Origin of the sequence: Bacillus sp. 5B6 (assembly GCF_000259405.1) — a bacterium.
In the GTDB taxonomy this organism is placed as follows: Bacteria; Bacillota; Bacilli; order Bacillales; family Bacillaceae; genus Bacillus; species Bacillus velezensis.
Genome location: NZ_AJST01000001.1, coordinates 638,053 through 695,605 on the forward strand (window position 1 = coordinate 638,053; position 57,553 = coordinate 695,605).

At 48.0% G+C, this 57,553-nt stretch carries 55 protein-coding genes, 1 rRNA gene and 1 pseudogene (2 of these 57 running past the window's edge); 43 read left to right on the plus strand and 14 right to left on the minus strand.

Annotated features, from left to right (window positions below; all coding sequences use genetic code 11):
* The 16 genes from MY7_RS03045 to cyoE all read left to right on the plus strand — a co-directional run.
* Positions 1-345, plus strand: the 3' portion of a protein-coding gene (locus tag MY7_RS03045) for a DUF6884 domain-containing protein (protein WP_007610095.1). The gene continues 201 nt to the left of window position 1, outside the view; 345 of the gene's 546 nt are visible here — the last part of the coding sequence; its start codon lies beyond the left edge, outside the window; it ends in the stop codon at positions 343-345.
* 209 nt (positions 346-554) lie between these two features.
* A complete protein-coding gene (acoA, locus tag MY7_RS03050) occupies positions 555-1,556 on the plus strand; it encodes an acetoin:2,6-dichlorophenolindophenol oxidoreductase subunit alpha (RefSeq protein ID WP_003155540.1) in 1,002 nt (333 codons plus the stop codon).
* Between the two features lies 1 nt (position 1,557).
* Positions 1,558-2,586: an acetoin:2,6-dichlorophenolindophenol oxidoreductase subunit beta gene (gene acoB / locus MY7_RS03055; protein ID WP_007408525.1), complete on the plus strand. Its 1,029-nt coding sequence runs from the start codon at positions 1,558-1,560 to the stop codon at positions 2,584-2,586.
* A gap of 14 nt (positions 2,587-2,600) precedes the next feature.
* Positions 2,601-3,794, plus strand: coding sequence for a dihydrolipoamide acetyltransferase family protein (locus MY7_RS03060; RefSeq protein WP_007610105.1), 1,194 nt, complete (start codon positions 2,601-2,603; stop codon positions 3,792-3,794).
* A gap of 14 nt (positions 3,795-3,808) precedes the next feature.
* Positions 3,809-5,188: a dihydrolipoyl dehydrogenase gene (gene lpdA / locus MY7_RS03065; protein WP_029325996.1), complete on the plus strand. Its 1,380-nt coding sequence runs from the start codon at positions 3,809-3,811 to the stop codon at positions 5,186-5,188.
* A 106-nt stretch (positions 5,189-5,294) separates the two neighbouring features.
* Positions 5,295-7,103 carry a sigma-54-dependent Fis family transcriptional regulator gene (locus MY7_RS03070; protein WP_029325995.1) on the plus strand — a complete coding sequence of 603 codons (1,809 nt, stop codon included), beginning with the start codon at positions 5,295-5,297 and terminating at the stop codon, positions 7,101-7,103.
* A 65-nt stretch (positions 7,104-7,168) separates the two neighbouring features.
* On the plus strand, positions 7,169-7,351 hold the full coding sequence (locus tag MY7_RS03075) for an H-type small acid-soluble spore protein (RefSeq protein ID WP_003155535.1): 183 nt from the start codon (positions 7,169-7,171) through the stop codon (positions 7,349-7,351).
* A 170-nt stretch (positions 7,352-7,521) separates the two neighbouring features.
* Positions 7,522-8,871 (plus strand): maltose-6'-phosphate glucosidase, encoded by a 1,350-nt coding sequence (gene glvA, locus MY7_RS03080; RefSeq protein WP_007610111.1) that lies wholly within the window; start codon positions 7,522-7,524, stop codon positions 8,869-8,871.
* 68 nt (positions 8,872-8,939) lie between these two features.
* Positions 8,940-9,701 carry a MurR/RpiR family transcriptional regulator gene (locus MY7_RS03085; protein ID WP_007408530.1) on the plus strand — a complete coding sequence of 254 codons (762 nt, stop codon included), beginning with the start codon at positions 8,940-8,942 and terminating at the stop codon, positions 9,699-9,701.
* A 16-nt stretch (positions 9,702-9,717) separates the two neighbouring features.
* Entirely contained in the window at positions 9,718-11,304 is a 1,587-nt protein-coding gene (locus tag MY7_RS03090; RefSeq protein ID WP_029325994.1) for an alpha-glucoside-specific PTS transporter subunit IIBC, read from the plus strand.
* Between the two features lie 175 nt (positions 11,305-11,479).
* On the plus strand, positions 11,480-13,807 hold the full coding sequence (locus MY7_RS03095) for a peptidase G2 autoproteolytic cleavage domain-containing protein (RefSeq protein ID WP_029325993.1): 2,328 nt from the start codon (positions 11,480-11,482) through the stop codon (positions 13,805-13,807).
* A 295-nt stretch (positions 13,808-14,102) separates the two neighbouring features.
* Positions 14,103-15,836, plus strand: a complete 1,734-nt coding sequence (locus tag MY7_RS03100) for an ABC transporter ATP-binding protein (protein ID WP_007610118.1) — start codon at positions 14,103-14,105, stop codon at positions 15,834-15,836.
* The gene (locus MY7_RS03105) at positions 15,817-17,634 is read left to right on the plus strand and encodes an ABC transporter ATP-binding protein (protein WP_007610119.1); all 1,818 of its coding nucleotides are present in this window, start codon (positions 15,817-15,819) and stop codon (positions 17,632-17,634) included. Before MY7_RS03100 ends, MY7_RS03105 begins: the two co-directional genes overlap by 20 nt.
* A 166-nt stretch (positions 17,635-17,800) precedes the next feature.
* Positions 17,801-18,205, plus strand: coding sequence for a DoxX family protein (locus MY7_RS03110; RefSeq protein ID WP_007408534.1), 405 nt, complete (start codon positions 17,801-17,803; stop codon positions 18,203-18,205).
* 16 nt (positions 18,206-18,221) lie between these two features.
* Entirely contained in the window at positions 18,222-19,079 is an 858-nt protein-coding gene (locus tag MY7_RS03115; protein ID WP_007610127.1) for a VOC family protein, read from the plus strand.
* 361 nt (positions 19,080-19,440) lie between these two features.
* Entirely contained in the window at positions 19,441-20,388 is a 948-nt protein-coding gene (gene cyoE, locus MY7_RS03120) for a heme o synthase (protein WP_007610131.1), read from the plus strand.
* Positions 20,389-20,425: 37 nt separating this feature from the next.
* Here the strand turns inward: cyoE and MY7_RS03125 are convergent, their stop codons facing one another.
* Positions 20,426-20,977 carry a PadR family transcriptional regulator gene (locus MY7_RS03125; protein WP_012117104.1) on the minus strand — a complete coding sequence of 184 codons (552 nt, stop codon included), beginning with the start codon at positions 20,975-20,977 and terminating at the stop codon, positions 20,426-20,428.
* Positions 20,978-21,209: 232 nt separating this feature from the next.
* On the opposite strand from MY7_RS03125, the gene MY7_RS03130 reads away from it, so the two are divergent.
* The 5 genes from MY7_RS03130 to bstA all read left to right on the plus strand — a co-directional run bounded on the left by MY7_RS03130 (position 21,210) and on the right by bstA (position 26,422).
* Entirely contained in the window at positions 21,210-21,812 is a 603-nt protein-coding gene (locus MY7_RS03130) for an NAD(P)H-dependent oxidoreductase (RefSeq protein WP_007408540.1), read from the plus strand.
* Positions 21,803-22,891 (plus strand): acyltransferase family protein, encoded by a 1,089-nt coding sequence (locus MY7_RS03135; RefSeq protein ID WP_007610135.1) that lies wholly within the window; start codon positions 21,803-21,805, stop codon positions 22,889-22,891. Before MY7_RS03130 ends, MY7_RS03135 begins: the two co-directional genes overlap by 10 nt.
* Positions 22,892-23,147: 256 nt before the next feature.
* Entirely contained in the window at positions 23,148-25,559 is a 2,412-nt protein-coding gene (locus MY7_RS03140; RefSeq protein ID WP_029325992.1) for a PEP/pyruvate-binding domain-containing protein, read from the plus strand.
* A 22-nt stretch (positions 25,560-25,581) separates the two neighbouring features.
* The gene (locus MY7_RS03145; RefSeq protein WP_007408543.1) at positions 25,582-25,854 is read left to right on the plus strand and encodes a ribonuclease inhibitor Barstar; all 273 of its coding nucleotides are present in this window, start codon (positions 25,582-25,584) and stop codon (positions 25,852-25,854) included.
* 25 nt (positions 25,855-25,879) lie between these two features.
* Entirely contained in the window at positions 25,880-26,422 is a 543-nt protein-coding gene (gene bstA / locus MY7_RS03150; protein WP_007610139.1) for a bacillithiol transferase BstA, read from the plus strand.
* Here the strand turns inward: bstA and MY7_RS03155 are convergent.
* Both MY7_RS03155 and MY7_RS03160 read right to left on the minus strand, forming a co-directional pair.
* Positions 26,382-27,974 carry an MFS transporter gene (locus MY7_RS03155; protein WP_007610140.1) on the minus strand — a complete coding sequence of 531 codons (1,593 nt, stop codon included), beginning with the start codon at positions 27,972-27,974 and terminating at the stop codon, positions 26,382-26,384. The genes bstA and MY7_RS03155 overlap by 41 nt on opposite strands.
* A 109-nt stretch (positions 27,975-28,083) precedes the next feature.
* Complete coding sequence (locus MY7_RS03160) at positions 28,084-28,566, minus strand: MarR family transcriptional regulator (RefSeq protein ID WP_007610142.1); 483 nt, start codon at positions 28,564-28,566, stop codon at positions 28,084-28,086.
* Between the two features lie 168 nt (positions 28,567-28,734).
* Here MY7_RS03160 and mprF point away from each other — a divergent pair, with 168 nt between their 5' ends.
* The 3 genes from mprF (at position 28,735) to MY7_RS03175 (ending at position 32,944) form a co-directional block, all read left to right on the plus strand.
* A complete protein-coding gene (gene mprF / locus MY7_RS03165) occupies positions 28,735-31,305 on the plus strand; it encodes a bifunctional lysylphosphatidylglycerol flippase/synthetase MprF (RefSeq protein ID WP_029325991.1) in 2,571 nt (856 codons plus the stop codon).
* 93 nt (positions 31,306-31,398) lie between these two features.
* Positions 31,399-32,283, plus strand: coding sequence for a PhzF family phenazine biosynthesis isomerase (locus MY7_RS03170; protein WP_007610145.1), 885 nt, complete (start codon positions 31,399-31,401; stop codon positions 32,281-32,283).
* A 76-nt stretch (positions 32,284-32,359) separates the two neighbouring features.
* Positions 32,360-32,944, plus strand: a complete 585-nt coding sequence (locus MY7_RS03175; protein WP_007408549.1) for a nitroreductase family protein — start codon at positions 32,360-32,362, stop codon at positions 32,942-32,944.
* A gap of 39 nt (positions 32,945-32,983) precedes the next feature.
* Here the strand turns inward: MY7_RS03175 and MY7_RS03180 are convergent, their stop codons facing one another.
* The 3 genes from MY7_RS03180 to MY7_RS03185 form a co-directional block, all read right to left on the minus strand.
* Complete coding sequence (locus MY7_RS03180; protein WP_029325990.1) at positions 32,984-33,175, minus strand: YfhD family protein; 192 nt, start codon at positions 33,173-33,175, stop codon at positions 32,984-32,986.
* Positions 33,176-33,246: 71 nt separating this feature from the next.
* On the minus strand, positions 33,247-33,357 hold the full coding sequence (locus tag MY7_RS19010; protein ID WP_003155504.1) for a YfhE family protein: 111 nt from the start codon (positions 33,355-33,357) through the stop codon (positions 33,247-33,249).
* A gap of 57 nt (positions 33,358-33,414) precedes the next feature.
* Positions 33,415-34,314, minus strand: coding sequence for a TIGR01777 family oxidoreductase (locus MY7_RS03185; protein WP_007610148.1), 900 nt, complete (start codon positions 34,312-34,314; stop codon positions 33,415-33,417).
* A gap of 91 nt (positions 34,315-34,405) precedes the next feature.
* Here MY7_RS03185 and recX point away from each other — a divergent pair, with 91 nt between their 5' ends.
* From recX to MY7_RS03200, 3 genes are all read left to right on the plus strand, one after another.
* Positions 34,406-35,197: a recombination regulator RecX gene (gene recX / locus MY7_RS03190; RefSeq protein ID WP_029325989.1), complete on the plus strand. Its 792-nt coding sequence runs from the start codon at positions 34,406-34,408 to the stop codon at positions 35,195-35,197.
* A 6-nt stretch (positions 35,198-35,203) separates the two neighbouring features.
* A complete protein-coding gene (locus tag MY7_RS03195; RefSeq protein WP_007610157.1) occupies positions 35,204-35,518 on the plus strand; it encodes a YfhH family protein in 315 nt (104 codons plus the stop codon).
* Positions 35,519-35,662: 144 nt separating this feature from the next.
* Positions 35,663-36,856, plus strand: coding sequence for an MFS transporter (locus MY7_RS03200; RefSeq protein ID WP_025284446.1), 1,194 nt, complete (start codon positions 35,663-35,665; stop codon positions 36,854-36,856).
* Between the two features lie 39 nt (positions 36,857-36,895).
* On the opposite strand, the gene MY7_RS03205 is transcribed toward MY7_RS03200, so the two are convergent.
* The 3 genes from MY7_RS03205 to MY7_RS03215 all read right to left on the minus strand — a co-directional run bounded on the left by MY7_RS03205 (position 36,896) and on the right by MY7_RS03215 (position 38,457).
* Positions 36,896-37,285, minus strand: coding sequence for a DUF2606 family protein (locus MY7_RS03205; RefSeq protein WP_007610158.1), 390 nt, complete (start codon positions 37,283-37,285; stop codon positions 36,896-36,898).
* Complete coding sequence (locus MY7_RS03210; protein WP_007610159.1) at positions 37,248-38,159, minus strand: trypsin-like serine peptidase; 912 nt, start codon at positions 38,157-38,159, stop codon at positions 37,248-37,250. Before MY7_RS03210 ends, MY7_RS03205 begins: the two co-directional genes overlap by 38 nt.
* A 145-nt stretch (positions 38,160-38,304) precedes the next feature.
* On the minus strand, positions 38,305-38,457 hold the full coding sequence (locus tag MY7_RS03215) for a small, acid-soluble spore protein K (RefSeq protein ID WP_003155495.1): 153 nt from the start codon (positions 38,455-38,457) through the stop codon (positions 38,305-38,307).
* A gap of 123 nt (positions 38,458-38,580) precedes the next feature.
* On the opposite strand from MY7_RS03215, the gene MY7_RS03220 reads away from it, so the two are divergent.
* From MY7_RS03220 to MY7_RS03245, 6 genes are all read left to right on the plus strand, one after another.
* Positions 38,581-38,850, plus strand: coding sequence for a YfhJ family protein (locus tag MY7_RS03220; protein ID WP_003155492.1), 270 nt, complete (start codon positions 38,581-38,583; stop codon positions 38,848-38,850).
* Positions 38,851-38,981: 131 nt separating this feature from the next.
* On the plus strand, positions 38,982-39,509 hold the full coding sequence (locus MY7_RS03225) for an SH3 domain-containing protein (protein ID WP_007610160.1): 528 nt from the start codon (positions 38,982-38,984) through the stop codon (positions 39,507-39,509).
* Between the two features lie 85 nt (positions 39,510-39,594).
* Positions 39,595-39,930, plus strand: a complete 336-nt coding sequence (locus MY7_RS03230; protein ID WP_029325988.1) for an SdpI family protein — start codon at positions 39,595-39,597, stop codon at positions 39,928-39,930.
* Positions 39,923-40,783, plus strand: a complete 861-nt coding sequence (locus MY7_RS03235; RefSeq protein ID WP_007610162.1) for an alpha/beta fold hydrolase — start codon at positions 39,923-39,925, stop codon at positions 40,781-40,783. The genes MY7_RS03230 and MY7_RS03235 overlap by 8 nt, the downstream gene beginning before the upstream one ends.
* A gap of 210 nt (positions 40,784-40,993) precedes the next feature.
* Entirely contained in the window at positions 40,994-41,974 is a 981-nt protein-coding gene (locus MY7_RS03240) for a glycosyltransferase family 2 protein (protein ID WP_003155484.1), read from the plus strand.
* 36 nt (positions 41,975-42,010) lie between these two features.
* On the plus strand, positions 42,011-44,596 hold the full coding sequence (locus tag MY7_RS03245; protein ID WP_007610174.1) for a YfhO family protein: 2,586 nt from the start codon (positions 42,011-42,013) through the stop codon (positions 44,594-44,596).
* On the opposite strand, the gene MY7_RS03250 is transcribed toward MY7_RS03245, so the two are convergent.
* Positions 44,593-45,576 carry a metal-dependent hydrolase gene (locus MY7_RS03250; RefSeq protein ID WP_003155481.1) on the minus strand — a complete coding sequence of 328 codons (984 nt, stop codon included), beginning with the start codon at positions 45,574-45,576 and terminating at the stop codon, positions 44,593-44,595. The genes MY7_RS03245 and MY7_RS03250 overlap by 4 nt on opposite strands.
* Before the next feature lie 225 nt (positions 45,577-45,801).
* Between MY7_RS03250 and mutY the strand changes: the two genes are divergently transcribed.
* Positions 45,802-46,899 (plus strand): A/G-specific adenine glycosylase, encoded by a 1,098-nt coding sequence (gene mutY, locus MY7_RS03255; RefSeq protein WP_007610181.1) that lies wholly within the window; start codon positions 45,802-45,804, stop codon positions 46,897-46,899.
* A 5-nt stretch (positions 46,900-46,904) separates the two neighbouring features.
* Here mutY and MY7_RS03260 read toward each other — a convergent pair whose 3' ends face one another.
* Positions 46,905-47,129, minus strand: coding sequence for a hypothetical protein (locus tag MY7_RS03260; RefSeq protein WP_007408563.1), 225 nt, complete (start codon positions 47,127-47,129; stop codon positions 46,905-46,907).
* Positions 47,130-47,210: 81 nt separating this feature from the next.
* Between MY7_RS03260 and fabL the strand changes: the two genes are divergently transcribed.
* From fabL to MY7_RS03285, 5 genes and pseudogenes are all read left to right on the plus strand, one after another.
* The gene (gene fabL / locus MY7_RS03265; RefSeq protein ID WP_007610183.1) at positions 47,211-47,963 is read left to right on the plus strand and encodes an enoyl-[acyl-carrier-protein] reductase FabL; all 753 of its coding nucleotides are present in this window, start codon (positions 47,211-47,213) and stop codon (positions 47,961-47,963) included.
* An 84-nt stretch (positions 47,964-48,047) separates the two neighbouring features.
* Positions 48,048-48,200: pseudogene (locus MY7_RS03270) on the plus strand (gamma-type small acid-soluble spore protein); the annotation flags it as partial.
* Between the two features lie 160 nt (positions 48,201-48,360).
* The gene (locus tag MY7_RS03275; RefSeq protein ID WP_003155476.1) at positions 48,361-48,627 is read left to right on the plus strand and encodes a YgaB family protein; all 267 of its coding nucleotides are present in this window, start codon (positions 48,361-48,363) and stop codon (positions 48,625-48,627) included.
* Between the two features lie 135 nt (positions 48,628-48,762).
* Positions 48,763-49,293 (plus strand): nucleoside tri-diphosphate phosphatase, encoded by a 531-nt coding sequence (gene ntdP / locus MY7_RS03280; protein ID WP_003155475.1) that lies wholly within the window; start codon positions 48,763-48,765, stop codon positions 49,291-49,293.
* An 81-nt stretch (positions 49,294-49,374) separates the two neighbouring features.
* Complete coding sequence (locus tag MY7_RS03285; RefSeq protein WP_007610188.1) at positions 49,375-51,117, plus strand: ABC transporter ATP-binding protein; 1,743 nt, start codon at positions 49,375-49,377, stop codon at positions 51,115-51,117.
* A gap of 80 nt (positions 51,118-51,197) precedes the next feature.
* Here MY7_RS03285 and MY7_RS03290 read toward each other — a convergent pair whose 3' ends face one another.
* Both MY7_RS03290 and MY7_RS03295 read right to left on the minus strand, forming a co-directional pair.
* Positions 51,198-52,262, minus strand: coding sequence for an aromatic acid exporter family protein (locus tag MY7_RS03290; protein WP_007610190.1), 1,065 nt, complete (start codon positions 52,260-52,262; stop codon positions 51,198-51,200).
* A gap of 210 nt (positions 52,263-52,472) precedes the next feature.
* Positions 52,473-53,762: a glutamate-1-semialdehyde 2,1-aminomutase gene (locus MY7_RS03295; RefSeq protein WP_007408567.1), complete on the minus strand. Its 1,290-nt coding sequence runs from the start codon at positions 53,760-53,762 to the stop codon at positions 52,473-52,475.
* A gap of 157 nt (positions 53,763-53,919) precedes the next feature.
* On the opposite strand from MY7_RS03295, the gene bcp reads away from it, so the two are divergent.
* Together bcp and perR are read left to right on the plus strand one after the other, a co-directional pair.
* Entirely contained in the window at positions 53,920-54,393 is a 474-nt protein-coding gene (bcp, locus tag MY7_RS03300; RefSeq protein ID WP_007610192.1) for a thioredoxin-dependent thiol peroxidase, read from the plus strand.
* Between the two features lie 124 nt (positions 54,394-54,517).
* Positions 54,518-54,955, plus strand: a complete 438-nt coding sequence (perR, locus tag MY7_RS03305) for a peroxide-responsive transcriptional repressor PerR (protein ID WP_003155465.1) — start codon at positions 54,518-54,520, stop codon at positions 54,953-54,955.
* Between the two features lie 34 nt (positions 54,956-54,989).
* On the opposite strand, the gene MY7_RS03310 is transcribed toward perR, so the two are convergent.
* On the minus strand, positions 54,990-55,343 hold the full coding sequence (locus MY7_RS03310) for a YgzB family protein (protein WP_007610193.1): 354 nt from the start codon (positions 55,341-55,343) through the stop codon (positions 54,990-54,992).
* Between the two features lie 202 nt (positions 55,344-55,545).
* Between MY7_RS03310 and MY7_RS03315 the strand changes: the two genes are divergently transcribed.
* On the plus strand, positions 55,546-56,430 hold the full coding sequence (locus MY7_RS03315; RefSeq protein ID WP_007610197.1) for a nucleotidyltransferase-like protein: 885 nt from the start codon (positions 55,546-55,548) through the stop codon (positions 56,428-56,430).
* Between the two features lie 229 nt (positions 56,431-56,659).
* Positions 56,660-57,553: ribosomal RNA gene (locus MY7_RS03320) — 16S ribosomal RNA — on the plus strand (it continues 656 nt past the right edge of the window).

The window sequence follows — 57,553 nt, forward strand, 5'->3', positions numbered from 1 at the left end:
AATTACGATGTCACTTTTGGAACCGGTCATCCGGAGATCATGGCAGCGGACGAGCTGCGCCGTCAATTTCATGAAAAAGGCTTTTACGACATCGAAGAGCTTGTCATGCTTGGCGGGAAAAAATACCGAAGCGTCCTAAACGCCGTCATCGGAGAGCATCAGCATATCACTTGGCCTTTGTCATCGTATAAAGGCATTGGCTACATGCTTCAAGCGCTGAATCGGGCTGTTGAAGAAAAGCATGAACTGCAGCGCGCGGATATGAAAAAAGAGTGTAACCACTCAAACGCCGCGATAGACTGTATGCAGAAGAATGAAGCAGTTAAAAGATTTCCGAGGAAATAAATACGTCGATCATTGTCAAAGACAGGGTGATGCCCGGTCTTTTTTGTATGCCATAAAACGAGACAAAGGGAACAGATCGAGACAAAATGAGACACCTGTCTCAAACTGTCTCCATTGTAAAAATAAAAACATTCATTTTACGGGCTTCAAAGGCTGGCATGCTTCTTGCATTTATAAGTGTGAACCCTAAATAGAAGGAGGCGCACAAAATGGAATTGTTAAAACGAGAAGGCTTGTCATTAACTGAGGAGAAAGCGCTGTGGATGTACCAAAAGATGCTGGAAATCAGGGGCTTTGAAGACAAAGTGCATGAACTGTTCGCGCAAGGAGTGCTTCCCGGATTCGTCCATTTGTATGCCGGTGAAGAAGCGGTAGCTGCAGGCGTGTGCGCTCATTTAGATGATGGCGACAGCATTACAAGCACGCACAGGGGACATGGCCATTGTATCGCCAAAGGCTGTGATCTGGACGGCATGATGGCGGAAATATTCGGAAAAGCGACCGGACTGTGTAAAGGAAAAGGCGGTTCTATGCACATTGCGGATCTTGATAAAGGCATGTTAGGCGCAAATGGAATCGTCGGGGGCGGCTTTACGCTCGCATGCGGATCAGCGCTCACGGCTAAATATAAACAAACTAAAAATGTAAGCGTTTGCTTCTTTGGAGACGGAGCCAATAACCAAGGGACCTTCCATGAAGGGCTGAACTTAGCGGCAGTATGGAACCTTCCTGTCGTGTTCATCGCCGAAAACAACGGCTACGGCGAAGCCACGACATTTGAGTACGCGTCAGCCTGTGATTCAATCGCCGATCGGGCGGCTGCCTATAACATGCCGGGGGTCACGGTGGACGGAAAAGATATTTTAGCGGTTTATCAGGCAGCCGGGGAAGCGATAGAAAGAGCAAGAAACGGCGGGGGCCCGTCTTTGATTGAATGTATGACTTACAGAAACTACGGACATTTCGAAGGAGATGCCCAAACTTATAAAACAAAGGATGAAAAGACTGAGCATCTTGAAGAAAAGGATGCCATTCAAGGCTTTAAAAACTATCTTCTAAAAGAAACAGATGCAAATAAACTGTCAGACATCGAACAGCGTGTCAGCGAATCGATTGAAAAAGCCGTCTCGTTCAGCGAGAAGAGTCCATATCCGAAAGAGTCAGAGCTGTTGACAGACGTCTACGTGTCATATGAAAAAGGGGGAATGTGAGATGGCGAGAGTCATAAGCATGTCGGACGCGATCAATGAAGCAATGAAGCTTGCGATGAGAAAAGACGACAATGTGCTTGTAATCGGTGAAGATGTCGCCGGGGGAGCGGCGGTCGATCATTTGCAAGATGATGAAGCATGGGGCGGTGTACTCGGGGTCACAAAGGGGCTCGTACAGGAATTCGGGCGCAGCCGAGTGCTGGATACACCGATTTCTGAGGCGGGCTACATGGGTGCGGCCATGGCTGCGGCATCCACGGGGCTGAGACCGATTGCGGAACTGATGTTTAACGATTTTATCGGAACGTGCTTTGACCAAGTGATCAACCAAGGTGCGAAATTCCGCTATATGTTCGGCGGTAAAGCGCAAGTGCCGATCACCGTCCGCACCACATACGGAGCCGGGTTCCGGGCAGCCGCTCAGCATTCGCAGGCGCTGTATGGCCTGTTCACCAGCATCCCGGGTCTGAAGACGGTTGTGCCGTCCAATCCATATGACGCCAAAGGTTTGCTGCTTTCGGCAATAGAAGACAATGATCCGGTATTCTTTTTTGAAGACAAAACGTCCTACAACATGAAGGGCGAGGTGCCGGAAGATTATTATACAATTCCGCTCGGAAAAGCGGATATCAAACGCGAAGGCAGCGACATCACGCTGTTTGCGGTCGGCAAGCAGGTCAACACCGCGCTTGAAGCGGCTGCACAGCTTTCTGAGAAAGGCATCGACGCCGAGGTGCTTGATCCCCGGAGTCTGTCTCCTTTAGATGAGGAAGCGATTTTCACATCGTTAGAAAAAACAAACCGGCTGATCATCATTGACGAAGCCAATCCGCGCTGCAGCATCGCTACGGATATTGCTGCGATTGTCGCCGATAAGGGCTTTGATTTGCTTGATGCGCCGATTAAGCGGATTACAGCGCCGCATACACCGGTACCGTTTTCGCCGGTGCTTGAAGATCAATATTTGCCGACACCAGACCAAATTGTCAGCGTCACGCTTGAATTGCTTGGCGAGCCGGCAATGAATTAAAGGAGGGATATAGAATGGCTGTAAAAGTAGTAATGCCGAAGCTGGGAATGGCGATGAAGCAAGGTGAAGTATCCGTCTGGAATAAAAAAGTCGGCGACCCGGTTGAAAAGGGAGAAAGCATCGCCAGCATCAACTCGGAAAAAATAGAAATGGAAATAGAAGCGCCTGAAAGCGGCACGCTTCTTCACATTAAAGTCAAAGAGGGAGAAGGAGTCCCGCCGGGAACGCCCATCTGTTATATCGGGGAAAACGGCGAAGAAGTGCGGGAGAAGGAGGCGCCGGCTCCTGAAAATGCAGGGAAACCGCAATCTGAACCTGAACATATTCCCGCTCCCAAAGCCGGGCAAAAGCGTAAACACCGCGTGAAAATATCACCCGTTGCCCGAAAAATGGCGGAGAAAGCCGGGTTGAAAGTTGATACGCTGAACGGGACGGGGCCCGGAGGCAGAATCGTAAAAGCTGACGTCATCAAGGCAATGAAGACGGAATCTGAACCGCAGTCTTCGGTTCAGACGGCACAGCCGGAGGGAAAACCGGCTTCAGCGATGAGAAAAGTGATTGCAGACCGAATGCACAAAAGCCTGCAAAACAGCGCCCAGCTGACGTTGACGATGAAAGCGGACATTACGGAGCTTGTAAAATGGCAGCAGCAGCTCGCCGACAGCGCGAAAAAGCGGAGCAGTGTTAAACTGACGGTCACACATTTCGTATCCCGGGCCGCGGTGCTTGCGCTGAAACAGCATCCTGAGCTGAACAGCTCTTATCAAGAGGAGCGGATCATCACCTATCCATATGTCCACCTCGGGATGGCGGTTTCTCTTGAAAACGGTCTCGTCGTGCCGGTGATCCGGGATGCGGAAAAGCTTTCATTCCTTGAGCTTGCGGATCACATCAGCACATCGGCACGCCGGGCGCGGGAAGGCAATGCTTCCGGAGATGATCTGCACGGATCGACATTTTCTATTACAAATCTCGGGGGTTACGGAATTGAGCATTTCACCCCGATTCTTAATCCGCCTGAAGCCGGTATTCTCGGAGTAGGCGCAAGCTATGAAACGCCTGCGTTTAAAGGAGATGAGCTTGTCAAAAGCACCATGCTGCCGCTGAGCCTTACCTTTGATCACAGAGTATGTGACGGCGCACCGGCTGCGGACTTCCTGAAAACGGTCAAAGCGCTGCTTGAAGAGCCGGCCGGATTGATTTTATAGAGAGGGTGAAGAGATTGACACTAGCCATTATCGGCGGCGGGCCTGCCGGATATGCAGCTGCCGTGACTGCCGCGCGGAGGGGAGAAGAAGTCGTTCTGATCGACAAAGGGCCGCTCGGAGGCACTTGTCTCAATGAGGGATGCATCCCGACAAAGTCGCTTTTGGAAAGCGCGAATGTGCTCGATAAAATCAGGCATGCAGATACATTCGGCATCGAACTGCCGCAAAACATTACACTCAATTGGGCCCGCATGCAGGGGCGCAAACGGCAAATCGTCAGCCAGCTCGTGCAGGGAATTCAATACTTAATGAAAGCAAATCAGATTAAAATCATCAGCGGGACAGCTTCATTTCTCACAGAGCAGACATTGCTTGTTGAAGGAGAAGGAGGCGCAAAAGACATTCTGGAAGCAGATCGGATATTGATTGCATCCGGATCTGAACCGGCGGAGCTGCCGTTTGCCCCATTTGACGGCGATTGGGTGATCGACAGCAAAGACGCGCTTTCTTTACAGAAAATCCCTTCTTCCCTGCTTATTGTCGGGGGAGGTGTGATCGGCTGTGAATTTGCCTCTTTATTCAGCCGGTTTAAAACGAAAGTGACGGTGATTGAATCGGCTGACCGGCTGCTTCCGGCAGAAGACGGGGAAATCGCCGCCGTTTTTGAAGACTCTTTAAGAGACAGCGGGGCTGATATTCAGACAAAAGCCGCACTTCAACGGATTGACAAAGAAAGGAAAACCGCCGTGTGGACAAAAGACGGCAAAGAAATTGAGGCTCAGGCTGATCACGTTTTGGTTGCAATCGGGAGAAAACCGCGTTTGCAAGAGCTGAATCTGGAGCAGGCCGGCATCCGCTATTCTCCGCGCGGCATTGAAGTCAATGACCATATGCAGACCAATGTGCCTCATATATACGCATGCGGCGATGCGGCCGGAGGAATGCAGCTCGCGCATGCCGCCATTCATGAAGGAATCACAGCCGCCGCGCATGCCTCGGGAAAGGACAGCAAAGTCAATATGCGGGCGGTGCCCCGCTGTATTTATACATCACCGGAAATGGCCGCTGTCGGGCTGACGGAAACACAGGCGAGAGAGACATACGGAGATGTGAAAATCGGAGAATGCTCATTTTCTGCTAACGGAAAAGCGTTAATTAAACATCAGCATGGCGGCAAAATGAAAATCATTGCCGAACCGGAATTCGGAGAAATCGTCGGCGTGTCAATGATCGGGCCGGACGTGACGGAATTGATCGGTCAGGCGGTCATGATGATGAACGGTGAAATGACGGCGGATATGTCGGAGCACTTTATCGCGGCGCATCCGACTCTGTCAGAAACGCTTCAGGAAGCCCTGCTGAATGTCACCGGACTTGCGGTGCATTCCGTATAACCGGAATACCCTTTCTCAGATGAGAAGGGGTATTTTTCGTTGAAAGCGCTTTATTTTTCCCCTACAATATATGAAAAGATGGTCTGAACAGGGGGGAGCGAATACAATGAATGTCATTCGGAATGATTTTAAAACCTGGAAGCGCTTTGTGAAAGAAGGTGTGCTTGATGAATCCCGTATTCAGAAGCGGGTGGCCGCCTCATGGCACCGCTGCAAAAAAGCCGACGTCAACCCTTATCTCGAAAAGGGGCCGAATGTGATGCCGGCAGATCATTTAGAAAGGCAGGCCGAAAAGCATTCATTATTTTTAGCAGCCTCAATGCCTCATGCAGAAAGAATGAAAACGGCAATGCGGGAAATGGAAATGATGGTCCTCCTGATTGATTCAGACGGCGTTGTCCATTCAGTTGACGGCCACCCGCGCACCATTCATGAAGCGAACCGCATCAATTTCTTAAAAGGCGCCCGCTGGACGGAAACGGCCGTCGGCACGAATGCGATCGGGACGGCTCTTTATACAAATGAGCCGGTCATGATACACGGCTCTGAACATTATTCGCTCGCTTCTCATCAATGGAGCTGTTCCGCCGCGCCGATCCGTTATGAAGACGGGCGGCTGGCGGGTGTCATTGATATTTCCTGCCCCGCCGCCCGCGCTCAGCCGTTTATGCTCGGAATTGCCTCCTCCATCGCTTATACGGCGGAACGGGAGCTTGCCCTAAAGATCAAAATGACAGAACTTGACATGATCAGCAAATTCGCCGGGCTTACCCGGTCTCACGATCCGATCGTGCTTTGCAATGAAATGAGCAAGGTTATCGCTGCAAGCCGTCCCGTTCAGCATTTTACCGGGCATATGCTGCGCGAGCTTGAGGAACAGGGCTTTCACATCAAGCAGGCAAAGCGGGAGGAGAACGGCTTCTCGTGCATTTACTTATCCAAACGAGAAGAAAAGCCGTCTTTTATATTCCATGGTGCGGCAGGCAAAAGCCCGTCATCCCGACATATGCTTCAGCAGCTGGAGCTTGTCGCCCGAACGGACGCAACCGTTTGTCTTACGGGAGAAACCGGGACGGGAAAGGAGGTTGCCGCCCGGGCGATTCATAACAACAGCTCCAGGAAAAACGGCCCGTTTATCGCCGTCAATTGCGGAGCGGTCCCCGAAAAGCTGATTGAAAGCGAACTGTTCGGCTACTCGGAAGGCGCCTTCACCGGGGCCAAACGGAAAGGACATAACGGCGCTTTGCAAAAAGCCGATAGAGGCACGCTTTTCCTCGATGAAATCGGAGAAATATCACACTCCATGCAGGTCGCTCTGTTACGGGTGCTGCAGGAACGGAAAGTCACTCCGGTCGGCGGGACAAAAGAGATTCCCGTTGACATCAGAATCATCACTGCCACCCACACTGATCTGAGACAGCTTGTCGAATGCAAAAAGCTGAGAGAAGATTTATTTTACCGGCTTCACGTCTGTCCGATCCATCTCCCTCCATTAAGAGAACGCACCGAAGACATTCCCGGACTCTTCCTTGAATTTCAGCGAAATCGCGGCTGGCGCGGGGAGCTTCCTGATGACTTTTTAGACCTATTAAAGAGCCGGAAATGGCCGGGGAATATCAGGGAATTGTTTAATGTGTTTGAACGTCTTTCCGTCATGTTCCCGGACGGACGGCTGTCAGAACGCCCCGTTGCAGCCCTGCTTGAAGCGTCAGGTCTTAAAGAGGCGGCCGAGTCTTATGAACAGGAAGAAGCGTCCCTTGTCTCCATCCGGGAGCACATTCAGAAAAACATCATCGTAAACGCGCTTGAATCGGCGAAGGGGAATGTCACGCTGGCCGCCAAAATGGCCGGAATCCCGCGGAGCACGTTTTACAAACGTCTCAAAAAATTCAAACTCACCGCCGGACAATTGTAAGAAACAAGCATACTTCTCTTGGCTGCCGGACACGTTATGTGTGAGGCCTAAAGGAGGTTTGAGACGTGAATACACAGCGTGCGAAAGACATTTCGGAATCCGCCGCCATGGCGTATGTGACGTATGAAGGAGTTCCGATTTATATTCAGCATGTCAACGAAGACAAGGAAACAGCCAGAATTTTTCCGATCGGAAATCCTCAATTTGAGCAGGAAGTGCTGCTTTCTGATTTACAAGAGCATTTTTGAGAATGGGTCTGCTGATGACAGCAGGCCTCTTTCGTACCTGTGGGAACTTTCCCGCTTTTTGAGAAAAATAACTAAAAATGATTAAATGATCTAACTCCTCCAAACCCGGTACAGATCGGACCTTCTCATGATATAAATAAAATGTAAACGTTATCAGAGGAGGGCTTCACATGACAGACAAATCATTCTCAATCGTTATTGCAGGCGGCGGCAGCACATTTACCCCCGGAATTGTATTAATGCTTTTGAATCACCTGGAAGAGTTTCCGATCAGAAAGCTGAAACTTTATGACAATGATAAAGAAAGGCAGGAGCGGATTGCGGGTGCGTGTGAGGTATTCATAAAAGAAAAAGCGCCGGACATTGAATTTTTGGCGACTGATGACCCAGAGACGGCTTTTACGGATGTTGACTTCGTCATGGCGCATATCCGCGTCGGAAAATATGCGATGCGCGCGCTTGATGAACAAATCCCGCTGAAGTACGGCGTGGTCGGCCAGGAAACATGCGGGCCGGGCGGAATCGCATACGGCATGCGCTCTATCGGCGGTGTTCTGGAGATTCTTGATTATATGGAAACGTACTCGCCTGACGCATGGATGCTGAATTACTCCAATCCGGCGGCGATTGTGGCCGAAGCTACACGGCGCCTCAGACCGAATTCAAAAATATTGAACATCTGCGACATGCCGGTCGGAATTGAGGATCGCATGGCGAACATCCTCGGATTATCTTCACGAAAAGAAATGAACGTCCGTTACTACGGCTTGAACCATTTTGGCTGGTGGACGTCCATCACAGACCGGCATGGCAATGATTTAATGCCGAAGCTGAAAGAGCATGTCCGTGAATACGGCTACGTTCCGAAGACAGAGGCCGAACAGACTGAAGCAAGCTGGAATGACACATTCAAAAAAGCGCGCGACGTTCAGGCGGCTGATCCGGATACGCTTCCGAACACATATCTGCAATATTACTTATTCCCGGATGATATGGTGAAAAAATCAAATCCGAACCATACGAGAGCCAACGAAGTCATGGAAGGGCGCGAAGCTTTCATTTTCAGCCAATGCGATATGATTACGCGCGAACAATCATCGGAGAACAGTGAAATTAAAATTGATGATCATGCTTCCTATATCGTCGACCTTGCCCGGGCCATCGCTTACAATACCGGGGAGAGAATGCTGTTAATCGTTGAAAATAACGGCGCGATCGCAAACTTTGATCCATCAGCCATGGTTGAGATTCCTTGTCTCGTAGGTTCAAACGGACCGGAACCGCTCTCAGTCGGGAACATACCGCAATTTCAAAAAGGCCTGATGGAACAGCAGGTGTCTGTCGAAAAACTGACGGCTGAAGCGTGGGAAGAGCGGTCATTTCAAAAGCTGTGGCAGGCGCTGATCCTGTCAAAAACAGTGCCGAATGCCCGTGTGGCAAGACTGATTCTTGAAGATCTGATGGAGGCTAACAAGGACTACTGGCCTGAGCTTGATGTGAGTCCGTCTCCTATTTCCTGATGACAATCTTCCCCGTTTTCTTTATCTGTTATTCTATATAATAGAAAGAAAACGGGGGGATTTTTGGGATGAGTCTTGAAGAACTGGTTAACCAGCATTACGCGAAATTAAATGATAACGATTTTTATATTTTAAAATATATATTGAATCATAAACATACGTGCTATCATCTCGGTATCAATGACATGGCGAAAGCCTGCAATGTCTCTAGGTCTTCCATCCTGCGGCTCGCCCAAAAACTGGGCTTCAGCGGCTACAGTGAATTCCGGGTTTTTCTGAAATGGGAGGATCAGCCTGAAGAGGGCGAGAATATGACGTTTGAAAAGCTGCTGGATGATATTGAAGCCAATGTAAAATACGTGAAGTCAAAAGATATGACGGAGATGTGCCGGCTGATAGATGAAGCAAAACGGATTTTCGTATACGGATCGGGGACGGCTCAGAGGGTGTGCGCCCGTGAGCTGCAGCGGATGTTTGTATCCCGGCGGAAGTATTTGATTTTAATTCAGGACATCACAGAGTTTGATATCATGTGTGATGATTTTAAGGTTGATGACGTATTCATCATTATTTCTTTATCAGGCGAAACCCCCGAATTAATTCCGCAGGTAAGGACCCTGTCCGCAAAGGGAGTTCCGTTTATTTCAATCACCAATCTGAAAAACAACGTACTGGCGCAAACGACGCCGTATAATCTTTATGCGACCAGCAAGCCGGTGACGTTAAGCGATAAAACGGAAATCGTCGCATTTGCCCCGTTTTTTCTGGTGGGCGAAGCGTTATTCCGTGCATATGTTGATTATAAAGAGCTCGAAAATTTTGATAAATAGCGGGAGGTCACGTGAAATGATGCAAAAAGTCCAGCGCTTCGGCAGCGCGATGTTTGTGCCTGTTTTATTATTTGCATTTTCCGGTATTATTGTCGGTCTGAGTACGCTGTTTAAAAATAAAACGCTGATGGGGCCGCTGGCTGATCCTGACGGGCTTTGGTATCAATGCTGGTACGTCATTGAACAGGGCGGCTGGACCGTCTTTAATCAAATGCCGCTCCTGTTTGCGATCGGCATACCTGTCGCCTTAGCGAAAAAAGCGCAGGCGCGGGCCTGTTTGGAAGCGCTTACAGTTTATCTGACATTCAATTACTTTATCAATGCGATTCTGACGGTTTGGGGCGGGGCTTTTCACGTCGATATGAATCAGGAAGCCGGCGGAACGAGCGGGCTGACGATGATCGCCGGCATCAAAACGCTTGATACGAATATTATCGGCGCCATCTTTATTTCATCTATTGTCGTGTATTTGCACAATCGTTATTTTGATAAAAAACTGCCGGATTTCCTGGGGATTTTTCAAGGATCTTCATACATTGTTATCATTTCTTTCTTCATTATGATACCGATTTCACTTGCGGTGGCATACGTATGGCCGATGGTTCAGTCCGGAATCGGCTCGCTGCAAAGTTTTCTCGTTTCTTCCGGGGCGATCGGCGTGTGGATTTACACGTTCCTGGAGCGGATTTTAATTCCGACCGGCCTGCATCATTTTATTTACTCGCCGTTTATTTACGGTCCGGCTGTGGCTGAAGGCGGTATCGTCACCTATTGGGCCCAGCATCTCGGGGAATACTCTCAAAGCGTCAAACCGCTGAAAGAATTGTTCCCGCAGGGGGGCTTCGCGCTTCACGGAAACTCGAAAATCTTCGGCATTCCGGGAATCGCGCTCGCTTTTTACGCCACGGCTTCAAAGGAAAAGAAAAAAATCGTCGCCGGCCTATTGATCCCGGTCACCTTGACGTCCATTGTCGCGGGAATTACAGAGCCGATTGAATTTACATTCCTTTTTATCTCGCCGTTTTTATTTGCGGTTCATGCTTTGCTTGCCGCTTCCATGGCAACCGTCATGTATATGGCCGGCGTCGTCGGAAATATGGGAGGCGGTTTGATCGAAGCTGCGACCTTGAACTGGATCCCGCTGGCGTCAAGTCACGGCTTGACGTATGTATACCAGATCATTATCGGGTTGTGTTTTACCGCTGTTTACTTTTTCGTCTTCCGTTTCCTCATTCTCAAATTCAACATCGCCACACCGGGCAGAGAAAAAGAGGAAGGGCAGGAAACAAAGCTCTATTCGAAAAAGGAGTACAGAGAACGGAAGCAGGCTTCAAAAGAAACAGCGGCGGCAGACGAAACACAGCGGGATACAGCCGCTTTGTATATTGAAGCGCTGGGCGGAAAGGACAATATTACGGAGGTCACCAATTGCGCCACCCGTCTCCGCGTCACTGTCGCTGATGAATCAAAGGTCAAAAGTGACGCCGATTTCAGAGAGCTGGGAGCCCACGGGGTCGTCAGAAAAGGCAGGGCGCTTCAGGTCATTGTCGGATTAGGCGTTCCGCAAATGCGGGAGCGTGTCGAGAAAATATTGAATGGCTAAAATACTGCAGCAGCAGACTATGTGCAGAGCGCTTGTTAATCCGGCGCTCTTTTATGTTTTGAAGAAATGTATGAATTTGTCATACCTTTGCCACCTGTACATGCAGGAGTGAAAACGAAAGACTTCTGTGGTGTTCGGTGTTTTAAACAGCAATTCAAAAATAGGAGGCAAGGCAATGACAAACTATACGACTTTCTTAGGACTTTACAAACCCGATAAAACGGAGGGGATTGAAGTTGAAAGCATTGCTCAAAATTTTGAAGCGATTGACAGCAAAATCGGTGCTGCGCTTAGCAATGGCACGTCAACTTATGAAAATTTAAACGAAAGACTTAACATGTATGAAAACAGATTTGAACATGTGACAGAGCGGAACGTTATGGATTTTGGAGCTAAAGGTGACGGCGTAACAGATGATACACAGGCATTTCATGATGCCATGGCCGACGGAGGTTATGTCGTAACAGTTCCCGCGGGTGTATTCAGAACATCGGGATTGTTTGTTCCTTCAAATACAATGCTTGTCGGAGCAGGCAAGAAAAGAACGGTCATTAAATTATTAGACGAAACACCGGTCGGCCATTCTGTTCTGACCAACAGTGATTATACGAACGGTAATGAAAATATTTACGTCGGCCATCTCACGCTTGACTGGAACAAGGATACGCGTCCTGCCGGCTGGAAGATTCCGAAAGGTCCCACTTCAAGCTGTTTGCTTTTTGCGAATGTTGACTATTCTTTTGTTGAGCATGTGTTTGCGAAGAACGCCGGCCTGCACGGCTTTGATTCCACGAGCCCGAACTATAACAGACATGGAGAAAAAGATGATCCAACTTATTATCAGCCCAACGGCTGTAACTTTGTAACGTTTTCACATTGTGAAGCAACAGGGTCCGGGGATGATAACTTTACTTGTCACTTTGGGAAACACACGACTTTCAGTCATTGCCTCTCTTATCATCCTATGGGGCTAAACGATGGAACTTCTAACACGAACTGTTTTGAAATTGATGACGGCTCTCAAGACGTAATGATTGATAGTTGTATCTCAATTGGAGGAGTCCGAGGCTTTGAGATTAAAGCACACGGTTATGCACCGGCTGCGAAGAGAGTGCAGCTTGTTAACTGTCGCGCATACGAAAATGCCATTGGATATAGCATTCGCCATATCGGTCACCATACAGCAAGCGATCCTCAGTCAGCGACAGCCCATGATGTGCAGCTTGCGAATTGTATCGCATATAACCCTAAACCGAATGATCTTTACAAAGGGGCGGGTCCAAACGCGTTGCAAATCTCCGGATATGATGGTGTGAGTGTTGTGAATTTCCATGCTGTTTGTGATGATAGTTCAATTGATTATAAGGGTAATTCGGTAGTCAGCGTATTTTATAAAGGACGCTTAATTAGCTTAAAGAATATAACCATTCGCGGATTTAAGACTGCAGACAATGACTTATATATTGTCGGCGGGGATAACTCAGTAGGGAAAGTAATGGTGGATGGTGTCACCTTGATTGACTCCGGAAAAAAAGGAGTTGCATTTGGCAGCGGAATGTACGAGTCTGTTGTTAGTAATGTTTGGGGACAGAGATCTCCAAAAAATAATAGCGGGACAGTTGGAATTTATTCCTCAGATCCAGATCTTAATGTATCCAATTGTGATTTTTCAGGTTATGAAACTGACTTTAACATTGGAGGAGCAGTCACTCCTTATTTCTTATTCAAACATAAAGGAAGCGGAGTCATTGGCTCCCGTGAATCTCACGCTACAGGCAATAATAATTTTGTGGCTGGTTCTGTTCGGGGAAGAGCAACCGGAGCGGCTCAATCTTCAGTGCTTTCTTCGTACAATACAATTAATCCGAATTCAGATTCTGTAGCACTTGGCTGGGGTGCCGGCAGCACTCCGTCATCAGCCAACAGAAAGATTGAGCTTCACGCAAAAGAAGGAACAATTAAGGCTGCGGGAGGCGTAACAGGTTCCTCGACATTCTCTGACTACGCCGAGTATTTTGAAAGCCTGAGAGGGGAAAAGATTCCGACGGGAACACTTGTCACACTTGAAGGTGATAAGATCAGACCGGCTGAAAAAGGTGATCTCATGCTTGGGGTCATTTCCGAGACCGCCGGAGTGATTCTTGGCGAGTCGAGTTTTCACTGGTCGGGACGATACGTAAAGAATGAATTTGGCGGCTATGTTTATGAAGAACAGAAAGATGCGAACGGCCATACGGTCATGGCGCCAAAGGAAAATCCGGACTTTCGGCCTGAAGAAGACTACGCTTCAAGAGAAGAGAGAGACGAGTGGAACATTGTCGGACTCATCGGCCAGGTATATGTCAGATGCGATGAGACTGTGAAACCGGGAGATTTTATTCACGCTCATAACGGGATTGCAACAAAATCTGATGCTTCAAACCAGCGCTGGCAGGTCATGAAAGTGATCAATGAGTTTGATGCTGATAAAGGATTCGGGGTCGCTCTCGTTTTCATTCGTTAAATGAAATGACAAAGCATAAATGACCATCCTGAATAGCGGACGCCTTTTTAAAGGCTCCGCTAATTCATTTTAAAATCAAGGCTCCGATTCAAAAGCTGGTAATAAGAAAAGATAAGACAGCCTCCATATATCTGCACGCCTCATTCCTTCAATTTTTATCCTCAATGATTTCCGTTTTTTTTACACAAAGTACATAATAAAAGTGCGAGTCCAAGGGTTAATCCTTTATTCATTTAAGACAAACAAATAAAATAAATATACATACATATTGAACAAAGGATTTGGAGGCTTACACATGTCAAAGGCTTTATCATATGTAAAACCGTATTCTCTTTTGGCGGGAATCGCTCTGTTTTTCATGCTCATCGAGCTTGCGGTAGAGCTGATACAGCCCCTGCTGATCGGGAAAATCATTGACGAAGGAATTTTAAAGCAGGATCTCGGTACGGTTTGGCTGTGGGGCGGCGTGATGATCGGACTGACCGCTGTTTCATTCGCATCGGGCATTTTAAATTCATTCTACTCCGCCCACATCAGCCAGAGCTATGCGTATGATATGCGAAAAGGGCTTTTTCAAAAAATTCAATCCTTCTCTTATTCGACGTTTGCGCAATTCTCATCCACATCGTTTATCACCCGGCTGACAAACGATGTGACACAGGTCCAGAATATGCTTTTCATGAGTCTCCGGTTTATGCTTCGTGCGCCGTTAATGATCGCGGGCGGCATTATTCTCTCGCTGACCGTCAATGCGAAACTCGGGTTTTTTCTGCTGATCACGGTGCCGATTTTGCTTTTGTTTTTGCTGTGGGTGCTGAAAAGAGGAGGCGCGCTGTTTCGGTCTGTGCAAAAGCGGCTTGATCAGGTCAACACGATCATGCAGGAAAACCTGACGGCGATCAAACTGATTAAAGCGCTCCTCCGTGCAAACCACGAAGTGAAACGGTTTTTGAAATCGAATACGAAGCTGATGGAAAAAACGGTCTCCGCTTTTCGTCTCGTGGAAGCGGCGATGCCGATTTTAATGCTGCTGATGAACATTTGCATTTTGTTTATCTTATGGTTCGGCGCCAAAAGCATTGCTCAGGGCGGAGCGCAGGTCGGCGATGTCGTTTCTGTCATTAACTATGCGACGCGGATTACAGGCGCGCTGTCCGTCCTTCCTTTTCTCATCATGGTATTTTCCCGGGCGAAGGCTTCCGGAGAAAGAATCGGCGAGGTGCTGGAAACAGAAGGCGGCGAGGGAACGGGGCAGGACCCGGCACGGGCACTTGCAGGCGGGATTGAGTTTCGCGAAGTGTCCTTCCGCTATCCGGGCATGGAAAAAGACGCGCTGCATCACGTGTCCTTTTCTGCCAGCCCAAAAGAGACGGTTGCCATTATGGGCGCGACAGGCTCAGGAAAATCAACGCTTTTTCAGCTGATTCCGCGCCTGTACACGGCTGATTCGGGCAGTATTTTCATAGACGGCAAACCGATCGGTGAATTCTCCGCTTGCGGGCTGCGCAGGGAAATCGGCTATGTTCCGCAGGAAGTGCTTCTGTTTTCGGGCACCATCCGTGAAAATATCGCCTGGGGGCGGGAGGATGCTTCACTAGATGAAGTAATGGAAGCGGCCAAAGACGCGCAAATCCATGAAACAATTATGAAGCTGTCAAACGGATACGACACGGTGCTGGGACAGCGGGGCGTCAATTTGTCAGGCGGGCAGAAGCAGCGGATTTCCATCGCACGCGCTTTTATCAGAAAGCCGTCCCTCCTGCTGTTAGATGACAGTACGAGCGCGCTCGATCTTCAGACGGAAGCGAAGCTTTTACAAGCGATCAGATCCTATGAATGCACGACACTGATTATTACGCAGAAAATAACGACTGCAATGAAGGTTGACACCATCTTATTGCTTGAAGACGGCGAACTGCTGGCCAAAGGCACGCACAAAGAGCTGATGGCACAGTCTCATCTGTATCGGCAGATTTATGAATCACAATTCGGAAAGGAGGGAGCTGACAATGCAAAAAGACATTCGTAAACCTTTCCGATATCCGAAAATACCGCTCAAATCGAATGAAGGCGGCAGAAAACGCGCGAAAGCAAAAGATACAAAAGGCACGCTGCGCAGAATCTGGTCTTATGTAGCCGAGAAAAAAGGGCTTTTAACCCTTGTGATCATCATGGTAGTCATAAGCGCCATATTCGGCCTGCTCGGACCGTTCGTCATCGGGAAAGCGATTGATCATTTTATCGTCGGACAGACGACAGACGGATTGGCGGGGGTGCTGTTCATCCTGTTTGGGATTTACCTCGTGCAATCATTGTCCTTATGGTTTCAAAACTATTGGATGATCAATATCTCGCAAAGCACCGTGTTTAAAATGCGGAGCGAGCTGTTTACCCATCTCCATGAGCTGCCGATTCCGTTTTTTGATAAACAGCGGCTCGGGGACTTAATGAGCCGGGTCACCAATGATATCGAAAATGTCAGCTCCACTTTAAATACATCCGTCATTCAAGTGCTGTCGAGCGTCATTACATTCGTCGGCACAATCTCCGTCATGCTGTACATGAGTCCGCTTTTAACATTGATCACGCTTTTGATTATTCCGATCATGCTTTTGAGCATTAAATGGATCACCAACCGGACGGGACTCCTGTTTAAACAGCAGCAGAAAAACCTCGGCGAGCTGAACGGTTTTATTGAAGAGTCGATATCAGGGGCGAAGGTCATTAAAGCCTACTCGAGGGAAGACCGCGTCATGGAGCAATTTTTAGAAAAAAACGCGGCGTTACAATCATCGGGGTTTTGGGCGCAGACAATTTCGGGATTCATTCCGAAAGTCATGAACTCTTTAAACAATTTAAGCTTTACGATTATAGCGGCGGTCGGCGGGCTGTTTGCGCTGAAGGGGTGGATTTCGATCGGTTCCATCGTCGTATTCGCCGAATACTCGCGGCAGTTCACGCGCCCTTTAAATGATTTAGCCAATCAGTTCAATACGATGTTATCGGCCATCGCCGGGGCTGAGCGGGTGTTTGACGTGCTGGATGAAAAAGAGGAGCGGGAAGATGAAGAGCATGCGCTGTACCAGCCGATCAAAACGGGAGAGATTGAATTCCGAGATGTCTCCTTCGGCTATCAGGAAGACAGCCCGATCTTAAAACATCTGTCCTTCAGCGTTCCGAAAGGACAGTCAATCGCCTTCGTCGGACCGACCGGAGCGGGTAAAACAACCGTTACGAGCCTGATCGCCCGTTTTTACGAGCCGAATAACGGGAAAATCCTCATCGACGGAACGGACATCAAAAAACTGACGAGATCCAGTCTGAGAAAAAACATGGGGTTTGTCCTGCAGGATTCCTTTCTCTTTCAGGGCACAATCAGGGAAAATATCCGTTACGGCCGTCTGGATGCATCTGATCAAGAGGTGGAAGCAGCCGCAAAAGCCGCCAATGCCCACGGATTCATCGAACGGCTCCCGAAAGGCTACGATACCGTCCTTACCCAAAACGGCGCGGGCATCAGCCAAGGACAAAAACAGCTTATTTCCATCGCGAGAGCTGTGCTGGCGGACCCGGTGCTGCTCATTTTGGATGAAGCGACGAGCAACATTGATACGGTGACGGAAGTGAAAATACAAGAAGCGCTCGGCCGTTTAATGGCGGGCAGAACAAGCGTCATCATCGCTCACAGGCTGAACACGATTCAAAAAGCCGATCAGATTCTTGTGCTGAAAGACGGCGAAATGGCTGAAAAAGGAACCCATGCCGAACTTCTCAGCCAGAACGGGTTTTACCGGGAATTATATGAAAGCCAGTTCCGGGAATCATAGATAGGGAAAAAGACCTCCGACAGAGTGCGGAGGTCTTTTTTTGCGAAGGCAAATAGTACTTTTAAGTTATTTTCGTTAAATGTAACAAAATTACTTGACGTAAATAAGTTATGTATATATACTAGCTTACATAAAGTAAGTGATAATAATTTTCAAGGAGGATTTTATGAATAAATCATTCGAAACAGGAACACTGCTTTTAAGGGTTGTAACAGGTATTATCTTTTTTGTTCACGGTTTATCCAAGTTTCAAGGGTTGGAAGGAACTACGCAATTTTTCCAGAGCATCGGGATTCCGGCCTTTATGGTCTATGTCATCGCGACGATTGAGCTTGTCGGCGGGGTTCTGATCTTTTTCGGCTTGGCAACGCGCATTATCGGCGTTCTGTTTGCCGTCACATTAGTCGGCGCCATCTTCACGGCGAAGCTTTCCTCACCATTCATGGGCGGATCGGAATTTGATTTCATCTTACTGGTTGCGTCAATTCACTTAGCGCTTTCAGGAAGCCGTCTGCTTTCATTGGATCAGCTCCTTTTCAAATCAAAAAAGGGAGAAACTTTTTCAGCATAAGAAAGAAGGCGTTCAAATGACCGGTATTCATCAAGATACGGCAATCGGCTATGTCAAATTGACCATTAAAAATATGGAACGCTCGCTCGGCTTTTACCGGAATGTGATCGGCTTTCAAGTCATCTCGCAGACAGATCGTTCAGCAAGACTGTCAGCAGACGGAAAACGCGTCCTGCTGGTGCTTGAAGAAAATCCAAGCGCCGTCGTTCTGCCGGAGCGGTCTGTCACCGGCCTTTACCATTTCGCGATACTTCTGCCTGACCGGAAAGAACTCGGCATCGCATTAGCCCGGCTGATTGAAAACGGCATCGCGCTCGGTCAGGGGGATCACGCGGTCAGTGAGGCTCTTTACCTGTCTGATCCGGACGGCAACGGTATTGAAATATACGCCGATCGTCCCCGCAGCACGTGGCGCCGGGATGCAGAGGGCAATTATGTCATGCAAACGGCGCCCGTGGATGTGGACGGGCTTTTGGAAGAAGCCGGAGCTGAACGGAAAAGCCGTCTCCCAGAAGGAACTGTTATCGGCCACATCCATCTTCATGTGACGGACTTACAGGAAGCCAAAGCGTTTTACACCGATATTCTCGGTTTTGACATTGTCGGCAATTACGCGGGCATGTCCGCTCTGTTTGTTTCGGCGGGAGGGTATCACCATCACATCGGTTTGAATATATGGGCCGGAAAACATGCGCCGCCGAAACCGGGAAACGCAAGCGGGCTGGATTATTACACCATCGCGCTGCCGCATCAAAAAGAGCTGTTACGTGTGACGAAAGCGCTGACCGATGCCGGCTTTGAGATCGAAGAAAAAGAAGAGGGCGTATTCGTCAAAGACCCTGTATCAGGGGCGGATATCGCATTTACACTGTAAGAAACAAACCTTGCCGTCTAATCGGCAAGGTTTTTATTTTTCTGAAGTTTTTCTTGAAAAGGCTCGGGAAAGAACGTCTGTGACTGAAGAGAGCGAACATCTCAGTGAGGCGCAAAAATGACGCCTGGAGCCCGCCATCGCCGGCCCAAGCTCAGAGCATCCGCTGGATTGAAAACTATGTCCGTTCAGCGGATCAGGGAGCTGTATGGGCAGACTTTGAATAGAAAAAAGCAAAAGCCGCATCTGGTCACAAGATGCGGCTTTTCATATACAATTTACAATTGTGTGAAAAATGCCCAAAATAAATTGTACTTCCTGATTCTTCCTGATATGATAAGCCGAAAAAGGAGAACCTGAACAAATGAATTCAAATGCAGCACAGACGGAACAGCCGATGAAGCGTAACGGAAACCGGGTGACGGTCAAGGACTTTATCATTCTTGCCAAACCGGGGATTATCATCTCAAATTCACTCGCCGCATTGGGCGGATTTTGGATCGCATGGCTTCAGTCAGAAAGGACGGGCGGAGGACCCGGTATATTTGCCGCCATGGCGGTTGCCATGATCGGAACGGCGTTAGTCATGGCATCAAGCACTGTTTTTAATAACTTCTTTGACCGCGGCATGGACGCAAAGATGGCGCGAACCCGCACCCGCGCAAGCGTCACGGGGAGAATACCGCCGCCGGCCATGATCCTGTACGGCACATGCCTCGGCGCATGCGGATTCATCATGCTTGCTTCGCTTAATGTACTGACCGCCGTTCTTGGCCTGCTTGCATTTTTGCTGTATGCCGTCGTTTATACGCTTTGGTTTAAAAGACAATCCGTCTGGAGCACATTTGTCGGCAGCCTTCCGGGGGCGGCTCCGCCTTTAATCGGTTATTGCGCGCTGACCGGGTACATTGATATGCCCGCGATTTTGTTATACGCGATTCTGTTTTTGTGGCAGCCGCCGCATTTCTGGGCGATCGGAATCAGGCGAAAGGAAGAGTATCGTGCCGCCGGCATTCCGCTTTTGCCGATTATAAAAGGCAATCGCGTCACAAAAATAAAAATGCTGCGCTATATTGCCGTTCTGACTGCGGTTTCGCTGCTCGTTCCTCTATATATAGACGTCAGCCCGTTTTATACCGCGTCCGCTCTTCTGCTCGGGGCTATCTGGCTGTACCGGAGCGTCAAAGGCTTTCAGGCGGCGGATGACACGCAATGGTCGAAGGGGATGTTTTTTTATTCGATTGTGTATTTCAGTCTGCTTTTTCTTATTTTAATGGCTGATTCGTTTATCAATGCGGTTCTCAGAACGTAAACAGGCGGCTTGCAGATACAGAGCCGCCCCGTTTTGTTTATGCTTTTTTGATGAGAGCCAAAATATCTTCAAGCCAGGAAATATAATTCCGTTCCCGCTCAAGCGCTTTTGTCAGCACGAGATAATGGCCGAAATCAGGAGAAGAAAATGAATCCGCCTCCGCAGACGATGTCATCAGTTCTTGATAACTGTTTTCCAGATCGGACAATTTCTCCTTCCGCTTTACGAGCTGATCGGTGAATAGCTCATCCGCTTCTTCCTGCGTCAACGCTGAGATGAAATAAGCCTTCAGCATAAATTCATCCTTCACCGTTTCCGGAATCGGGTCTTTTTTCGTCAGCCAGGCAGCAAGCTCCAGCTCTCCCTTGTCAGTCAGCGTGTACATTTTTTTCTCAAGCTTTGTTCCTTGAATCGCAGTGCGAAACGTAATAAATCCCTCAGCCGTCAGTTTTTTTAATTCCGGATAAATCTGGCTGTGCTTTGCGCTCCAAAACTGGCCGAGCTCTTCCTTAAAATAGCTCGATATATCATATCCGCTCAATTCGCCTTTTCGCAAAAGCCCTAAAATCGCGTACTTTAAAATTCTCATGTTGTCCTCCAAGCCATTCATTTGACAGCTAGTATACCATACGGCCGCTCAAAAACGCAGAAGTGCCGGATGCTTGTAATTGAATCTGCGGCGGCAAAATCAGCGAAAATATGCAGAAAGAGGTTATTGAAACGGCAGCGGAACTGGAAAAAGCCTTTCTCATGTCTTTGCCTCATTCATATGACATCATGATATAATAATTGTAAAAATTAAGAAATACTGGGAGGGACATATGAAGACGGTGATTGTGTATGCAAACCCGGATGAGAACAGTTTCAATGCGGCTCTCGTAAAATACGTCGTCATGGCTTTAAAGGACAGCGGCCAAAGCTATACGGTCATTGACTTATACGCCGACCAATTTGATCCCGTGCTGAAGTACGGCGGCGAAAAAAAGCGCTCTGACATGAACCGGGACGCTGAAACGAAGAAATACCGGAAACTGATGAAAGAAGCGGATCATCTCATTTTCATCTACCCGCTGTGGTGGGGAGGCGTTCCGGCGATTATGAAAGGCTTTTTTGACAGAGTGCTTGTCGCCGGAGAAGCCTACACATATGAAAACGGCCGCGTAAAAGGACTGCTCCGGGCAGAGACGGCACAGGTCTTTTATACGGCGGATTCCCCGGGCTGGTACTTAAAGTGGTTCCGGAAAAACTCGGACTGGATTACGCTGAAAAAAGGCATTCTGCAATTTTGCGGCATTCAAAAAGCCGAGCGGAACCTTTTTTCTGTCGTTAAAACGAGCACACCCGAGCTGCGGGAAAAATGGCTGCGCCAAGCATACGCTAAAGTCCGGCGCGCTTGTGAAAAAGGAGCGGCCGCATGCAGATAAAAGAAATTTTCGTGATTCGCTGCCTGTCCTGTTTAAGTGTGGTTCTGCTTCATGCAGTTTCAATGGTGCTGATGATTCAGGAAGAGTCCTTAGTCAGTGCCGCCCATACGGTTGATGCTTTTCGGACCCTGTTGATGTTCAGCACGCCGGCGTTTATCTTTATTTCGGAATTTCTGCTTGCCAGGTCATACCCGGGAGGCGTTCCCGCGGGTTTTTTAAAGAAAAGGGGCAAAGTCATTTTCGTGCCGTTTCTGTTTATTGCCGCGGTGGATGCTATTTTAATGAAAAGCGTGGCGGAAGAAGGAGCCGGATTCGTTTCAGTGATCGGTAAATTTTTAGAAAATGTGTTTTTAGGAAACTTCATCGGCTACTTCATTCTTGTGATCTTTCAATTTTACATTCTCCATATGCTGCTGCACCGCTGGCTGAATAACACATCTCCCGTGTGGGTGCTGTCTGTTTCGTTTATCATCAACGCCGTCTATCTGGCTTACTTTTCCATCGTTCATCCGCCGGCATCATCGGGGCTTGATTCTATTTTTCCGTTCTTTTGGGTTCCGTTTCCGGGCTGGGTGTTTTATTTCTGTCTGGCATTTTATTGCGGAAAGGAATATCCGCGTTTTTTAGCGCTCATCAATCAGTACCGTTATGCGGTTTACTCCAGTGCGGCCGTATCGGCAATATTGATTGTGGCCGTTTCATATATCAGCGGCGGCTCCATTTCCTCTAAGCGTCCGGATATTATGATTTACGCGGTCAGTATGATCTTTCTGTGTTTTCATCTGTTTTCAAAGCTCAAAAAAGTGCCCGCGATTGTGATGATGATCAGCAACTATTCGTTTTCAATCTATCTGCTGCACTCCTACTTTTTAATCAGCGGATATCTTCTGGAAGGCTATTTGCGGTCAATGCCTTTGCCGGCTGCCATCCTTCTGCTGTTTTTGATCTGCACGCTCGGTCCCATTTTCGTATCTTGGGTGTGCAACCATTTCAGATACGGATACCTGTTTGTCGGGAAAGTGTATCAGCCGAAGCAGACCAAAAGAAATACGGCGGCGCATCAAGGCCGCACAGTCTGAAAAAAAGGCGGCGTTTCGGCCGCCTTTTTGATATGGGTCCGCCTTATCCGGCACGAGGACGGATAGTTGTACATCCTGCAAACGAAACCCCCGCCTGCGGCCGTTTTGACGGATGCATTTATGACAAAATAACGCCATCGATTTTCTCCCTTGTGAAGACCGATATATTGTATACTTATAGGAAATACTTTCATAAAAAGTGAAAAAGAGAAAAACTGTGAGCTTGGATGAACGACTAAAAAGGAGCGGGGACATTATGAATGACTGTGTCAAAACATTCGGAGAACTTCCGGCCGAACTTTATTCCTTTGCGGGAGGAAAAGGAAGCATTCTCTCTAAAATGTATCAAAGCGGGTATCCTGTGCCTGAAGGGTTTGTGATTTTGCCGTCAGCTTTTCAGGACGGGCAGCTCCGCAATCAGGCGAGAGAGGCTGTTGATCAATATGTGAATTCCATCCGCAGCCGCCATGCATCTGCGTTGTTTGCCGTACGCTCATCCGCGCTGAGCGAGGATTCCGCTCAGGCTTCCTTTGCCGGAGAATTCGATACGGTGTTGAATGTCAAAACAGATCAAGACATGTCCAGGGCGATTGATGAAGTCCGCCGATCGGCACAGTCAGAAAGAGTAAAAGCGTACAGCGCCGTTCAGGGAATGGAAGATGAGCATGAAATCGCAATCGTCATCCAGCTGATGATACCGTCTGAGATATCCGGAGTGCTGTTTACCGCAGATCCGATTACGGGGAGCAGACGGGAGATGACAGGCAATTACGTCTACGGTCTCGGGGAGCAGCTCGTTTCCGGGGAAGCCGATGCCTATTCTTTTAAACTGGCACGGCCCAAGAAAAAATATGACGGCCCCGGAGAATTTCGCAAATATGCGTCAAAGCTCTATAAACTGGCGAAAAAGCTGGAAAAAGATCTCGGAGGGCCGCAGGATATTGAATGGGCCGCCGCGGGCGGGACATTGTATATTCTTCAATCCCGCCCGATTACGACCTTACAAGCCGGAAATCTGGAAACCTATGAATGGAATGATTCTTTCAGCGGTGATTTTTTATGGACAAACACAAATATAGGAGAAGCGATTCCCGATGTGATGACGCCGCTGACATGGTCGCTCCTCCGGAATCTGGATGAAGAGTCGGGCATTATTCCGGGCTATTATGTCTGGTCCGGCAATATTTGCGGCAGAGCCTATAACAATATGAGCCAGCCTCTTTCCGTTCTCGCCGCTTTCGGTCTGAATCCGAAAGGCGGAAAAATAGGAAAAATGATGAGCGATACATTGGGAGAAATCCCGGCGGAAATGAAGATTCCTTTATATCCGTTCTCAAAGTATGAACTTTTGAAGATCATCCCGAAAAAACTGAAACCGTATCTGTCGAAAATGAAGCAAGCGAAAAAAAACATGTCCTCCTACTTGGACGAATCGCCGGAGTGGTGCCGGAATATTGAGGAAAAGCTGAAACGTGCCGAAACGGAGCGGGCATTATTAGCGATATGGAACAATGAGATCTATCCGTATTTATGCAACGCGTGGTTTGCGTTAATATCCGGCGGGCGTGATTCTGCGCAATCCTCTTCGTCGTTAACCTCTCAATTAACAAAACTCGCAGGAATAGAAGATGCGAATCTCCTGCTGTCCAATCTGAGGGGAAAAGGCGGACTGGCCAGCCTGGAGCCGATTATCGGCATTGATCAAGTCATGAAAGGCCGTATGAGCGAGGAAGAATACCTCAGGAACCAAGGCCACCGTGGCCCGCATGAATACGAACTTTCCATACCGCATCCGGGAGAAAACCGGGATTGGCTGACGAAGCAGATCAAAGAACACAAGGAGTCGGGTATTGATGCCGAACAACTGCTTTTGAAACAGCAGCGGGCGCATGAACAGGCCTTCCGAAGATTTGAAGAAAAGTATCCTCATAAGGTCAAATGGCTCAAAGCCAAAATGGAAAAAGCGTCAGAATACGCGAATATTAGAGAAACAACCAGATCCGAATTTGTCAGGGTGTACCGGACAGCCAGAGCATTCGCGCTCAGAGCGGCGGAAATGACCGGCATGAAGGACGATATTTTCTTCTTGTATCTGCATGAAATAACCGATCTGCTCGCGGGGAAAGAGCCGGCGGTTGCGTCGATTCAAGCGAGAAAGCAAAACTATGAAACCTATAAAAAACTGCCGCCGTTCCCATCCGTTATTAACGGAAGGTTCAATCCGTTTAAATGGGCTGAGGATCCTGACAGAAGAGCGGATTATTACGATGCTTTTATGCCTGCGGAAACTGATGATGCGCATACTTTAAAAGGTTTCGCGGGAGCGGCCGGGAGAGTGGAGGGCATTGTCCGTGTCCTTGATGCTCCGGAAGACGGGGATTCTTTTGCGGCGGGGGAAATTTTAGTGACGTCGACAACCAATGTAGGCTGGACCCCGCTTTTTCCAAGAGCGGCTGCTATCATAACGGACGTCGGCGCCCCTTTGTCCCACGCGGCGATCGTCGCCCGGGAACTGGGGATTCCTGCTGTTGTAGGGTGCGGAAATGCAACGTCAAAACTGAAAACGGGGGACAGGGTGGCCGTTGACGGCGGGCAAGGCATCGTCCAGCTGGAACCGCGGCAGACTCCGGCCACTTCTGAAGAGGAAAATGGTAAACTGATAGAATAAAATCATGAGAAAGGAGCCGCGCATGAATAAAGCAGTTATTAACGGGGAGCAAATCAGAAGTATGAGCGACCTGCATCAGACATTGAAAAAGGAACTTGCCCTTCCTGAATACTACGGTGAAAACCTTGACGCTTTATGGGATTGTCTGACCGGATGGGTGGAATACCCCCTCGTTTTAGAATGGAGACAGTTTGAACAAAGCAAGCAGCTTACAGAAAATGGCGCCGAGAGTGTGCTTCAGGTCTTTCGTGAAGCGAAAGCGGAAGGCTGCGACATCACCATCATACTTTCATAATACGATCAACGGGAGAGAGACAAAAATGGAAAAACAAACCCTCAGCTATCCGATTGGAGAATATCAGCCGGCTGAATCGATTTCGGCCGGACAGAAACAAGAATGGATCAATGCGCTGGAACACGCTCCGGCCAAACTGAAACAAGCTGTCAGAGCGATGTCGGACAGTCAGCTTGATACGCCTTACCGAGAAGGGGGATGGACTGTCCGCCAAGTGGTTCACCATCTGGCGGACAGCCACATGAACGGCTATACCCGGTTTAAATTGAGCTTAACGGAGAATGAACCGGAAATCCGTCCTTATGATGAAAAAGGCTGGGCTGATCTTCATGATTCCAAAACCGCCGCTTGCGGAGATGCGCTTGAGCTGTTAACGATCCTGCACAGAAGATGGGCCGCTCTTTTGCGCTCCATGACGGAAGCCCAATTCAAACGGACATACTTCCATCCTGTATCTAAAGAGACGGTTACGCTGGAACAAGCGCTCGGGCTATATGTCTGGCACTCTGAACATCACATCGCCCATATTACTGAGCTTTCCCGGCGGATGGGCTGGCATCTGTCTTAGAGGATGCCGGCTTCCGGAAATACGCCAAAACCGCCGCAGACACAATCGTGCATAATGAAATGACGGCGGCTGCCGTATAAAGATGGTGGTAGCCGCTGGAAATGCCCGCTTCAATCGCATCAGAAACCGCTTTTTTGACGGCGGGAACGGGGATTCGGCTCACTTGCTCCTGCAACGAAGAAAGTCCGCCGCCGATATCGGGCATTTGCGCCTGATCAGCGGGAATGCCGCTTTTCGCTAAACGGTTTTTGATGTCATCTCCGATCCGGTCAAAGCCCGCTGTAATGAAGCCGGCATATAAAGCCGGAGCGAGCGTCAGCCCGACCTGCCTTACGAGTGACAGCGTGCCGAGCGCTGTGCCTTTGTTTTGGCCCGCCGTTTCTGATACAAGCACATTCAGCGGAGCCCCGAGCAGAAATCCGAAACCGATCCCCGCAATGACACTCGCTGTGACAAATTCCCATTTATCCGTCACCCATAACGGAAATAGGCTGAAGCCTGCAAATGCGATGGCGCCTGATACAACCGCGGAGAAGACCGGCCCTTTTTTATCCGTGATCGCCCCGCCGAGCCACGCTCCGATTCCTGACGCCAACGCGAGCGGCGTCATCCAATAACCCGCTTTCTCCGCCGATACGTGCAAATATTGCTCCGCATAAGAAGGAATAAAAATGACCGCAGCGAGCAGCCCTCCCGATAAAAATCCGATGACGAGCGTCCATTGAAACACTTTATTTTGCAGCAGCGAGTAGGCGAGAATCGGATCGCCCCCTCGGTTTTCAACCCGCTTTTCGACTTTAAGCAGCACCAGAAAGAGAAGTGCCGCTCCCAAAAGATACCCGTACACCTTTACGTTCATTATGCTTTCTGACAGCTTCGCCCCATCGAGATTCGTGATACCGATCATGCAAGATAAGATCGCAAGAGACAGCAGCATTGTGCCGGCGAGGTCAAGCCGTTTCGCCTCAGGCTCTTTCGTTTCAGCGATAAACAAACCGCCGCACACAACCAAAGCGGCGGCAATCGGCAGATTAATCAAGAACAGCCAATGCCACGACCCGGTTACATCAAGCAAAAAGCTCCCGATATTCGGTCCGAGGACGGCCGCCATACCGTTCATCGCCCCTAAAAGCCCGAGAGCTTTCCCCTGTTTCTCCTTCGGAAGCACGGCCAGCACATGCGAACTCCCGATAATAAAAATTCCGCCGCCGCCAAGGGCCTGAATGAGCCGTGCCGCCAAAAACATCGGGAAGCTCTGACTGAGTGCGACAAGCAAAGAGCCGAGTCCGAACAGCCCGACTTCAATTATAAACAGCTTTTTCCGCCCGTATCGGTCCGACAGCTTGCCGACAATCGGCACACTGACACTGAGTCCCAATGTGTAAAGGGTCACTCCCCACGATCCCCATGAAGGAGAAACATCAAAAGAGCTGTTAATCGTCGTCAGAGCAGCGGAAATAATTCCGTTGTCCAGCGCCGCCATGAACACACCGATCGTAAAGAGAGTGATGGCCCAGCTCTGGTTTTTTTCTGTTTGCAATGACTCCGGCATACTGATCAATCCTTCCGTTTTTTAATTCACTTCGAATATATTATTCACTTCAAGTGAATTAAATGTCAAACAAAAAAAGGCCGCCGATACCGGCAGGCCTTTTTCATCTCTATCCCTGTTTGGAAGAATCAAGCGCTCTTGCCAAAATGGAAAGCCCTTGATTGACCGTTTGTTTTTCTTCAGCGGTCAGTGTTTCCAATGAACGCTTCAATTTTACATGTCCTTTTTGATAAAGGCTGCGGAAAATATCTTTCGCGTTTTCCGTTAATTGAACGACGACTGAACGGCGGTCTTCTTCTGACGGAGCGCGTGTAATGAAACATGATTTTTCTAAACGGTCAAGCAGCCCCGTCGTATTTGAAAGGGAAGCACCCATTTTCTCCGCTATGTCACTCACCTTAAGCGTCCCGTGGTTGTTCAGAAGCATCAGCACCTTCATTTGCGGCATGCTCATATCAAGCTTCATCCACTCCGACACATCGCCGAGCCCCGCCGATGTCATCACTTTCATGTACAGCACCCAAATATCCCGTTCCTCAGGAGAAAAAATATCGCCGCCTAATACCGTTGTATCATGCAGATTATAATCCATCGTCTCACTTCCTCATTCATACTCCTGCATACCATATTACTGATTTTAATCAGAGAAAGAAAGTTGCAGGCGAGTTTTGTTTGAATGTGAGGTGGTAGTGTATAATATGTTGGAGATTATTGGGGGAATTATAATAAATAAGCTATTTTATGATGATTGGAGAGAACATTGCTGACTAAAAAGAATGCCTTATCGATATTAAAAGTATTATTTCCTATTGCAGTTTTGCTTTTAGTCATTTATCAGTCCAAAAAGGAATTGACAGACCTTTCTTTTAAAAGAACGCTGTACATTATTAACGGGATTGAGCGTTACGATTTATTTATTCTCGTTCTGCTCGGCCTTTTTGCCGTCAGCGCGATGTCCTTTTATGACTTTGTGCTGAAACGGACGCTTCGCCTCAACATTCCGAATTGGAAAGTATTCAGGGTCTCCTTTATCGCCAATTCCTTTAACAATGTCCTTGGATTCGGCGGTCTGGCGGGCGTCGGGCTGCGGACGATGCTTTACAAAGAACATACGAATGACGTAAAACGCCTCGTCGCAGGCATCGCCTGGCTTACGTCCTCAGCGCTGCTCGGGCTGTCCGTCTTCAGTATCCTGACCATCGCCCGGGTTCTGCCGGTTGGAGAGATTACAGGTGAGAAACCGTGGCTGTGGGCTGTTATCGCCGGAGTGGCGCTTATTGTGCCGGCAGCCTTAATCGCCGCTGGGATCAACAATAAAAAAGCTGGCGCAGAAGACGGTGAAGCAAAACCGAGGCATCCGGTCTTTTCTTACATCGGGGCATCGTTTGCCGAATGGTTTGCGGCGGCCGTCGTCATGTATTATTCCCTGTATGTCATGGGGATTCACGCGGATGTCCGCCATGTATTCGGGGTATTTGCCATTGCTGCTATCGGGGGAATCATCAGCCTTGTGCCGGGAGGATTCGGTTCGTTTGATCTTCTGTTTCTGCTCGGCATGCAGAATATGGGCTTTCCCCAGGAGGCGGTTGTGACATCCATCGTCATCTACCGGATTGTGTATTCATTTATTCCGTTTGTGTTCGGGCTGTTCTTTGCGGCCGGCGACTTAACGGAAAATACGCTTAAACGGCTGGAATCAAATCCGAAGATGGCGCCTGCCGTGGAAACGACGAACGTGCTTCTCGTATTTCAGCGCGCTATCTTAATCAGGGTGCTTTACGGTTCGCTGTCGCTTTTGGTTTTCGTGTCGGGAGTCGTTGTGCTTGCGTCCGTCGCCCTGCCGATCGACAGGGAGACGGTCATTCCGCACATTCCGCGCCCGGCGCTCCTTGCGTTTAACGCGTTATCGCTAAGCGCGGCTTTGATTCTATTAATTTTGCCGATTGAATTATACAAACGGACGAAACGTTCTTATTCAATGGCGGTTGCCGCGCTGGTCGGCGGTTTTGTGTTCAGTTTCTTAAAAGGATTGAACATCAGCGCGATCTTTATTCTGCCTGTCGTCATCGTATTGCTTGTGCTGTTAAAGCGGCAGTTTATCAGAGAGCAGGCATCGTATACGCTCGGCCAGATGATTTTTGCGGCCGCTCTGTTTATTATCGCATTGTTTAACTACAATCTCATTGCCGGCTTTATTTGGGATAAAATGAATCGGCTCCTGCGCCACGACTATTTCGTCCATAACAATTCGCACATTACATATGCCACGATGACGGCCATTATTGTTGTGCCGCTGTTTTTCCTTTTGTTTACGTTCTTTTATCATAAAAGATCGAAGCCGATCGGAGAAGAGGCCGATCCTGAACGGCTGAAGTCCTTTTTGGCGGAAGAAGGCGGAAATGCGCTCAGCCATCTCGGCTTTCTCGGGGATAAGCGGTTTTATTTCTCAAGCGACGGCAAAGCGCTTTTATTGTTCAGCCAGATTTCCAGAAGGCTTGTCGTGCTCGGTGATCCGTCAGGACAGAGAGACTCTTTTCCGCTTGTGATTGAGGAATTTCTGAATGAAGCGCATAAGCAGGGGCTGAGTGTCATGTTTTATCAGATCGAACGTGAAGATCTGGCGCTGTACCATGACTTCGGCTATAACTTCTTCAAGCTTGGAGAAGAAGCGTTCGTGGATATGGAGGCTTTTACGCTCTCAGGTAAGAAAAAAGCGGGGCTGCGGGCGATTAACAACAAATTTGACCGCGAAGGCTACACATTTCATGTCGGGGAACCGCCGTTTTCCTCGGAGTTTATCGCCAAGCTGAAAGACATTTCGGACGAATGGCTCGGACCGAAAAAAGAGAAAGGTTTTTCCCTCGGTTTCTTCGACCGGGATTATCTGGAACAGGCGCCGATTGCTTACGTGAAAGACGCGGAAGGGGAGATCATCGCTTTTGCCAACCTGATGCCGATGTATCAGGAAGGCGAGATATCCGTCGACTTGATGCGTTATCGGAAAAGCGCGCCGAACGGTATTATGGACGCGCTTTTCATCCGTCTGTTTCTCTGGGCGCAGGAAAAAGGCTATACCACCTTCAATATGGGCATGGCGCCTTTGTCAAACGTAGGAACGGCTTTTACATCTTTCTGGTCGGAAAGAATCGCGGCCGTCATCTTCAACAACGTCCGGTATATGTACAGCTTCAGCGGGCTGCGGGCCTTTAAAGAAAAATACAAACCGGAGTGGCGCGGGAAATACTTGGCGTACCGCAAAAACAGATCGCTGTCCGTCACGATGATCCTCGTCACCCGCCTGATCGGAAAAACCAAAAAAAGACGCCGTTAAAAGGCGTCTTTTTTTTGGAGAATTGACTAAAAATTCTAATTTTACTCTGTTATACTGAATAACATGATCATAAGGTGAAAGGAAGGCTGATGAATGAAACAGGCAACCGTGTTTAAATATGAAGCGTTTTCCGATATTCCGGATTTGGGAAATCCCGCGGGAATCGTCTTTAACGGAGATGATTATTCAGATGAAGAGATGCAGATGATCGCCGAAATGGCAGGGTACAATGAAACCTCATTTCTCTGTAAAAGCGGAGAAGCCGATCTGCGCATCCGCTATTTTACACCCGGCCACGAAATGAATTTATGCGGACATGCTACCGTCGCCTCTCTTTACGCATTAATTGAAAAGGGAAGGCTTCAGGCTGATCAGACATATCAAATTGAAACAAAAGCCGGCATTCTTCCCGCAAAAGCCGCTGAACGAAACGGCCGGGTATACATCACACTCGAACAGGCTCCCCCGCAATTTCTGCCGTTTACGGGCGACAAAGAAAAGCTTGCCGCCTCGCTCGGGATTACGGCTGAGGATTTTCACAGCGAGCTGCCGATTGTCTACGGATCAACGGGGATCTGGACACTGATTGTTCCGCTGAGATCCCTTAAAGCATCACGTAATATGGTGCCGGACAACGCACAATTCCCCGCTATTTTGCGCGATCTTCCGAAAGCGAGCGTTCATCCGTTTTCTCTTGAAACCGTTCATCCGGAAAGTGATCTGCACGGACGCCATTTTTCTTCCCCTTTCTCCGGAACGACCGAAGATCCCGTCACGGGAACCGCTTCAGGCGTCATGGCAGCCTATATGCGGCAATACGGAGGCTCCGAAGCCGAATGCTTCACGATTGAACAAGGCCAGGAAATCGGGAAAGACGGAAAAGTGGAAATCAGGATTACAGAAGATAACGAAAAGATGAACATCAAGATGACGGGAACGGCCGTGTATGCCGAAACAATCAATTTTCAGCTTCCGTAACGGTTTACAAAAGCCGGTCGTATCCGTTATATTATAAATGATAATCATTTTCATTTGGATAGGAAGGTGAATCGGCATGCCGAAAACCGAACAATTACAGCAAAACGAAAGTCTTGCACATACAATCAGAAACAGAAGATCCATCCGGTCGTTTAAACCGGAAACCGTACCTTCTGAAGTCATATTAGATATGCTTGAAACGGCCGTTTACGCACCGAACCACAGACTGACGGAGCCATGGCGTTTTATCTACGCAGCAAGCGAAGCGGGAAAAGCAAAGCTTGCGGACAGCTACGTCTCATTTTTCAAAAAGATAAAAGATGATTTCAACGAGGAAAAAGAGCGGAACATGAGAAAAAACCTCAGCGCCGTTCCGGGATTTTTACTGGTCGTCTTAAAAGAAGATGAAAATGAATTTACGAGAAACGATGATTTCGCGGCGCTGAGCGGCATGATTCAAAACCTTCAGCTTCTCGCACATGAAAACGGCATCGGCATGGTCTGGAAAAGCGGCCGCATTATGTATGACAAACAGGTGCACCAAGACTTCGGCCTTGCTGACAATGAGCGCTTTGCCGCCATCATTCAAACGGGCTATCCGGATGAACAGCCTAAGGCGAAAGAACGGACGCCGGCAAAAAGCCTGTTTACCGAACTGTAAAAAAAATCCCCGTCTCTATACAGAGGCGGGGATTTCGTATTAGCGGGTTTTGCTTTTAGCTCTGTTGTCAGCGGCTTTCACCCGCGCCTGCGCTTCACGGTCAGCGGAATCAGCAAGCTCGCTTGAATATTCCTCATATGTGCCGTCTGTTTCGCGTTTCAAAGCATCCGGAACTTGAGGAAGTTTTTGTTTGTTTTTATCACGGTTTTTGTGAGTATGATTTCTGCCCATATCAATCGCCCCCCTGAAAAAAGTGATATCAAACAAACATAGTATCTGCCCGGTCCTGATCTTTATTCAGTTTATTTCCGTTTGGCTGCTCTTTCCGCTTTTTTGAATTCACCGGAATAAAGGACTTCCTGCATTTTTTTCAGATTGGCTCCCTGCTGATGTTTTTCGCGCTTCTTTTCCATAAAAGAAGACCCTCCTTCAAAACAGAATACCAATAGGATTGGCTTTTATTTCCGTTTTTATGCAGATAAGAGATCCTTTAAAGCGAAATCAAGTTCTTCATACGTAAATTGAAAACCGGATGTCAGCGCCTGCTTAGGCAGGGCGCGCTGGCCTTTTACGATCAGCAGGCTCATTTCTCCCAAGGCCTTCTCCAGAAAAAGTTCCGGTACGGGAATCCAATGGGGGCGGTGCAAGACGCTTGCGATCATTTTTCCGAATTGCTTCATTTCTACGGGGTTCGGCGATGTCACATTCATGGGACCGGACAAGTCATCATGCTCCGCCGCAAAAGCGATAAGTTCCGCGGCGTCATCCACATGAACCCATGACAGCCATTGCCGTCCAGAGCCGATGGTGCCCCCGGCTAACAGCTTATAAGGGAGAACCATGAGCGGCAGGGCGCCTTTTTCACCGAGCATCACCCCGAATCTGGCATATACCGTCCGGATGCCGAGCGCTTCAATTTTCTGGCCTTCACGTTCCCACATATGAGCCGTATGACTGAGAAAATCTTCATTTGACGTATCTGACTGTTCGGTGAACGTTTTTTCTGTGCTTGTGCCGTAAATGCCGACGGCGCTTGCCTGAATTAAAGCCCGGGGTTTTTTCGGCTGCTGCTTCATAATCCGTCTGACTTCTCTCGTCGCTTCTATTCTGCTTGAGATGATTTGTTCCTTCGTTGTGTCCGTCCAGCGGTCAAAGATGGATTTGCCGGCGAGGTTCACCCATACATCAATAGGGGGAAGCTCGCGCTCAGGCGCCGCGTTTTCGGCCAGCCATTGAACATATGTCACATTTTTTTGTTCGGTTTCTCTCTGTTTTCTTGATAAAATATAGACATGATGTCCCCGGCGGGTAAACACACCTGTCAGATGCCGGCCCAGAAAACCAGTGCCGCCTGTCATCGCGATATTCATATCCATCTCTCCTTACACGTTGATACATATACTGTACCTCATTTGCCAAAAAGAAAAACGCCTGAACATCGGGGCGGGAAAGGAGACCGGGATGCCGTTTATTACAAAAATATCGACCCAAAAGAAAAATACCGAGCGCTTCAACATCTTTCTTGATGAGAAATATGCATTCAGCGTCGACGCCGACGTGCTTGTGCGTTATGACCTGAAAAAAGGGAAAGAACTGGACGAGCTTGACATTCTTGAAATCCAGTACGGCGATGACGTGAAAAAAGCCTTTAACCGCGCCGTAGAATTTTTATCATACCGGATGCGCTCTGAAAAAGAAGTCCGGGATCATCTGAAGAAAAAAGAAACACCGGACATGGTCATTTCTGAAGTCATCCATAAACTGTACGATTACCGCTACTTAAATGACAAAGAATTTGCCGAAGCCTATGCGAGCACCCACAAAAAAACAAACGGCAAAGGCCCTGACGTCCTGTTCCGCGAGCTGAAAGCGAAAGGAATAGACGACGATACCATCAAGGAGACGCTCAGCGCGTTTACATTTGATGAGCAGATACAAGAAGCGCTGAAACATATCGGCAAAATCCTGAAAAAGGACAAAAAGCTGTCCACAAAAGAGATCAGACAGCGGGCGCAGATGCAGCTTCAGCGAAAAGGTTTCCCTTTCGACGTCATCAATGCCGCTCTGGAGCAGACGGAGTATGAGAATGACGATGAAGCCGAGATGGAAGCTCTGAAGGCTCATGCGGAAAAAGCGATCAGGAAATACCGCTATGACGGCAGCTATGAAAGCGGAATGAAGGTCAAACAGTACTTATTCAGAAAAGGATTCTCGATTGACGATATTGATCAATTCTTGCAGGAAGAGGAGTAAACTGAAATGGACAAACGATACAGTCAAATGACGCCTTATGAACTACAGACAGAAATTGCGGGACTGACGGAAAAAGCGCGAAAAGCGGAACAGATGGGCATTGTAAATGAACTGGCCGTGCTTGAACGGAAAATTACGATGGCCAAAGCTTACATGCTGAACCCGGAAGACTTTCGGCCCGGCGGGGTGTATCAGATAGAAGGTTCTGATGACACTTTCCGCATTGATTACATCAACGGCGTATTCGCCTGGGGACACAGATCTTCCCCGTCTGACGGGGAAGAAGCACTGCCGATTTCCGTTTTAAAAGAAAAAAAATAACAAAAGAGGCCGGTTCCGGCCTCTTTTTCTTTTCGAGCACATTCGTTTCAACCTTTCAGTAAAAAATGATTGAATTCATTTTTGATATCTTTTAAGATGGACTTCGTTGTTTTTTAAATAAAAAGGAGGCGATTTGCGTTGAATATCAAAATGAAACAGCCATCTGTGAAATTAATGATTTTTGTTTTAATGATCTGCACATTTTCCATCGGGTATACGGAATATGCTGTCATGGGTATTCTGACGTCGATTGCCGATGACTTTCATATACATGTATCTTCAGCGGGCATGCTTGTTACGGCGTACGCGGCAAGCGTCTGCCTGACGGGCCCGATCGTAACCATTATCGCGGTTAAGCTGCCGAGAAAACCGGTGCTGCTAGGGTTGATGGGCATCTTCGTCCTTGCCAACCTGATGAGCGTCTTTGCGCCGAACTTCGCCGTGCTGGCGATTTCCAGAATTTTATCCGCATCCATCCACGGAGCTTTTTTTGCGATCGCCATGGTGTTTGCGAGTGAAATGGTGCCGCCTGAAAAACGTTCCGCCGCCGCGGCTTCCATGAACGGCGGATTAACCGTGGCGCTGATGCTCGGCGTCCCGTTCGGCTCTTATTTAGGGGATGCCCTTAACTGGCGGGCCGTCTTTTTCATTATTTCCGTTTTAGGCATGATCGGGCTGATCGGACTGATGCTGGTCGTACCGAACCGGAAACCGAAAGTGATTCCGATGCTGATGAATGAATGGAGTGTCTTTAAGCATAAACAAGTGATTTTTTCCTTTGCGATCACCATTCTCGGCTACTCAGGCGTATTTATCGCTTACACGTTTATTGAGCCGATTTTAAGAGATTCAGCGGGGTTCGGCACAGTCGGCATTACAGGCGCATTATTTGCCTACGGTCTCGGCGGAGTGGCGGGGAATTTCTTCGCGGGCAAAGTGCCGCTCAAACTGCTGACGCGCACGATGATCGGTGTGATGATCGGCTTGATCGGCGTCTTGGCGATTTTCCCTTATATCGCCGTTTTTCCAGCCGCCGCGGTTTCAGCGACATTTTTATTCGGCGCATGTGCGTTCGGCACACCGCCGCTTTTGCAGACCAAGGTTATTTCTTCCTCTGAAAACGGCACGACAATCGCCGCTGCGGTGAGCGTTTCCGCCTTTAACCTGGCAAACGCGCTCGGAGCCTGGATCGGCGGATTGATTCTCGGCGGAACGGGATCTTACTCATGGCTGTTTGCCGGCGGTGCGCTGATGACGGCTCTCGGCCTTGTGCTTTCCACGTTCGCTCATCTGTCTGAGAAGAAAGATGTTTATGAATACCAAGTGCATAAAGGATAACAAAAAGCTTGCAGGGGATATTCCGCCTGCAAGCTTTTTTCAGTGTTTCAATGTAATGCTGATCACAGTATGTTTATCACTCTCAGCTAAGGAAATATTCCGGGTTTCCGGTACTCCGTCTTTTTCAAAAACGACGGCATAGGTTCCTTTCACGCCGCTTTTCCATGCAATCTCGCCGTGGTGATCAGTCTTGCCTATTATCTCTCCGCGGTCTATATTCGGCTGGTGATCTGACTCCGCCGCTTTCATCACGGTGACCGTCACACCGGCCGCCGGTGAACCGTCTGCATCCTCAGCATGGAGCGTAACGGGCAATGCTTTTTTGGCGGCGGAATCATCCGCTTTGCCGCATCCGCATAAAACGGCCGCCGCGAGAAAGAAAACAAAAGCTTTATTGATTTGACCAATATTGAATGTTGTCGAATACACTGTTTGTCACCCTTGTTCCCAGATTGTAAGACGACCCGCCGTTTGTATGAATGGCAATGACGGTCTGGCCGGTGTCGCTGTAATTGCGGTAAACGGGCGATCCGCTCTGGCAGCCGAACGTATCTGTCGTGTAGGTGAGTTTATATGTCTCGGCAGAACGTATCGGCTTGCTGTCCGACCACATGGAACCGGACACTTTGTCGCACGGATATCCTGTCACGGTTGAGGAAAGCCCGGCCGGACTGGAACTGTTGGTCGTCCGGTAGCCGTACCAGCCGACAGTATCCCCAGGCGACCCGTTTACTTTGATTGCGCCGTAGTCATAGTTTGTGTCACCGTTTTCTGTCCACCCTTTGACACTGTAGAATGTCTTTCCTGAATAAGAGCCATACGGGTACGATGACCCGTTGCGGCCGGGAGCTGCCGTAATTTTCGATGCCCAGCCGTTTTTTTGATCATACACGCAATGTCCCGCCGTAACGATCGTGTCGGCATTGACAAAAAAACCGGTGCATCCGTAGGTGCTTGTGCTGCCGCTGTATGTGACGGTCAGCTGTGCTGTCGCGCGATATGGAAATGATGTTGTAGGAGAAATTCTGATTCGTTCGTCTGTCCCAATAATACTGGAAGGCTTTAATGACTTGATGTCAGCTTTGCTGTTTTGTGCAAGCTGTCTTTTGGTGAGGCCCGTTCCTTCATAAGCGGGGGATGTCTGTGTTGTTTGTACAGGCTGATTCAGATTGGCGTCAAACTCCTCACCGCTGTTTGATACAGATGTCTGCGGGCTGCCCGCTGCTTCAGCTGAAACAGCAAATAATGAAACTGACAGTAAGAATGCGGTAAGGCTCAGCAATCGTTTTGAAACTGTCTTCATTTTATAAAACGCCTCCTTTTTTGTCTACCGGCTTTCGGTTGAACATTTAACATATTATGGAATTTGTTTAGCGTTATGACTACAAAAGGATGTTTTTCTCCGCAAAAAAAGAGACCGGGTCATTCCCGGTCTCTTACGGTGTGTGTTATCGTCTGCCTGAAGCTCTCATGCGCTCTTGCGGGTGCGAATTAATTGAACCGTCCGCCCGTTTAGAAGCGTAGTCATCCTTTGCCCGCGGTTCGCCTTCAAACTTATTATTGTTCTGATTAGGAAATCCTTTTGCCTTGTTCCGGACCATTTGTTTTCCCCCTCGGCCAATATCAAAAGGTTGCGCCTTCTGGATTGAAGACGTAAAGTTAGTATATGCCTGTGACAAGCTGCGTAAAAGCAGCAGGTTTTCCCAAGGAAAGGAGACAGAGACATGAATACATATATCGACAAACTGACGAATTTGCTGCTTGAGAAAAATGACATGCTCAGCTATTTGCAAGCGCGAACTTGGGTTGAGCTTTTATGGGGAGATTTCGAAGCGACTTACGCAAAAGCCGGCCGCCCGTATCAAGGAGAGCAAATGACGGAACGCGTCGTCAAGGAATGGATCGAATCATACGGCAGCAAGCTCCATATGTTCCAGAGCGTTCGGGAAGACGTTTCTCATTATTTGGATCAAAGCAGGGGTCTCCTGCATTAACATAGCAGTGCACCCGCCGGACGGTATCCGGCGGTTTTTTCTTTTTATAAAAGAAATGGGAAAATCATGTTTGACGACCCGCGGAATGTGGAAATGTGTAATAACTTATAAAATAGCGGGGAGGAACCACAATGAACATGAAAAAGGGGTTAACCGCATTTATTCCGGCCGCAGGACTTTGCTTATTTTTAGCCGCAGGCACCGTTTTTTTCGATCCGGCAGCGAATGCCGCAGCAGTTCACCAGACAAAAATAGACACCGAAGCAGATACATATATCGTGAAAGCAGGAGAACTTAACGTCCGCAAAGAACCAAATAAACAAGGGTCGATTATCGGCACGCTTCGTTCAGAGGATTCCGTAAAGGTTAAACGGCTTCAAGGAGCAGATTGGGCTGAGATTGACTACAAAGGTCACAAAGCCTATATTTCCACGCATTTTCTGATGAAGCAGCCGGTGAAGGCGGTGACCGCGAAACAAACCGCTTTTTATACGCCGACTTTGGAAACCGGCAAAAAAGGGTCCGTTAAAGCGGGTGAAACCGTCAATGTGCTCGGCTGGGGGTTCAGCCATGACGGAGGGTTTGACCGTAAATGGGCGTACATCACATACGGCGGGAAAGCAGGTTATGTGAAAACGGCCGACTTAACTCAAAAATAAAGATTCAGGCAGGCGAATGAGCCTGCTTTTTTTCTGAAACCTTCCGCCTTTCCTTTCGTAAAAGATGAAAAGGAGAGTGAGGGATATGATAATGGTGATCGGCGGCCTTCTGATGGCTGCGGCCGGCATTTTAGTCACATTTTTTCCGCCGAAGTCGATCAACAGCCTGTATGGATATCGGACGAAGCGCTCTATGGCGGATGAGTCGCAGTGGAGAGAAGGCAATCGATTCAGTGCGCTCCTCATGATTTTGTTCGGCCTTATTTCGGCGGCAGCTGGGTTTGCGGGCAGCCTGCTTATCCGGCTGACTCAGCCGTTCGCCCTGATCGTTCAGGCCGTATTGTTGATTGCGATCAGCGTACTGATCATCGTCTTAACAGAAAGAAGATTGAAACAAACGGGGAGGAGATTCGATGAATGACATTACGTTTCACATGATCGAAACAAACGGGGTGACGCTGCACACGGCTTCAGCCGGTCCGAAAGACGGTCCTTTGGCGGTGCTGCTGCACGGGTTTCCGGAATTCTGGTACGGCTGGAAGAGCCAGATCAAACCGCTGGCGGATGCCGGATACCATGTTGTCGTGCCTGATCAGCGCGGCTATAATCTCAGTGACAAACCGGAGGGCATTGAAAACTATACCATTGATACGCTCAGAGACGACATTATCGGGCTGATCACGCATTTTACAGATGACAAAGCCGTCGTCATCGGCCACGATTGGGGAGGAGCCGTGGCCTGGCATTTGGCATCCACGCGGCCGCAATACGTAGAAAAATTGATCGCGGTCAATATCCCGCACCCGGCGGTTATGCGGAAGGTCACACCGTTTTACCCGCCGCAGTGGAAGAAAAGCTCTTATATCGCTTTCTTTCAGCTTCCGGAAAAGCCGGAACGGAGATTGTCTGAAGACAATTACCGCGTATTGGATCACTCGATCGGCTTATCCGAACGCCCGGCGCTTTTTTCACGGGAAGATGTCGACAGCTACAAACAGGCATGGGGCAGAAAAGGAGCGCTCACGGCGATGCTGAACTGGTACCGGGCGATCAGAGCCGGCGGTTTAGGTCCTGCCGTTCCGCTAAAAATGTCCGTTCCGTACCGATTAATATGGGGCGTCAATGACCGCGCGCTGAGCAAAAAGCTCGCTAAGGAAACAAAACGGATGATTCCAAACGGCGACTTAATCTTTATAGACGATGCCTCACATTGGGTCATTCACGAAAAACCGCGCATCGTCAGCCATTTGATTCATGAATACCTTCAGCAATAAAGTCTGTCCCGCGTACAGACTTTTTCTTTTTTTTCTCATATCTGCCGAAAAACATGACAAAATATAAACCATATGCAGAAAAAATTTTCTGCCCGTGTAACAAAAAAAGGGTTTAAACGTCATTAAAAAAAGGAAAAGCCTTACTGAAGTTTTGCGGACAATTCCTTTAAGGCCGTCCTAAAAAAAGAATAATACAAAGAAGGTGCCTTCATGAAACAAAGGTTAATCTCAATTATTATTCCGTCTTACAATGAAGGGAACAATGTCAAGCTCATCCATGAATCTTTAAAAAAAGAGTTTCAGACGATTCATTATGACTATGAAATTTTCTACATCAATGACGGAAGCGCGGATGACACCCTTCAGCAGATTAAAGAACTGGCCGCCAGAAACCATCGCGTCAAATACATATCTTTTTCCCGCAACTTCGGGAAAGAAGCGGCCATTTTGGCAGGATTTGAACACGTGCAGGGCGAAGCGGTAATCGTGATGGACGCCGATCTGCAGCATCCGACCCATCTGCTGAAAGACTTCATTCAAGGCTATGAAGAAGGGTATGACCAAGTCATCGCGCAGCGCAACCGAAAAGGGGACAGCCCCGTGCGTTCCGTGCTTTCTTCCCTGTATTATAAATTTATCAATAAAGCCGTCGAAGTGGACCTGCGTGACGGGGTCGGAGATTTCCGCCTGCTGAGCCGGCAGGCCGTTGATGCCCTTTTGAAGCTGAGTGAAGGGAACCGTTTCTCGAAAGGGCTGTTCTGCTGGATCGGGTTTGACCAGAAAATCGTATTTTATGAAAATGTCGAAAGGAAGAACGGCACGTCCAAATGGTCATTCAGCAATCTGTTCAACTACGGAATGGACGGTGTCGTCTCCTTCAACAACAAGCCCCTTAGGGTATGCTTTTTCACCGGTATTCTGATATTGCTTCTGTCGATGGTTTATATTGTAACGACCTTTGTTCATATTCTGACACACGGCGTGTCCGTACCCGGATACTTCACCATTATTTCCGCCGTGCTGTTTTTAGGGGGCATCCAGCTTTTGAGTCTCGGCATCATCGGAGAATACATCGGCCGGATTTACTATGAAACAAAAAAACGCCCGCACTATTTAATTAAAGAAGCGAATATAACATACGGAGAACAAAATGAAACGAATTATACAAAAAAGCGCAAGTGGAACCATTAAACAGGCGCCGCTGTGCGCAGGGTCTGGGGACGCTGTATGAAAAAAAATAAATGGATCTTGCCGGCAGCCTGTGTGCTGGCTGCGGCAGCCGCTCATATTTTTTTCTTAAAAGAGTGGTCGGCAGGCCGCTATATGACGGGGTCTGGAGACGGGATCGCCCAAATGGCGGTCTTCAAAAAGCTGCTGTTTGATCAATATATGAACGGCAGGCTGTTTTACAGCTATTCGTTCGGACTGGGCGGGGGAGTGTACAGTCAGCTCGGCTATTATTTCTCTACTTCTTTTCTATTCCTGTTTATCTCCGCCGCTGTCCGCTTTTTGCAGCTTATTCAGCTGACGGGTGAGGCTGATGCGCTGTTTTGGGCGCAGGCCTCCGTTTTTATCAGCATTGCCAAGCAGAGTTTTATCATATTCACGGCGGCGTGTGTGTTCCGTTATTTCGTCAAACGGACGGTGCCTGCTTTTGCGGGCGCCGTGTTGTACGGGGTCTCGATTATCTACTTCCGGCATGAGGTATATTGGGACTTTTTCACTGACAGTATGGTGTGGCTGCCGTTGCTTGTGTTGGGCGCGGAAAAAATCATCCGGGAAAAAAAGCCGGCGTGGTTTATCTTCGCCTGTGCGCTGACATTGATCAACAACTTTTATTTTGCGTATATTAATCTGATTTTCATCGGCATTTATATCTTATTCAGGTGGGTGATCCCCCTTGAAGGCAATGAGGCGAAAAGGCTCACTCAATGCAGGGTATTTATTCTGTCGGGTCTTCTCGGATTCGGCATAAGCGCAGTTTCCTTTATTCCTGTCGTATACGGATACCTTCATAATCTGCGGCCGCCGTATTCAGAGCATATTGCATGGCTTGATTTTTCCGACAACATTTTATTTTCTAGCCGGATTATCATCCTGCCGGCGGCTTTTTTGCTTTTTCTATTTACATTTACTTTATACAAAAACCGCTTGTTCCGGCTGTTTGCGGGAATCAGTCTGCTGTATATTCTGTTTCACTTCAGTCCGTTCGCGGCAAGTGCCTTTAACGGTTTTTCAGCTCCGCAGAACAGGTTTGAATACGTCCTGTGCTTCACGATTGCCGGAACGGTTTCAGCCGGGCTTTCTAAGCTTTCAGACATCAGCATGAAGAGTATGCTGATGTCCGCCGTACTCGTCGTTCTGCTCTATTGGAGCCAGGTGAGGCGGTACAGTCTGGATATTTCTGATCACGCCAACCTGCCCATCATCCTTCTTCTGGTGCTGAGCATAGCCGCTTTCTTTGCAGCAAAGACAAGACTGAAAGGCGCGGTGCCCGCCGTCTATGCCGTCATTTTGCTTACGGCTGTGCTTACGGCTAATACATATGAAAAATATGCTTTATCAGAAGGCGGGAAGATTTATACGGTATCGCATACATTTATGATGGGTGCTGACTATAAAGGCAAAGAGCAATCGGAGCTCATTCAGCGTCTGAAAGAAAAAGACCCTGATCCGTTTGCCCGTTTGGATTGGATGAACGGTGTTTTCAATAACACCCCGATCATATACGGGTTCAACGGATTCAGCGTATACTCAAGCATACTGAACCGCAATCTGCTGTCCTTTTACTGGAACGACCTCCAGATTGACATGGGCAGAGAAAGCGTCAGCCGCTATGCGACATTAGGAAACAGGGCTAATTTATACAGCCTGCTTTACGGAAAATATTATATGACGGAAAAAACAAACGAGGCCGGCGTGCCGTACGGGTTCAAAAAAATCATGGAATCATCCCATTATGCGGTTTATCAAAATCAATATATGCTTCCGTTCGTACGGACAGCCGATCGCGTATATAACGAGGGCGGCCTGAAAAAAGCGCCTGCCCTTGCCAGGGAACGGGCAATGCTTGACGGGATCGTCATGGAATCAAGCACAATCAACACGAAAAAAGCGCCTGAGGCGAAAAATATGATCCGCCATGCAGAGATAGCGGCCGAACATGGCGATTATCATAACGGCATCCTGACGGTAAACGAAGACGGCGGCGGCCTGGTCATTACGCCGCAAGCCGCTAAGATGGACGGCGGCGATTATTACGTCAGCTTTTATTTGAAGAATAAAGCGAAGGACCAGGGCTTTACATTAAAAGTGAACGATTACACGACAACGAGAAAATCGAATCAATCCATTTACAAAACAGGTGTCAACGATCTTACTGTCAGAGTGCCGAAAACAAAAAACATCCAAATCCGTCTGCCGAAAGGGTCGTATCAGCTTGACAGACTGGCGCTTTATGAAGAACGGTACGATACGCTGAAAAGCGCATACCGAAAAGCGGAAAAAGAACCGCCGGCCGATCTCAGCTGGCGCGGAAATACGCTTCATATCTCGTATAAAAACAAAACCAGCGCGCCGTATATCATGCTTCCGATTCCATATGAAAAAGGCTGGGAGCTGAAGATAAACGGGAGACAGGAGCAGATTGAAAAAGCGGATTATTCCTTCATCGGATTTAAAGCGCAAAAAGGAAAAAACGATATTCAATTAACGTATTACCCGCCGTTTTTTAAACCCGCGGCCGCTCTATCGGTGATCAGCCTCGTGTTTGCGGCTATATATGTGAGAAGACAAAAAAAGCCCGGCTCTTAAACAGAGCCGAGCTTTAATTTTTTCTGCAATTTTTCCTCGCTGAAAATCCAGCCCGTGTAAGAAGAGAGAAGCTCTAAATCATGACTGAGATGGACGATGGCGACAAAAGGATAGTGGCCTTTGCTCCGGTAGCGTAAATCAATAAAGCGCACCTCATAATGATCTTTAAAGGTATCGACCTCCCACCTGTAAACGGGGGAAAATGAAAGAAAGGCTGCAATATTTTCGTCCTGTTTCGCGGCCTTCATCACATCGGTTTCCGGAACGGGTACGCGGTTGAATGTATCCAATATCACGACATGGCCGTCAAGGCTTCTGCCGACATAAAAGGCATGCGCCGTCGTCACGGCGATACGCCACTGCCTGAATTTCATCGTCGGCGAAATAATGATGGTTTCAATCTCCTCTTCAATCATTTCGCGCAGCCTTCGCTTTATCCGCAGCTGCATCAAAAACCGGACGGCGTAATATCCTGCGAGGATGATATAAAGCATCAGAAATGTCACGCCCGGATGACCTCCGATATACCACACGGCAATCGCGGCCAAATGGCTGACGAAAATAAACGGATCAAAGGTATTGATTAAACCGAGAGCGATCCATTTTCTCGAAAACGGGCGGATGGCCTGTGTGCCGTACGCGTTAAAAATGTCAACAAACACATGCAAAACGACAGCGAGAAGCGTCCACAGCCACAGGTGCAAAAAGTTCGCTTCCGGATAAAACATAAACAAAATACCCGGAATCAGAACGGACCAAAATAAAACGGCGGGAATGGAGTGCGTGAACCCTCTATGATTTCGAATATAAACGGCATTATTTTTCAGCTTCAATATGGTATCAATATCAGGTGCCTGAGAGCCGGCAAGAGCGGCGATCATAACTGCCTGAGACATGGGGGTGTGCATGCCGACGGCAGGATCAAGAGTTGCGATTCCGCCAAGCGCGATACCCATGACAACGTGAGTGCCAGTATCCATTGTTGACCTCCTAGCAGGCGTTAACAATCAGTCGCCCGCATATTTCGCATTATAAGATATTCCCCATTTTCTGTTTGCCCAATCATGGCGTTTATCCGCCGTTCTCATATGTTTCCGCTTTTTCTTTATCACTATTTAATGTAACATATTATCGTAACGTGCCCTAAGTTTACACCAAAATACGGTGTCAAGAAAAGCGGAACCCGAAACATCTGAGGAGAAGATATGAACGCACTTGAAGAAAAAATGAAACAAAAAGATATAGACAAATTTCGCGAGGACTTAATTACATGGTTCGAAAGAGAACAGAGAATTCTGCCGTGGAGAGAAAATCAGGACCCGTATCGGGTGTGGGTGTCAGAGGTGATGCTGCAGCAGACGCGCGTAGATACCGTCATTCCTTATTTCCGGCGGTTTGTTGAGCAATTTCCGACCGTTTCGGCGCTCGCTGAAGCCGATGAGGAAAAAGTGCTCAAAGCCTGGGAAGGGCTAGGTTATTACTCCCGTGCAAGAAATCTGCAAAGCGCCGTAAAAGAAGTGCATGAGCGATACGGGGGAGTCGTCCCTGCCGAGGAAAAGGAATTTGGCGGACTGAAAGGCGTCGGCCCTTATACAAAAGGCGCCGTGCTCAGCATCGCATACAACAAACCGATTCCGGCCGTAGACGGCAATGTGATGCGTGTCATGTCGAGAATTCTTTCCATATGGGATGATATCGCAAAACCTAAAACCAGAACCATTTTCGAACAGGCGGTATCCGCTTTCATTTCTCATGAAAAACCATCTGAATTCAATCAGGGTTTAATGGAGCTCGGCGCGATCATCTGCACCCCGAAATCGCCGTCCTGCCTGCTTTGCCCCGTACAAAAGCACTGCTCGGCATTTGCGGAAGGGACAGAGCGGGAGCTGCCCGTTAAAAGCAAAAAGAAAAAGCCCGGAATAAAAACAATGGCAGCCGTTGTGCTGACAGACGATCAAGGCGATGTCTATATTCATAAACGGCCGCCAAAAGGCTTGCTCGCCAACTTGTGGGAGTTTCCGAATACCGAAACCCAGAAAGGAATCAAAACCGAAAGAGAGCAGCTTGAAGCCTATTTAGAAAAAGAGATGGGAACAACCGCTGAAATCGGGGAGCTGGAAGGCATTGTAGAACATGTTTTCACCCATCTCGTCTGGAATATTTCGGTCTTTTTCGGTAAAGTAAAACAAGTGTCGGATACAACGGAATTCATACGGGTCACAAAAGAGGAGCTCAAGGAATACGCATTTCCCGTTTCCCATCAAAAGATATGGAAAATGGCGGAAGAAAGCGGCCGCCTGTAAAAGCGTCAGTCATAGCTGACGCGAGTGCCGTGGCCGTAATCCGCTTCATTCCGTTTCAGTCCGCCGCGGGCTTCGATTTCCTGAATCAGTTCCCGGTATTTGGACTGGCCTTCTTCGTTTAAATACGGCATAATTTGCTGGAAGGCATGATGGAAATAGGCGAGCTCTGAATCTCTCCAATCTTTTTTGGGCATCATGGCCAATTCGCCCATATCACGTCCGACATACATATAAAAGACCCCTTTCAACACATATTGCTTTTATTGTTTGTTGAATGAAAAGAACTATACACAGCAAGGAGCTGAGGAAAAATGGAACAAAATAAATGCGCACTGATCACGGGAAGCAGCCGCGGTGTCGGGAAAGCAGCCGCCATCAGACTCGCGGAAAAAGGATACAACATCGTCATCAATTACGCCCGCAGTAAAAAAGCGGCATTAGAAACCGCCGAAGAAATTGAAAAACTCGGCGTGAAAACGCTCATCATTAAAGCCAATGTCGGCCAGCCGGCAAAAATCAAAGACATGTTCCGCCAGATTGACGAAACATTCGGCAGACTGGACGTGTTCGTCAATAACGCGGCTTCAGGCGTGCTGAGACCGGTTATGGAACTCGAAGAAACACACTGGGACTGGACGATGAATATCAATGCGAAAGCATTGCTTTTCTGCGCCCAGGAAGCGGCAAAGATGATGGAGAAAAACGGAGGCGGCCACATCGTCAGCATCAGCTCGCTAGGCAGCATCCGCTATCTTGAAAACTATACGACGGTCGGTGTCTCAAAAGCCGCTTTAGAATCGTTAACCCGTTATCTGGCGGTTGAGCTTTCTCCGAAAAATATCATCGTAAACGCAGTGTCAGGCGGAGCGATTGATACGGACGCGCTGAAGCATTTCCCTAACAGAGATGAACTGCTGGAAGATGCCCGCCAAAATACGCCGGCCGGCAGAATGGTCGAGATTAAAGATATGATCGACACGGTGGAGTTTTTAGTTTCTTCAAAAGCGGACATGATCCGCGGCCAGACCATCATTATTGACGGCGGACGTTCTCTGCTCGTATAAGTTTTAAAAAAAGATGAATAGCCTTATCATCTCCTGCGCATTCTAAAGTGCGTGGAGGTGATAACAATGGCAAACTCAAAATACAGCAAAACAGACGTTCAGCAGGTGAAAAGACAAAACCAGCAATCAGCTTCCGGTCAGGGTCAATACGGCACTGAATTCGGCAGTGAAACTGATGCGCAGCAGGTTAGAAAGCAAAACCAATCTGCTGAACAAAACAAACAGCAAAACAGCTAATCACTGAAACGAAAAAGCACTTCATCTTCGGATGGAAGTGCTTTTTTTTGTTGCCGAAACGACAAAACTTGTGATTCCTCTACAGAATGAGTCAAAGGGTTTTCCGGCGGAAAATCGAAATGGTAAGGAGTATCAACCTAAAAGCCTAAGGAGGAACCCGATGTCAGAGTTTGAAAAGCTTGTAAGTGAACAGATGAAAATCATGGATCAGCTTCTCGAGCTGCAGTCAGAACTTGACCGCTGCCGCCAGGTGGAAGCGGAACTCATCAGTCTGGAAAGAGATGCAAAGCTGGACAATGTACAGGACGAAATTGCGACAAAGCGAAAAGACCTGGCCGGCATACAGGAGTTATTCCAAAGGCAGACAGAGCAAGTCATCCAGTCTTATCGCAGCACGGAAAAGCCGTCTTCCTATGTGCAGAAATGAATGTGCCATTCCGGAAGCGGAGTGGTTCTTTTATTTTCATTTTTTAATTCGTAACGTTATAATAGTGAAAAGACTTGTCGGAAAGCAATTGCGGCTGCATTGACTGCAGGGCTTTACAGAAAGTAGGGGAGAAATATGGGATATCCCAAGGAAGGAGAAACCATTCAAATTCACAGCTATAAGCATAACGGGCTGCTTCATCGAATTTGGAATGAAACGACGATTTTAAAAAGTACGGAATTGTGTATCATCGGAGCCAACGACCGGACAATGGTGACGGAATCCGACGGACGGACGTGGGTGACGAGAGAACCGGCAATCTGCTACTTTCATGCCCGTCAGTGGTTTAACGTCATCGGAATGCTGAGAGATGACGGGGTGCACTATTATTGCAACATCAGCTCGCCGTTCGCTTATGACGGAGAGGCCATCAAATATATTGATTACGATTTGGATGTCAAGGTGTTTCCGGATATGACGTATAACATTCTTGACGAGGATGAATACGATGACCACCGCAAATCAATGAATTACCCTAAAGAGATCGACAGCATTCTGAAGGAGTATCTGAATACGCTGCTGCACTGGATTCATCAGCGGAAAGGACCGTTTGCTCCGGAATTTGTTGATATGTGGTATGAACGGTATCTGCGCTATACAAAATAAAGATACAATAAAAAACCTGTTGGGGTGTCAACAGGTTTTTCACATGGGCTCACACGCCTTAAAGAGAGAGGGGGATAAAGTGTGGGCGTAATCAGACGCTATATGCAATTTGTAAAACCTTATAAAAAACAAATTTTTATCACAGTGTTAATCGGCATCATAAAATTCTCCATCCCGCTGGCTCTCCCGCTTCTGTTAAAATACGTGGTCGATGACATTATTCAAGGGAGCGGAACGGCAAGCGCTAAAACATCATCGCTATTCACGATAATGGGTATCATGTTCGTGCTGTTTTTAATTCTGCGTCCCCCGGTAGAGTACTATCGGCAATACTTCGCGCAATGGACGGGCAGCCGGGTGCTCTACGATATCAGGGGGGTATTGTTTGATCATATTCAAAAATTGAGCCTGAGGTTTTATGCCAACACGAGAACAGGCGAAGTCATTTCCCGGGTGATAAATGATGTCGAACAGACAAAAGACTTTGTCATAACGGGACTGATGAATATCTGGCTTGATATGATGACGGTGCTGATCGTCATCTGCATTATGTTTACACTCGATGTTAAGCTGACATTGATATCTGTCATTTTGTTTCCGTTATACGGAATTTCAGTGAAATACTTTTACGGCCGTCTCCGAAAACTGACACGTGAGCGTTCTCAGGCGCTCGCCCAAGTTCAGGGACATTTGCACGAAAGAGTTCAGGGGATGCCCGTTATCAGAAGTTTTGCCATTGAAGATTATGAACAAGCCAATTTTGATGAAAAAAACGGACATTTTCTGGACAGAGCGATCCGTCATACGAATTGGAACGCAAAAACGTTTGCAGTCGTGAATACCATTACGGATTTGGCGCCGCTGCTTGTTATCGCGTTTGCGGGTTATTTTGTCATAAACGGCCCGCTGACGGTAGGGACGATGGTTGCGTTCGTCGGCTATATTGACAGAATGTACAATCCGGTCAGAAGATTGATCAACTCATCGACGACGCTGACCCAGTCGATCGCTTCAATGGATCGCATATTTGAATTTATCGACGAGCCGTATGAACTGACTGATAAACCGAATGCACTAAAAGCTGACGACATTAAGGGCGAAGTTGAATTCCGAAATGTCTCGTTCCGTTATGAGGAAGGAAAAGAAACGATTTTGCAGGACGTTTCCTTAAAGGTGACAAAAGGGGAAACCGTCGCGCTCATCGGGATGAGCGGCGGCGGAAAATCGACGCTTGTCAGCCTCATACCGCGTTTTTATGATGTATCCGGCGGCAGCCTGCTGATTGACGGCACAGATATTCGCGATTATGAAGCGAGAAGCCTCCGCAATCAAGTCGGAATGGTGCTTCAGGATACGTTTCTGTTCAGTGAGACGATTCGTGAAAATATCGCCATCGGTAAACCGGGAGCGTCTCTGGATGAGGTGGTTGCGGCTGCGAAAGCGGCAAATGCCCATGAATTTATTATGAATTTCCCCGAAGGTTATGAAACCAAAGTCGGCGAACGGGGCGTCAAATTGTCAGGCGGGCAGAAACAGCGGATTTCCATCGCGCGTGTATTCTTAAAAAATCCGCCGCTGTTAATCTTGGATGAAGCGACATCGGCTCTTGATCTTGAAAGTGAACACTACATTCAGGAAGCGATGGAAAAGCTTGCGAAAAACCGGACGACTTTTATCGTCGCCCACAGGCTGTCCACGATTACGCATGCGGATAAAATTGTCGTCATGGAAAACGGCGCCGTCGTCGAAACCGGCACGCACGAGGAATTAATGGCCCAAGGCGGCCAGTACAGACACTTATTTACGATTCAGAATTTGAACTGATACAAAAACTTATGCCGTCCGAATGGGCGGCATAAGTTTTTTTGAATGCAAAAAAAACCCGGTTTTACGGAAGCACCGGGTTACTCTTCGTCTGTTTCTAATTCGCTGTCTTTCGGGTGGTATGTCTGAAAACTCGTAATTAATGTATCGAGATGCTCCAGCTGCTCACGGTATTCCGCAACCGCAGCCATAATGCTGAGCATATTGTAATCAAGCAGTTCATCCTCGCAGTTCTGCTGATTTTTCAAGAAAGACTTCGTCAAAAGCTGTTTATATCTTATGCTTTCTTCAGCATCGTCATCATGCGGTTTGATCTTGCCGACCGTCCGCATCAGAATCCTTTCGTGCCAATGAAGCAGATAATCAATTTCTTCTGTCAGCGTCTCCTGAAATTCCTCCGGCATATGATAAATCTCGTTTTCATAGCGGTGCAGCTTTTTCAGCGTATCAAGCGCCCGATTTGCCGTAATAATCGCCTGTCTGAATAAAACAAGCTTGCGCGACTTTACATACGTCGTTTTCTTAAAGTAGCTTCTCTCCTCTTTATAAAGAAGGTACGTATGATCAAGCTTCATCATCTTTTCCTTCAGCTTCTCAATATCCTCTTTCAATATCGAGTGTTCCGTGGACTGGCGCATCGTCAGCCTGATCCATTTCATGATCTCATCGGTATATTCAACCGTATGATGAGTCAGCTTCGTTTCGTATTTCGGCGGAAGAAACACAAGGTTCACAATAAAAGAAGACAGCACGCCTAAAATAACGGTGCTTGTTCGTATCAGAGCGAACGTCAGGAAGCTGTTTCCCGGTGTTTCTAAAATCGCGATAACCGTCACGAGCGCAATCGAAATGGTGTGTTCAATTTTCAGTTTTAACATGATCGTGATGACAATCACTGCGGTCAATCCGATCATAATCGGACTCGGTCCGAAAATCAGTCCGAATGCCGTAGCGATGACAGCGCCGATGATATTTGCCTGAACCTGATCAATAATAATAAGAAAAGACCTGTAAATAGAGGGCTGTATGGCAAATATAGCTGCAATCCCGGCAAAGATCGGCGACGGAAGTCCGATCCATGATGCTAAGTAGAGCGCGAGCGTAATCGCAATCCCTGTTTTAAAAATGCGGGCACCAAGTTTCATTGGTTTGTGCGTGCATTCCTTTCTCTAATAAATTATGTGCCGAACGAACGGCTGACACTTACATTTCCCTGTCGGCTGATTTGCTAAACAATAAAGTAATATACAGGGATCATACCAATTATTCAAGGTCTTTTTTTTGAAAAAACCATTATCTCACAAATCGGACAAAAAGAACAAGCGGAAGCCCCGGGCTCCCGCTTGTTTCAGTAGTTATTTTTTCATATGTCTGAACGCATCTTCAACAGCTTGTAAAGTGGCGTCGATATCCTCTTCAGTATGTGCGGTTGTGATAAACCAAGCTTCATACTTCGATGGAGCGAGATTAATGCCGCGCTCAAGCATCAGTTTGAAGAACTTGGCGAATGCTTCTCCGTCCGTATTTTCCGCCTGCTCGTAATTGACGATCTTTTCATCAGTGAAGTAAACCGTGAGCGCGCCTTTTAAACGGTTGACGGTGATGGTAATGCCATGTGTCTCCGCATGGGCGAGAATGCCTTGCTCAAGTCTGGCGCCGAGCTCATCAAGCCGCTCATAAACGCCTTCTTCCTTCAGCACTTCCAGGCAGGCGATGCCTGATAGGATAGATGCCGGGTTTCCGGCCATCGTGCCGGCTTGATATGCCGGGCCGAGCGGAGCAACCTGCTCCATGATCTCTTTTTTGCCTCCGTAAGCGCCGATCGGCAAGCCGCCCCCGATAATTTTACCGAGCGCCGTTAAATCAGGCTTCACTTGAAGAAGATCCTGCGCGCCTCCGTACATAAAACGGAACGCCGTGATCACTTCATCATAAATGACGAGCGCACCCGCTTTATGGGTCAATTCATTTACCTGTTCTAAAAATCCTTCTTCAGGTTCAACGATGCCGAAGTTGCCGACGATCGGCTCGACGAGAACCGCTGCAATTTCCGAACCCCATTTATCCAGCGCGGCTTTGTAGCTTTCAATGTCATTGAAAGGAACGGTAATCACCTCATTGGCGATGCTTTTCGGCACGCCGGCGGAATCAGGGGTGCCGAGCGTAGACGGACCGGAACCCGCAGCGACAAGTACGAGATCAGAATGGCCGTGATAGCAGCCTGCGAATTTAATGATTTTTGTCCGGCCTGTATAAGCGCGTGCAACCCGGATCGTTGTCATTACCGCTTCAGTGCCTGAGTTTACGAATCGTACTTTATCAAGTGAAGGAATGGCCTCCTTCAGCATTTTGGCGAAAGTGACCTCATGTTTGGTCGGCGTCCCGTACAGCACGCCGTTTTCAGCCGCTGTTTTAATCGCTTCAGTAATATGCGGGTGGGCATGTCCGGTAATAATCGGGCCGTAAGCCGCTAAATAATCAATATACTGATTCCCGTCTACATCCCAGAAATAAGCGCCGTTCGCTTTTTCCATCGCAACGGGTGAACCGCCGCCTACCGCTTTATAGGATCTGGACGGGCTGTTCACGCCTCCGACGATATGCTCTAACGCTTCCTTATGAAGTTCAACTGATTTTGTATACAAAAAATGACCCTCCTAATATCTCCTTACATCATGTTCTATTGTAGCATGCTTCATTGCGAGCACAACGGTTCATGCTTCCAGAAAAGAGCGGGGGGATAACGGTTGTAATCTTAACGTGAATTGGATACGCTTAATAAAAAACCCGGAGGTATAAGAAATGACGATTGAAATCGGACAAACAGCACCGGATATGAAATTAGTGAATGACAGCGGGGAAGAAGTAGCATTGACGGATTTTAAAGGGAAGTACGTCGTTCTCTATTTTTATCCGAAAGACATGACACCCGGATGCACGACGGAAGCATGTGATTTCCGTGATCAGTACGAAAGTTTCGCGGGACTTAATGCGGTTATCATCGGAGTAAGCCCTGACAGCCGTGATAAACATGAAAAATTTAAGCAAAAACACGATCTTCCTTTCCAGCTCCTCGTTGATGATGAGCACAAATTGGCGGAAGCTTTTGATGTGTGGAAGCTGAAGAAGAATTTTGGGAAAGAATATATGGGTATCGAGCGATCCACTTTTTTGTTAGACAAAGAAGGCCGTCTTGTGAAGGAGTGGAGAAAGGTAAAAGTGAAAGATCACGTTGCCGAGGCACTTCGAGAATTGGAACAAATTGCGTCTAATTAATGGACAAATGCTGAACTCACGGGGTTTTCTTCAGATTACATTTGACAGGAGACCGGAAAAAGATGTACACTAATTATAAACATTATAAAGTAAGAATCTTTTTTAGAAGAGAGGTGCATGACGGATGGCTGCACATGAATTAAAAGAAGCCTTAGACACGTTGAAGGATACGGGAGTCCGGATTACTCCTCAACGTCATGCCATTCTGGAATATCTCGTGGATTCTATGGCACATCCGACAGCGGACGATATATATAAAGCTTTGGAAGGGAAATTCCCTAATATGAGTGTTGCGACAGTGTATAACAATTTGCGTGTATTCCGGGAAGCGGGGCTTGTAAAGGAACTGACGTACGGAGATGCGTCCAGCAGATTTGACTTTGTCACCTCTGACCATTATCACGCCATTTGTGAAAGCTGCGGGAAAATCGTAGACTTCCATTATCCCGGGCTTGACGAAGTGGAACAGCTTGCGGCTCACGTCACGGGGTTTAAGGTAAGCCACCACCGTTTGGAGATTTACGGCGTCTGCCAAGAATGTTCCAAAAAAGAAAACCACTAAACGAAGCTGACCGCTTTGATACGGTCAGCTTCGTTTATTTTACACTGTTTTTTCTGTTATAAGACTCATCGAACGCTTTGCCTTCCAATCCTTTATCCAATGTGAGCGGTTCTCTGCAATGCATGCACATATCCACTCTGCCCAGAATCTTCGTTTCTTTCTCGCAAGCGGGGCATATCACCCGGACCGCTTTTGTGGACAGCATGCCGATCCAAAAATAAACGGCGGTGCTGAGCCCGATCGACAGCAGGCCGAGAATCATAAACAAGCTGGCAAGCAAAACAGACTGCTTAAAGAACAGCCCGATGTACATAATGATAAACCCAACGAAAACCAAACTTAACGCAAACGTTCTGATCTTATTAATTTTGCTTGAGTATTTCGCCATGTCCATCCCCCTCTCGTTTAACTATAGCACAAAACAGATGGCATATTCTTCATGTTTTCGTAAGAAAAGGGAAGAATAAATATGGCACCTGAAAGGAAATTTGTTATAATAGTGCAATGTGTTTAGAAAAAAGGACTTTCATGTTTTATCATAGAAATGTAGAAACAATAGCTAGTGAAACAATCGCATTGGAGGAATCGTAATGGACAATCTTCTCCGTCCAATTTACCAAGAAAGAGCAAGTCATCCCGATACGCTGGCCGTCCTTATGATTGAGAGAAGGAGTAAAGCATCATCCATCACGGATAACTTTGATGCGGTCATGCTTGTCATTGTCAAACAGGCTGATGAACCTCTTTTTATAAAGCATTATGAATTCGAACAAAAAACCGCTTCTTTACATATTGTAACGGATGCTCTGCTTCAGGAATGGATTCTGCTTGGGACCAATAGAAGAGTCATAGATTGGATCATCAACGGCAAAGTGCTGTTTGACCGCAATGAATATATATCTGAACTCAATGACCGGCTCAGCACTTTTCCTTTCGCCGAGCGGAAATTAAAGATCGGAATGGAATACGGCAAGCTGATCAGAAGATTTGTAGAAGGAAAAGCGTTTTTTGAAGCTGATCATTTTCTGGATGCATATTATGCGGTAGTGCATGCTCTTCATCACTTGGCCCGCATTGAAGTGATTGACCGGGGATTTTATCCCGAAACGACAGTCTGGAACCAGGTCCGTCACATTGAGCCGCAGGTATATAAGCTATATTCCGAACTTGTCGAGAGTCACGAAAGTTTGGAGAAAAGGCTCGAATTATTATTCTTAGCAAATGATTTTCTCATCCATTCAAAAGCTGAAATCGGTTCTGCGCACCTTTTTCAAGTGATGAAAGAAAAAGAAATGTGGCAGTTTGGAGAATTGCTTCAGCACCCTGAACTGGTGCACTTCACCCAAGATCTCGGTGTCATGCTTGATTATCTGACGGAAAAAGGCTTTGTTGAAGTATCTCAAATAGAGACCAAAGGGCAGGAAGTATATCATCGAGGATATTCTTTCAAAAAAAGTGTTGACGCTGAATTATAGGCATGGTATATTATTAAACGTCGCTGATGCGCTTCAACAAAAAGCTCACAGCGGCGGAGAAATAAAAACAAAAAAACATTTGACAGCAACTCGCTGAAATGTTATACTGAAAAAGTCGCCTCGAGATGAGGTTGAAATGATCTTTGAAAACTAAACAAGACAAAACGTACCTGTTAATTCAAAGTTTTAAATAAATCGCACAGCGATGTGCGTAGTCAGTCAAACTACTTTATCGGAGAGTTTGATCCTGGCTCAGGACGAACGCTGGCGGCGTGCCTAATACATGCAAGTCGAGCGGACAGATGGGAGCTTGCTCCCTGATGTTAGCGGCGGACGGGTGAGTAACACGTGGGTAACCTGCCTGTAAGACTGGGATAACTCCGGGAAACCGGGGCTAATACCGGATGGTTGTTTGAACCGCATGGTTCAGACATAAAAGGTGGCTTCGGCTACCACTTACAGATGGACCCGCGGCGCATTAGCTAGTTGGTGAGGTAACGGCTCACCAAGGCGACGATGCGTAGCCGACCTGAGAGGGTGATCGGCCACACTGGGACTGAGACACGGCCCAGACTCCTACGGGAGGCAGCAGTAGGGAATCTTCCGCAATGGACGAAAGTCTGACGGAGCAACGCCGCGTGAGTGATGAAGGTTTTCGGATCGTAAAGCTCTGTTGTTAGGGAAGAACAAGTGCCGTTCAAATAGGGCGGCACCTTGACGGTACCTAACCAGAAAGCCACGGCTAACTACGTGCCAGCAGCCGCGGTAATACGTAGGTGGCAAGCGTTGTCCGGAATTATTGGGCGTAAAGGGCTCGCAGGCGGTTTCTTAAGTCTGATGTGAAAGCCCCCGGCTCAACCGGGGAGGGTCATTGGAAACTGGGGAACTTGAGTGCAGAAGAGGAGAGTGGAATTCCACGTGTAGCGGTGAAATGCGTAGAGATGTGGAGGAACACCAGTGGCGAAGGCGACTCTCTGGTCTGTAACTGACGCTGAGGAGCGAAAGCGTGGGGAGCGAACAGGATTAGATACCCTGGTAGTCCACGCCGTAAACGATGAGTGCTAAGTGTTAGGGGGTTTCCGCCCCTTAGTGCTGCAGCTAACGCATTAAGCACTCCGCCTGG

Excerpts from the sequence above, each read along its gene's own strand:
- bstA (WP_007610139.1), top strand. The coding sequence starts at position 25,880 with ATGGAAAAACAAACCCTCAGCTATCCGATTGGAGAATATCAGCCGGCT.
- acoB (WP_007408525.1), top strand. The coding sequence starts at position 1,558 with ATGGCGAGAGTCATAAGCATGTCGGACGCGATCAATGAAGCAATGAAG.
- ntdP (WP_003155475.1), top strand. The coding sequence starts at position 48,763 with ATGGGATATCCCAAGGAAGGAGAAACCATTCAAATTCACAGCTATAAG.
- MY7_RS03090 (WP_029325994.1), top strand. The coding sequence starts at position 9,718 with ATGATGCAAAAAGTCCAGCGCTTCGGCAGCGCGATGTTTGTGCCTGTT.
- MY7_RS03220 (WP_003155492.1), top strand. The coding sequence starts at position 38,581 with ATGAATACATATATCGACAAACTGACGAATTTGCTGCTTGAGAAAAAT.
- MY7_RS03315 (WP_007610197.1), top strand. The coding sequence starts at position 55,546 with ATGGACAATCTTCTCCGTCCAATTTACCAAGAAAGAGCAAGTCATCCC.
- MY7_RS03115 (WP_007610127.1), top strand. The coding sequence starts at position 18,222 with ATGACCGGTATTCATCAAGATACGGCAATCGGCTATGTCAAATTGACC.
- MY7_RS03100 (WP_007610118.1), top strand. The coding sequence starts at position 14,103 with ATGTCAAAGGCTTTATCATATGTAAAACCGTATTCTCTTTTGGCGGGA.
- MY7_RS03155 (WP_007610140.1), bottom strand. The coding sequence starts at position 27,974 with ATGCCGGAGTCATTGCAAACAGAAAAAAACCAGAGCTGGGCCATCACT.
- MY7_RS03135 (WP_007610135.1), top strand. The coding sequence starts at position 21,803 with ATGCAGATAAAAGAAATTTTCGTGATTCGCTGCCTGTCCTGTTTAAGT.
- fabL (WP_007610183.1), top strand. The coding sequence starts at position 47,211 with ATGGAACAAAATAAATGCGCACTGATCACGGGAAGCAGCCGCGGTGTC.
- MY7_RS03085 (WP_007408530.1), top strand. The coding sequence starts at position 8,940 with ATGAGTCTTGAAGAACTGGTTAACCAGCATTACGCGAAATTAAATGAT.
- cyoE (WP_007610131.1), top strand. The coding sequence starts at position 19,441 with ATGAATTCAAATGCAGCACAGACGGAACAGCCGATGAAGCGTAACGGA.
- MY7_RS03195 (WP_007610157.1), top strand. The coding sequence starts at position 35,204 with ATGGACAAACGATACAGTCAAATGACGCCTTATGAACTACAGACAGAA.
- MY7_RS03275 (WP_003155476.1), top strand. The coding sequence starts at position 48,361 with ATGTCAGAGTTTGAAAAGCTTGTAAGTGAACAGATGAAAATCATGGAT.
- MY7_RS03160 (WP_007610142.1), bottom strand. The coding sequence starts at position 28,566 with ATGGATTATAATCTGCATGATACAACGGTATTAGGCGGCGATATTTTT.
- MY7_RS03250 (WP_003155481.1), bottom strand. The coding sequence starts at position 45,576 with ATGGATACTGGCACTCACGTTGTCATGGGTATCGCGCTTGGCGGAATC.
- MY7_RS03095 (WP_029325993.1), top strand. The coding sequence starts at position 11,480 with ATGACAAACTATACGACTTTCTTAGGACTTTACAAACCCGATAAAACG.
- MY7_RS03240 (WP_003155484.1), top strand. The coding sequence starts at position 40,994 with ATGAAACAAAGGTTAATCTCAATTATTATTCCGTCTTACAATGAAGGG.
- perR (WP_003155465.1), top strand. The coding sequence starts at position 54,518 with ATGGCTGCACATGAATTAAAAGAAGCCTTAGACACGTTGAAGGATACG.
- MY7_RS03140 (WP_029325992.1), top strand. The coding sequence starts at position 23,148 with ATGAATGACTGTGTCAAAACATTCGGAGAACTTCCGGCCGAACTTTAT.
- MY7_RS03125 (WP_012117104.1), bottom strand. The coding sequence starts at position 20,977 with ATGAGAATTTTAAAGTACGCGATTTTAGGGCTTTTGCGAAAAGGCGAA.
- MY7_RS19010 (WP_003155504.1), bottom strand. The coding sequence starts at position 33,357 with ATGGAAAAGAAGCGCGAAAAACATCAGCAGGGAGCCAATCTGAAAAAA.
- mutY (WP_007610181.1), top strand. The coding sequence starts at position 45,802 with ATGAACGCACTTGAAGAAAAAATGAAACAAAAAGATATAGACAAATTT.
- bcp (WP_007610192.1), top strand. The coding sequence starts at position 53,920 with ATGACGATTGAAATCGGACAAACAGCACCGGATATGAAATTAGTGAAT.
- MY7_RS03230 (WP_029325988.1), top strand. The coding sequence starts at position 39,595 with ATGATAATGGTGATCGGCGGCCTTCTGATGGCTGCGGCCGGCATTTTA.
- recX (WP_029325989.1), top strand. The coding sequence starts at position 34,406 with ATGCCGTTTATTACAAAAATATCGACCCAAAAGAAAAATACCGAGCGC.
- MY7_RS03310 (WP_007610193.1), bottom strand. The coding sequence starts at position 55,343 with ATGGCGAAATACTCAAGCAAAATTAATAAGATCAGAACGTTTGCGTTA.
- MY7_RS03105 (WP_007610119.1), top strand. The coding sequence starts at position 15,817 with ATGCAAAAAGACATTCGTAAACCTTTCCGATATCCGAAAATACCGCTC.
- MY7_RS03180 (WP_029325990.1), bottom strand. The coding sequence starts at position 33,175 with ATGGGCAGAAATCATACTCACAAAAACCGTGATAAAAACAAACAAAAA.
- MY7_RS03170 (WP_007610145.1), top strand. The coding sequence starts at position 31,399 with ATGAAACAGGCAACCGTGTTTAAATATGAAGCGTTTTCCGATATTCCG.
- MY7_RS03235 (WP_007610162.1), top strand. The coding sequence starts at position 39,923 with ATGAATGACATTACGTTTCACATGATCGAAACAAACGGGGTGACGCTG.
- MY7_RS03225 (WP_007610160.1), top strand. The coding sequence starts at position 38,982 with ATGAACATGAAAAAGGGGTTAACCGCATTTATTCCGGCCGCAGGACTT.
- MY7_RS03175 (WP_007408549.1), top strand. The coding sequence starts at position 32,360 with ATGCCGAAAACCGAACAATTACAGCAAAACGAAAGTCTTGCACATACA.
- MY7_RS03260 (WP_007408563.1), bottom strand. The coding sequence starts at position 47,129 with ATGTATGTCGGACGTGATATGGGCGAATTGGCCATGATGCCCAAAAAA.
- MY7_RS03210 (WP_007610159.1), bottom strand. The coding sequence starts at position 38,159 with ATGAAGACAGTTTCAAAACGATTGCTGAGCCTTACCGCATTCTTACTG.
- MY7_RS03145 (WP_007408543.1), top strand. The coding sequence starts at position 25,582 with ATGAATAAAGCAGTTATTAACGGGGAGCAAATCAGAAGTATGAGCGAC.
- MY7_RS03245 (WP_007610174.1), top strand. The coding sequence starts at position 42,011 with ATGAAAAAAAATAAATGGATCTTGCCGGCAGCCTGTGTGCTGGCTGCG.
- MY7_RS03070 (WP_029325995.1), top strand. The coding sequence starts at position 5,295 with ATGAATGTCATTCGGAATGATTTTAAAACCTGGAAGCGCTTTGTGAAA.
- acoA (WP_003155540.1), top strand. The coding sequence starts at position 555 with ATGGAATTGTTAAAACGAGAAGGCTTGTCATTAACTGAGGAGAAAGCG.
- glvA (WP_007610111.1), top strand. The coding sequence starts at position 7,522 with ATGACAGACAAATCATTCTCAATCGTTATTGCAGGCGGCGGCAGCACA.
- MY7_RS03130 (WP_007408540.1), top strand. The coding sequence starts at position 21,210 with ATGAAGACGGTGATTGTGTATGCAAACCCGGATGAGAACAGTTTCAAT.
- MY7_RS03110 (WP_007408534.1), top strand. The coding sequence starts at position 17,801 with ATGAATAAATCATTCGAAACAGGAACACTGCTTTTAAGGGTTGTAACA.
- MY7_RS03060 (WP_007610105.1), top strand. The coding sequence starts at position 2,601 with ATGGCTGTAAAAGTAGTAATGCCGAAGCTGGGAATGGCGATGAAGCAA.
- MY7_RS03215 (WP_003155495.1), bottom strand. The coding sequence starts at position 38,457 with ATGGTCCGGAACAAGGCAAAAGGATTTCCTAATCAGAACAATAATAAG.
- MY7_RS03290 (WP_007610190.1), bottom strand. The coding sequence starts at position 52,262 with ATGAAACTTGGTGCCCGCATTTTTAAAACAGGGATTGCGATTACGCTC.
- MY7_RS03185 (WP_007610148.1), bottom strand. The coding sequence starts at position 34,314 with ATGAATATCGCGATGACAGGCGGCACTGGTTTTCTGGGCCGGCATCTG.